We start from the raw sequence: 55,624 nt of genomic DNA, 5'->3' as shown, positions 1-55,624 counted from the left end.
TCAATCTAGCTCCGTCCGTTAGAAGCTCGAGAAAAATCGCCCATCTGAGTGAAGACAAAAAGCGTCTTCATCAGCTGTTCTTGCCCACAGGACGTGGGTACAAGGCGTTGCGGCAGGATGGCGCGAACTTAGCGTTGATCCTTAAATTTCTCGCTTCTGAGCAAACGGACTTCGCTTTATAAATAAGGAGGAAAACGATGAAAAAGATAAAATTAAAATTTACGCTCTTATGGTATCGGATTATGCACCGCCTTGGAATGAAGTCGGATGAAATATATTACATAGGAGGCAGTGAGGCTTTGCCGCCACCGTTATCAAAGGAGGAAGAGGCACACCTCTTAAAAAAGCTTCCTAGTGGTGATAAGGCAGTTCGCTCTGTTTTGATTGAACGAAATTTGCGACTTGTCGTTTACATTGCGAGAAAATTTGAAAATACCGGCATTAATATCGAGGATCTCATCAGCATCGGCACGATAGGATTAATTAAGGCGGTTAATACATTTAACCCTGAGAAAAAAATTAAATTAGCCACTTATGCTTCACGTTGTATTGAAAATGAGATTTTAATGTATTTAAGAAGAAATAATAAAACGCGTTCAGAAGTCTCCTTTGATGAACCACTTAATATTGATTGGGACGGCAACGAGCTTTTATTATCAGATGTGTTAGGGACCGAGGATGACATTATCACAAAAGGTATTGAAGATAAAGTGGATCGCAAGCTACTAGTAAAAGCCTTGCACACGTTAAATGAACGCGAAAAACAAATTATGGAACTTCGATTTGGGTTAGCAGGTGATGAAGAGAAGACACAAAAAGATGTTGCTGACATGCTTGGAATTTCACAGTCCTATATTTCACGCTTAGAAAAAAGAATTATTAAAAGATTACAAAAAGAATTTAATAAAATGGTTTAATCGTTCATGAAAAAATAATTCCTTTTTTATTTATTGTCATAGCACAGTTTGTTTCTATTTTTGATTAAAAATGGAAATGGGCTGTGCATATTTTTTCCTGCGGAGGAGATACTTATTTTGACATCATCTCCCGGGTCAGGAGGGAAAGAATTGACACGAAATAAAGTTGAAATATGCGGTGTAGATACATCTAAGTTACCAGTATTAAAAAACACAGAAATGCGAGAATTATTTGTCCAGCTACAAAGTGGAGAGTTAAGCGCACGTGAAAAGCTAGTGAATGGTAATTTAAGGTTAGTCTTAAGTGTCATTCAACGTTTTAATAATCGTGGTGAATTTGTTGACGACCTTTTTCAAGTCGGTTGTATTGGCTTAATGAAATCAATTGACAATTTTGATTTAGGTCAAAATGTTAAATTCTCAACTTATGCTGTACCAATGATTATCGGTGAGATTCGTCGATATTTGCGAGATAATAATCCGATACGAGTATCACGCTCATTACGTGATATCGCGTATAAAGCTCTTCAAGTTCGCGATCAATTAATGGCTGAGAAGAAACGAGAAAAAGAACCAACCGTACAAGAAATAGCAAAAATTCTTGAAGTACCGAAAGAAGATGTCGTTTTTGCATTAGATGCTATTCAAGACCCAGTTTCGTTATTTGAACCGATATATAATGATGGGGGCGATCCAATTTTTGTGATGGATCAAATAAGTGACGATCGAAACAAAGATATCAATTGGGTGGAAGAAATTGCATTAAAAGAAGCCATGGTTCGCTTGAATGATCGTGAAAAAATGATTTTAAATATGCGTTTTTATCAAGGCAAAACTCAAATGGAAGTTGCCGAAGAAATTGGCATTTCACAAGCACAAGTTTCCCGCCTTGAAAAAGCCGCTATCCAACAAATGAATAAACATGCTCAAAGTTAAAGGGACCCGATTGCGGTCTCTTTTTTTGACGCGGAAAATTAGTGGTTAACAAAGAGATTCACTAAAAAAACAAAGCTCCTGTTTACCTTATATATATTTTGGGTACATCCTGCATATACATGAGCATGACATTAAAAAGGATGTGTAGAATATGATGAAAATATCAGATTTACAATCTAAGGACATCGTCAATATGGAAAATGGGAGACGACTTGGACATTTGACGGATTTGGATATTAATTTATCAACGGGAAAAATTGAAGCAATGGTTATAAATGGGACAAATAAGGTGATGGGGCTATTAGGAAAGGCGGATGCAGAAGTCATTATACCTTGGGATAATATTATTAAAATTGGGTCAGATGTTATCATTGTGGAAGTACCTGAATCAATTAAGGCATTTTCGGATACTTCATTTCGTAATTCACAAGTAAAAAGGCGGTAAATAGGGAAGAAAGTCGTTTATTGATAGCTGTGACTTATGATAAACTAGAAACAAATAATAATTTACAAGACTCTTGAGATTGGAACGAGAAGGAGAGGAAATGATTTGACCGAACCATTTATTCAAAAAAACGAACAGCTACTTCTGATCGAGCCACACACTCAATCAGATTTCCATTTAATCGCAGGATTTACGACAAAAAATGGTGGTGTGAGTCCAGAGCATTTCCACTCCTTAAATATGGGGTTTCATGTTCCAGATAAAGAAGAAAACGTTATAAACAATCGTGAAATCGTTGCCGAAAAACTTGATTTTCCAACTGAGTTTTGGATTGGCTCTAAGCAGGTGCATGAGGCAAAAATTGAGAAGGTTACAAAAGAAGATTGCTCAAAAGGGGCATTATCATTTGACTCGGCCCTTAAAGATACTGATGGATTATATACAGCAGATGCTGATGTCCTTTTAACGAGCCTCTATGCTGACTGTGTGCCGCTTTATTTCTGGTCAGAAAAAAATCAATTAGTAGGCTTGGCTCATGCTGGTTGGAAGGGCACGGTTTTGGGTATAGGAGAAAAGATGATCCAACATTGGGTAGGGGATGAAGAAGTACCTTTAGCTGATATTCGTGTCGCGATTGGGCCATGTATTAGCCAAGCCGCTTATGAAGTGGATTCCTCTGTTATTGAAAAAATAACGGAGCAATTTGGAAAAAAAAGAATGGAAGAAGTAACGATTCAAACCGATAAAGAACATTATCAGCTAGATTTACGTTTGTTAAATTATTTGAATTTAATCGATAAAGGATTAAAAAAAGAGCAAATTTTAGTATCATCCTATTGTACATTAAACGATGAGGCTCTTTTTTTCTCACATCGTCGTGACAAAGGAAAAACAGGACGGTTGATGAGTTTTATCGGTAGAAAGAGTAAGTGAGGGAATCAAATGACCGTGAAAGAAAAATATGAGGCATTATTAGCTGAAATAGAAGACATTTGTCATTCCGTGTCAAGGGATCCGAAAAGGATTAACGTGATCGCTGTCACGAAGTATGTTAGTGAAGAAACGACTCAAAAAGCATTAGAAGCAGGGGTCGGGCATATCGGTGAAAACCGTGCTGAAGGTGGACTCGAAAAGTGGGAAGCTCTTGGTAATCAAGGTACATGGCATTTTATTGGTTCTTTGCAATCAAAAAAGTAAAAAAGGTCATTGATAAATTTGATTATTTCCATTCACTTGACAGACTTTCTTTAGCTGAGGAGTTGGACAAGCGGGCCAAACCTGGACAAATCATTCGTTGTTTTGTTCAAGTAAATATTTCAAATGAGGAATCCAAATCTGGTTTATCAAAAGAGGAAGTTCTTCCTTTTATTGAACAGTTAGGAGAATTTCCAGCAATTGAAGTGGTTGGTTTAATGACAATGGCTCCTTTTTATGATGATCCAGAATTAACAAGACCAATTTTTCGTGGATTGCGTGAACTGCAGGAAGTAGTTGCGGCTAAGCAATTAACACATGCTCCATGTCTTGAATTATCAATGGGAATGTCCAATGATTATCGGGTGGCAATTGAAGAAGGGGCAACATTTATCCGATTAGGAACCGCATTGGTCGGTAAAGAATTTTAAAAACGAGTTTCTCGATATCGGAGGTTTAGGAGATGGGGATGAAAACAAAATTTAAACGTTTTTTTGAACTGGAAGATGATGTACAGGAATTTGAAGAATTTGTTGATGAACCTGAACAAAGATATGAGGAAGAGCCGAAAGCGAGAAGGTCTAAGGGCCACTCTCAATCTACGCAATCAACTCATTTTCAATCCGGTCCAAAACAGCAGCAAGGACAAAATGTCGTCAGTTTACAAAGTGTCAAAAATAGCTCAAAAGTTATATTGTTTGAGCCAAGAACATATGATGAAGCACAAGAAATTGCTGATCATTTAAAAGCACGAAAAGCGGTTATTATTAATTTGCAAAGAATTTCACATGAACAAGCAAAGAGGATAGTCGATTTTTTAAGCGGAACAGTGTATGCTATTGGTGGAGACATTCAAAAGCTAGGCGGAAATATCTTCTTATGTACCCCAGATAATGTTGACGTTTCTGGAACGATTACAGATATGGTACAGGAGCATTTTCGTAATTAAGTGTTGTGTTTAAATAAAGGTGGTGAAAGTTGTGTTACAAACAATAGGTGCACTAATCGCACAATTAATGGTGATGTATTCTTTTTTAGTCATCGTGTATATTTTTATGTCTTGGTTCCCTAATGCCCGCGAATCATCCTTTGGACAACTTATAGGAAGTCTGGTGGAGCCCTATTTAGAGCCATTTAGACGGATTATACCTCCACTTGGTATGATCGATATTTCACCAATCGTCGCGATTATTGTTTTACGTCTTGCGGCTACAGGTGTGCAAGTCCTCTTCGGTGGTTAAGGAGAATGGAGTGAACGGTCATTTCAATTTATCAGCATTTTAGAGAAGATGAACGCTCCCTTGTTGACCAAGCTTTGACATGGAAAGAAGAGGTTAAGGATTATTATAAAGAGCGTTTAACAGACTTTTTAGATCCACGTGAGCAAGAAATTTTAAAAACGGTTGTCGGTATTGATGAGGATGTCCAGCTCTCTTTTTTTGGTGGACGTGGTGATATCGAGCGTCAGAGAGCCCATTTAGCTCCTTCATACATAGTGGCAGATGAAGAAACATTTGCCTGCTTCCTTTATTCCATTGAATATCCGAGTAAGTTTGTGACGCTTACACACCGTGATATTTTAGGGGCTCTTATGTCAATCGGATTGAAGCGCGAGAAATTTGGAGATATTATTATTAATGGAACGGACATTCAAGTTATATTGGCAAAAGAAGTAGCATCCTATGTTGAGGTCAATTTAACCTCAATCGGAAAAGCAACGGTTCAATTGAAGCGATTGCCTTTTTCAGCTCAGTTAGAACTCGTTGACAGTTGGAATGAACGTTCTGGCACCATCTCTTCTTTACGATTGGATGCGGTTTTAGCTGAAATTTACCGAGTATCACGCTCGAAAATTGAACCATATTTAGCAAAAGGTTATGTAAAAGTGAATTGGAAGGTAGTTGAGAATGGCTCCTTTCAAGTAAAAGCAACGGACCATTTTTCAGTCAGAGGTTTTGGAAGAAGCCAACTTGTATCACTAGACGGCAAAACAAAAAAAGATAAATGGAAAATTCAATATCGATTAAAGGGTTAATGTCTCTTTTCGTTTGTTTCGCTGATTGTTATTTTTAAAAAGGGTTTTGTGAGAAGTTGTCGAATGATATATGTTGAGACTAATTATTTCTACTTGATAGACGGAGGTGTCGATTTTGCCTTTAACGCCATTAGACATTCATAATAAGGAATTTACACGAGCTTTTCGTGGTTATGATGAAGATGAGGTAAATGAATTTCTTGATCAGATTATAAAAGATTATGAAGCGATTATTACAGAAAAAAAGGACTTATTTGCACGTGTTAATGAATTAGATGAAAAGTTAGAGCACTTTAAAAACATTGAAGAAACCCTGAATAAATCAATTTTAGTTGCTCAAGAGTCGGCAGAGGAAGTAAGAAGAAATGCACAAAAAGAAGCTCAGCTTATCGTCAAAGAGGCTGAAAAAAATGCCGATCGTATTATTAATGATGCACTTAATAAGTCCCGTAAAGTCATGATTGAAATGGAAGAAATTAAAAAACAAGCATCTGTGTATAAAATGCGTTTTAAAATGCTCATAGAAGCTCAATTAGAAATGTTACAAACAGATGATTGGGACCAATTTACGGTTCAAGAGGAAGAAGAGCCATCGAATCAATAAGGGGCGGCTTGCCAATTGTGTGAAGCTGTCATATAATATCACTAATTTCATCTTTAAAAACGATAATGAAGGAAAGTAAACATAGACCGATGATATACAGCGATTCGAGGACGGTGCAAGCTCGATTATTGTTACTATGTGGAAAATCACCTTTTAGTTTTATCTCTGAATGATACATAGTAAGAGGTAGCGTTTCATTCACGTTACGAATGTTCAAGTGGAAATAAGTTCTTTTTATTTTCATTAGGGTGGTACCACGGGTAGTCTTCTCGTCCCTATTTTAGGGATTAGAGGACTTTTTTGTTTGCCAAAAAAGAAAGTTAATTTAAAGGAGGATATGGCATGGTTGAGTATAAAAAAACATTATTAATGCCAAAAACAAATTTTCCAATGCGAGGAAATTTGCCACAAAATGAGCCTAAACGTCAAGAGAAGTGGAGCTCAGAAGATATTTATCAAAAAGTACAGGAGCGTACAAAGGGTAAGCCTCTATTTATTTTGCATGATGGTCCTCCATATGCAAACGGTGATATTCATATGGGGCACGCGTTAAATAAGATTTTGAAAGATATGATTGTCCGTTATAAATCAATGTCTGGTTTCCATGCCCCTTATGTTCCGGGGTGGGATACGCATGGTTTGCCAATTGAAACAGCTTTAACAAAAAGCGGAAAAGTAAAACGCAAAGAGATGAGTGTTGCTGCTTTCCGTAAACTTTGTGAAGAATATGCACTAAAACAAGTTGATCGTCAGCGTGAGCAATTTCTACGTTTAGGTGTTCGCGGTGATTGGTGGAACCCATACATTACATTAGATAAAGCTTATGAAGCACAACAAATTAAAGTATTCGGAGATATGGCGAAAAAAGGCTATATTTATAAAGGGAAAAAGCCTGTTTACTGGTCCCCATCTTCTGAGTCTGCCTTAGCGGAAGCAGAGATTGAATATCATGATAAACGCTCGCCATCGATTTATGTGGCCTTTGATGTCGTTGATGGCAAAAAGGCCCTTGAAGGTGATGAGAAATTTATTATTTGGACAACAACACCTTGGACGATTCCGGCAAACTTAGCGATTAGTGTTCACCCTGACTTAGAGTACAGTGTAGTGTTGGTGGAAAATAATAAATATGTAGTAGCTTCGGGTTTACTTGAAACATTAGTAAAAGAACTAGACTGGGCAACTCATGAAGTATTAAAAACAGTCAAAGGCTCAGAGTTAGAATTTGTCTTAACCCAACATCCAATTTATGAGCGCACATCTGTTGTGATTTTAGGTGAGCATGTTACGTTAGATGCTGGTACTGGCTGTGTTCATACCGCACCTGGTCACGGGGAGGATGACTATCTTGTTGGTCAAAAATATGGATTAGATGTTTTATGTCCAGTCGATGATAAAGGATATTTAACAGATGAAGCTCCTGGTTTTGAAGGGTTATTCTATGATGCAGCGAATAAACCTATCGGTGAAAAATTAGAGGAAGTTGGAGCCTTATTAAAGCTTTCGTTTATTACTCACTCATACGCCCATGACTGGCGGACGAAAAAACCAGTCATTTACCGAGCGACCGCACAATGGTTTGCTTCGATTGAAAACTTCCGAAGTGAATTATTAAAAGCGATTGAGGAAGTGGAATGGATTCCAAAATGGGGTGAAACACGTTTATTCAATATGGTTCGTGATCGCGGTGATTGGTGTATTTCTCGTCAACGAGCATGGGGGGTGCCAATTCCAGTCTTTTATGGCGAAAATGGGGAACCAATCATTACCGATGAAACGATAGATCATGTGTCGGCTTTATTTAGAGAACATGGTTCAAATATTTGGTTTGAGTGGGAAACGGAACAACTATTGCCAGAAGGATTTACATCTGAGCATAGTCCGAACGGAACGTTTACTCGTGAGATGGATATTATGGATGTTTGGTTTGACTCAGGCTCTTCTCATCAAGCTGTTCTTGAGGAAAGGGAAGAATTACAACGTCCTGCTGATTTGTATTTAGAAGGTTCTGACCAATATCGTGGTTGGTTTAATTCTTCTTTATCAACAGGAGTTGCGGTGACAGGTAAAACTCCATATAAAGCGATTTTAAGTCACGGATTCGCTTTAGATGGGCAAGGTCGTAAAATGAGTAAATCAATCGGAAACACAGTGATTCCTAATGATGTCATGAAGCAGTTAGGGGCCGATATTTTACGTTTGTGGGTAGCTTCTGTTGATTATCAAGCTGATGTACGTGTCTCGGATGAAATTTTAAAGCAAGTATCAGAATCGTACCGTAAAATTCGTAACACGTTCCGTTTCTTATTAGGGAATTTACATGACTTTAATCCGACAACGGATCAAGTAGCAGACGAACAACTTGATGGAGTTAACTTATTTATGCTTGTAAAGTTAAATGAAGTGGTTGAAAAAGTGAAAACCGCTTATGAGGAGTATAATTTCTCTGGTGTTTATCATATTTTACACAACTTCTGTACGATTGAATTAAGTTCATTCTATATGGATTTAGCTAAAGATACACTTTACATCGAGCATAGTGATCATCCAGCCCGTCGTGCGATTCAAACGGTCATGTATGAAACGGTTGTGAAGTTATCGAAATTAATTTCACCGATTCTTCCGCATACAGCAGATGAAGTGTGGGAAAACATTCCGAATGTCGATGTGGAGAGCGTACAATTAACCGATATGCCAGAAGCTCGCACATTTGGAGAGGTTGAGCAATTAAAAGCAACATGGAATCAATTTATGGACATTCGTAGTGATGTCTTAAAAGCACTAGAGCAAGCTCGTAATGAAAAAACAATTGGTAAATCTTTAGCTGCTGCCCTAACGATTTATGCTAGTGGCGAGAAGTATGAGTTACTAAATGGTATTTCTGGGCTTGAAAAGCTATTTATCGTTTCTAAAGTAGAACTGGTTAATGGTGTTGCTGAAGCTTCAGAAAAAGCAGTACCATTTGAAGATTTAGCTGTTTTTGTAACAGCGGCAGAAGGTGAAACTTGTGAACGTTGTTGGACGGTCTCCACAACTGTTGGCGAAGAGGCTGATCATCCAGGGTTATGTACATCATGTGCAAAAACGGTTAAAAATCATTATGTAGATGTTGAATAAGTTTTAAATGAACCGTCTCAAAGGGGAGTGTACTTTTTGGGACGGTTTTTTTGTGGTGAATTGTAAAATGTTGCGTTGGCTATTCAAACGAATATGAGGAAAGCTAAAAAGGCATCTGAAAAAGATGCTTATGGGGAGGTGTTCATATTGAATTCAAATTTTAAACAGTTGCATCAACAATTATTACAACAAAAAGAGGAATTTGAGCAGCAATTAAAGCATTTTAAGGAAAGTGAATTGCATAACAGTGAGTCTGCATCAACAGGGGAGCTTTCACAATATGATAACCATCCCGCAGATACAGCGACTGAATTATATGAGCGTGAGAAAGATTTTGCCCTTGAGGAGCATGCGGCCGAGCGGTATCACCAAGTTCTTGATGCGCTTGAACGAATAAAAAATGGTACGTATGGAATTTGTGAAAAAACGGGTCAGGAAATTCCATTTGAGCGATTACAAGCAAACCCGACCGCAAAAATAGTTGTGTCAGCAACAGAATCTCATGTTCAAAATTATCGTCCGATTGAAGAGGAAGCACATGGCCGATATGAACGATATAATTTTGATCATAATTCTAAAGAAACTGAATTTGATGCAGAAGATGCTTATCAAGCGGTCGCAAGATTTAATGATAATTCGATGACCTATGAAGATGCTTCTTTAGATGATGATGATGAGTCAGTTGGATATGTAGAAGAAATAGAAGGCTTCTTATCAACAGGCATCGATGGTTATCGTGGGGCAGAAAATGTGCAATTTCAGCGAAACGTCCATATGGACCATTACTTTGATGAATATGAGAATTAGTTTAGAGGGGTCTTCCCCCTCTTTTTATGCTATAATGCTAAAGAATGGCATGAAGAAGAGAACGGAGGATATATGTGATTTATTATATTATTGCTGCCCTCATCATTATATTGGATCAAATAACAAAATGGATTGTAGCAACCCAAATGGAAATCAGTCAAAAAATCCCGCTTATCGACGGCTTTCTATATTTTACCTCACACCGGAATACTGGTGCGGCCTTTGGGATATTAGAAGGACAAATGTGGTTCTTTTATATCGTGACGATTGGTGTTGTGATTGCGATTGTTTATTTCATGCAAAAAGAAGGAAGATATAGCAAACTTTACGGTACCTCACTAGCTTTAATTTTAGGGGGAGCGATTGGGAATTTTATTGATCGTCTTTTCCGTGGAGAAGTTGTTGATTTTATTGATACATACCCATTTGGATACAATTTTGCGATTTTTAATGTCGCAGATTCAGCCCTTTGTATTGGGGTAGCCCTTTTATTTATTAAGATGTTTCAAGATGAACGTAAGGCAAAGAAGGAGATAAAGTAATGGAAGTATTTAAATTTGAAGTAACAAGTGAACTTGCGGGAGACCGAATTGATAAGTTTATTACGAGTCAACAAGAAGATTGGTCACGTACACAGGTTCAACAATGGATTAAAGATAAAAGAGTCAAAGTGAACGGGAATGTTGTCAAAAGCAATTATAAGGTTTCTGATCTTGATCAGGTGGAAGTATCTGTTCCGGAACCAGAAGTATTAGAAGTAGAGGCAGAGAACATACCTTTAGATATTGTCTTTGAAGATGAAGATGTGATCGTTGTCAATAAACCGCGTGGAATGGTCGTACATCCAGCACCAGGGCATTATTCAGGGACGCTTGTAAATGCTTTAATGTATCATTGTAAGGATTTATCAGGGATTAATGGTGTCATTCGACCGGGCATTGTTCATCGAATTGATAAGGATACATCTGGACTATTAATGGTCGCTAAAAACGATCAAGCTCATGAATCATTAGTTAGTCAATTAAAGGCGAAAACAACTAAAAGAGTGTATCAAGCGATCGTGCACGGTGTTATTTCACATCAAACAGGAACGATTGATGCCCCGATTGGCCGTGACAAAAAGGAACGTCAAAGTATGACTGTAACGAATGAGAATTCCAGAGAAGCTGTAACCCATTTTACAGTGTTGGATCGTTTTACAAATTATACGTATGTTCAATGTGAGCTTGAGACGGGGCGTACTCATCAAATTCGGGTTCATATGAAATATATCGGTTATCCGTTAGCTGGTGATCCGAAATACGGTCCGAAAAAGACACTTGATATCGATGGTCAAGCTTTACATGCAGCTGTTTTAGGTTTTGAACACCCAAAAACAAAAGAATGGGTTGAGTTTGAAGCTCCTCTCCCAACGGAGATGGAGAAATTGCTCGAACATTTACGAATAATTGGTTGACACTTGAATGTTTTTGTGCGATAGTTATTAAGAACTGAATAAACCCTTTAACTATAGTCCCGTGAGGCTAAGAAGGACAGCGAAAATGTCATCGGATTTTGTATCGATCCGTATGTGTACAGATTTATTCTGCCCTCTTGTCTCTTCATGACAAGAGGGTTTTTGTTTGCTTTAGGGGATTACGAATGAGGAGGTGGCAACAATGTCTCAAGTTATTTTAGATGAACAAGCCATTACGCGAGCGACGACTCGAATTGCTCATGAAATCATTGAACGAAATAAAGGAATCGATAATTGTGTATTAGTAGGCATTAAAACAAGAGGCATTTATTTGGCTCAAAGATTGGCAGAGAGAATTGAACAGATTGAAGGGCTACCGCTTCCGGTCGGAGAGATTGACATTACATTATATCGCGATGACCTAACGGTAAAGACGGATACAGAAGAACCGGTCATTCAAGGTACGAATATCCCGATTGAAATTGAAAACCGTAAAGTGATTCTTGTTGATGATGTTCTTTATACAGGAAGAACGGTTCGAGCAGCACTTGATGCTTTAATTGATTTAGGGAGACCAGAACAAATTCAACTTGCGGTTTTAGTCGATAGAGGTCATCGAGAACTTCCAATTCGACCAGATTATGTGGGGAAAAATGTGCCGACTTCTAAAAGTGAAATTATTGTAGCAGAATTAAAAGAAGTTGACGCAAGAGACCAAGTTAAAATTGATAAAAAATAAATAGAAAAACTCTTTAAAACAGTCCAGAGAGGCTGGCAAGAGCAAAGTAGATAACCGTCATGACTATTTGTGTGACGGGGTTATCTCCTGAACCCTCTTAGCCACACTGGTTAAGAGGGTTTTGCGTAAGAGTGATTAGGAGGAAGAACAGTATGAGTCAGCAAAAAGAAGTTTTAGGGGTACGTGATGTCCCGCGTTTAGATAAATGGGTGATTTTAAGCTTACAGCACTTATTTGCCATGTTTGGCGCAACCATTTTAGTACCGGCGATTGTCGGATTAAGTCCATCTGTCGCATTATTATCAAGTGGATTAGGAACTCTCGCTTATTTAATTATTACGAGAGGACAAATTCCAGCTTACCTCGGTTCATCGTTTGCTTTTATTAGTCCAATCATTACCGCCACAGCATTAGGCGGACCTGAAGGTGTGATGGTCGGAACATTCTTTGCTGGTATCGTCTACGGCATTGTTGCGTTAGGGGTTAAACGTAGTGGTGTTAAATGGTTAATGAATATTTTACCTCCAGCGGTCGTTGGTCCAATCATTATGGTTATCGGTTTAGGCTTGTCAACAACAGCGATTGATATGGCGATGATGATTCCAGGAGAGGACCCAAATTCTTCTGTTTATAGTTTACAGCACTTCACCGTGGCTTTATTTACATTAGCGGTAACGATTGTGTCGAACATGTTTTTTAAAGGGTTCTTTGGACTAATTCCGATTCTTTTCGGAGTGGTCAGTGGTTATCTTTTTGCTTCGATTCAAGGGTTGGTTGATTTTACAGAGGTAAAGTCAGCAGCATGGTTACAAGCACCAGATGCGATGCTACCTTTTATCACTTATACACCGAATTTCTCATGGGCGATTTTGTTCGTCATGGTACCAGTAGCTGCGGTGACGTTAGCCGAGCATATCGGAGACCAAATGGTATTAAGTAAAGTAACAGGTAAGAACTTTATCGAAAAGCCAGGCTTACATCGCTCGATTTTAGGGGATGGGGTTGCGTCGATTGTCGCAGCACTTGTAGGAGGACCACCAAATACAACGTACGGAGAAAACATCGGAGTTTTGGCGATGACAAGAGTGTTTAGTGTGTTCGTAGTCGGAGGAGCGGCTGTGTTTGCGATATTATTCTCCTTCGTTGGTAAAATTTCAGCCATCATTTCCTCTATCCCAGCAGCAGTTATGGGTGGTATCTCAATCCTCTTATTCGGTATCATCGCTTCATCAGGGATGAGAATGTTAGTGGAAAATAAAGTAGACTTTGGAGTGAAACGTAACTTAATTATTGCTTCAACGATTTTAGTAACAGGAATTGGCGGAGCATTCCTACAATTCTCAGAGGACTTCCAAATTGCTGGAATGGCTTTTGCGACAATCATTGGGGTCGTTTTACACTTAATCTTACCGGGTAAAGAAGCTGCCTTTGGCGAAAACAGTCAGTTGTTTTCAAATGAAGAGTTAAAAGAAGAAAAATAAACAAGCATCCTTTAAACGAGTACAGAGAGACTTAAAAGGGGCTTTAAGGAAATGGAGCATGCGTAACGATTGATAACCGTGCCTCTTTTCCTCATGCCCTAAATGTGACATTTAGGGCATTTTTCTTTGCAAAAAATCGGATATTAAGAAAAGAAGAGTCGACAAAATTAAATGGACGGAGGGATACACATGATCAATCTTCTATCGAACCAAAACAAAGGATTGCATATGTTATCGAACCTATCACTTACGGAGGTCTTTGAATTATTAGAGGAGGCTCAAAACTTTGCCGATGGAGCAACATGGAGTCCGAAACGCCAAATGTTTGTGGCGAACCTCTTTTATGAAGCAAGTACAAGAACAAAGTTTAGCTTTGAAGTAGCCGAAAAGAAATTAGGTCTTGAAGTTCTGAATTTCTCAGCTGAAACCTCTAGTGTACAAAAAGGTGAAACCCTCTATGATACAGCAAAAACATTAGAAGCGATTGGGGCCGATGCACTCGTGATTCGTCATCCAGAAGATGCCTTTTACGAGCAATTAGAAGCATTAAACATACCCATTATTAATGCCGGCGATGGTTGTGGCCATCACCCGACTCAATCACTTTTAGATTTATTAACGATAAGACAAGAATTCAAAAGTTTTCAAAATGTCGAAATCGTCATTTGTGGCGATTTAAGGCATAGTCGGGTGGCACGTTCCAATGCAGAGATATTAACAAAACTTGGGGCAAATGTTTCGGTAAGTGGGCCAAAAGAGTGGATGTGTGGTTTTGCTAAAACGTATCCTTACGTAACGATGGATGAAGCGGTAAAAAAAGCAGATGTGATGATGATGCTACGCATTCAGCATGAACGTCACGATGATGGAATGGCACTAACAAAAGAACAATATCACCAACAATACGGCTTAACGATTGAGCGAGAAAGAAAAATGAAGGATAGGAGCATTATTCTCCACCCTGCACCGGTCAATCGTGATGTTGAAATCGCCAGTGAGCTAGTCGAATGTGAACGCTCAAGGATCTTTAAACAAATGCAAAACGGAGTCGCCGCAAGAATGGCCGTATTAAAGAAAGTCTTTGAAGGCTAAGGTATACAGCAAGTAAAAGCTGTAAGGAGCAGCCCTTACAGATTACATAAAATGAGGGAGGATTTTATCATGAAAATTCAATTAACGGGTGGAATCGTATTAACGAAGGACGGTCAGGAAAAACAAATCGACGTTTCAATCATCGATGGAAAAATTAGTTTTGAAACGCTCGATGTTTACGATGAAAAAATCGATGTAACGGGAAAGTTAATTACGCCTGGACTTGTTGATGTCCATGTTCATTTACGCGAGCCTGGTGGCGAGCAAAAAGAAACGATTGAAACAGGAACACTAGCAGCCGCAAAAGGTGGTTTTACAACGATTTGTGCAATGCCAAATACACGCCCAGTACCAGATACAAAAGAACAAATGGAATGGTTAACAGGAAGAATTGAAGAAACCGGTCATGTTAATGTTCTCCCATATGCGGCGATTACAACAAGACAATTAGGAAAAGAATTAACCGATTTTGACGCCTTAAAAGAAGCCGGAGCGTTTGCTTTTACTGATGATGGAGTCGGTGTGCAATCAGCAGACATGATGCTTCAAGCAATGACAAAAGCTGCTGAACTGGACATGGCAGTTGTCGCTCACTGTGAAGAAAATACGCTTATCCATGCAGGAGCTGTCCATGAAGGAAAATTTTCAAAGGAGCATGGCCTTAACGGAATTCCATCTGTGTGTGAATCAGTCCATATTGCTAGAGATGTCCTTCTAGCCGAAGCAGCAGGTGCTCATTATCATGTTTGCCATATTAGTACAAAGGAATCGGTTCGAATCGTTCGAGATGCCAAACGAGCGGGAATTAACGTAACAGCGGAAGTAACACCACATCATCTTTTATTAAATGAAGAAGATATTCCGGGCTTAGATACAAACTATAAGATGAATCCTCCATTAAGAGGAAAAGCGGATCAAGAAGCGTTAATCGAAGGGTTAATGGATGGAACGATTGATTTTATCGCGACTGACCATGCTCCACATACAGAAGAAGAAAAAGCCCAATCGATGGAGCGTGCCCCATTTGGTATCGTTGGTTTAGAAACCGCGTTTCCATTAATGTATACAAACTTTGTTCAAACAGGAAAAATGAGCTTAAAACAATTGGTCGATTGGTTAACCGTCCTACCTGCAAGCACATTTAAATTAGACAGGGGGACGCTACAAGAGGGTGCGGTCGCTGATATTGCGGTTATTGACCTTGAACTTGAAGAAAAAATCGATAAAGAGACATTTGTTTCAAAAGGAAAAAATACACCGTTCCAAGGCTGGTCTTGCCAAGGGTGGCCGGTGATGACATTTGTTAGCGGAAAGAAAGTTTGGGAGAAACAACAAGGGAGTGTCGTGCGATGAGTGAAAAAATATTAGTGTTAGAAAACGGAGAAGTTTTTAAAGGGTACGGATTCGGGGCAGATGTTCAAATGAGTGGTGAAGTGGTTTTTAATACCGGAATGACTGGTTACCAAGAGATTTTATCGGATCCTTCTTATTGTGGACAGATTGTGACGTTAACTTATCCGTTAATCGGAAACTATGGCATCAATCGCGATGATTTCGAATCGATTACTCCAGCGATTCACGGATTGATTGTAAAAGAAATCGAGCTTGAGCCAAGCCACTGGCGTAGTGAAGAATCGTTACACACTCTTTTAGAAGCAAAAGGAATTCCAGGACTTGCTGGAATTGATACGAGAAAATTAACACGTCTGATTCGTGAGCACGGGACGTTAAAAGGGCGAATTTGTGCGAGTGATGTTGATGTTGCAGCTGTTGTTGAGATGTTAAAGGCAAGTGAATGGATGAAAAATCAAGTTGAGCTTGTGTCAACTAAAGATCCTTATCATGTACCAGGAAAAGGAAAACGAGTAGTGCTCGTCGATTTTGGTATGAAGCATGGGATTTTACACGGATTAATCGAACGTCAATGTGATGTCATAGTTGTTCCTTACAAGACAACGGCAGAAGAAATTATCCGTCTCGGAGCGGATGGTGTGCTATTAAGTAACGGACCAGGAAATCCAGAGGACGTTCCAGAAGCAATTGAGATGATTAAAGGAATCTTAGGAAAAGTACCTATCTTTGGAATTTGCTTAGGACATCAGCTGTTAGCATTAGCATGTGGGGCAACGACGAGCCGCTTACGTTTCGGTCATCGTGGTTCTAATCATCCGGTCCGAGAGTTAGCGACAGGAAAAATTGATATTACTGCTCAAAATCATGGCTATACGGTAGACGCTGAATCTTTAGAGGCAACAGAGCTTGAATTAACACATGTTGCGGTTAATGATGGAACGGTAGAAGGCGTGCAACACAAAGTGTATCCAGCGTTCAGTGTCCAGTACCATCCAGAAGCATCTCCAGGTCCAGATGATGCCAATCATTTATTTGATTCTTTTATGAAGCTGATTAACGAAAATAAAAAACAACCACAACATGTGTAAGGAAGAGGAGTAGGAGAATATGGCGAAGCGAACAGATATTAATAAAATTTTAGTGATTGGATCAGGACCAATCGTGATTGGGCAAGCAGCAGAATTTGATTATGCCGGAACGCAAGCATGTCAAGCGTTAAAAGAAGAAGGGTATGAAGTGATTTTAATTAACTCGAACCCAGCGACGATTATGACTGATACGACGATGGCCGACCGTGTGTACATTGAGCCAATTACACTAGAGTTTGTCAGCCGTATTATTCGCAAAGAACGTCCGGATGGAATTGTCGCAACACTTGGTGGTCAAACCGGTTTAAATATGGCGATGGAGTTAGATGAGTCAGGCATTTTAAACACATATAATATCGAATTGCTTGGTACAGATTTGGATGCAATTAAACAAGCGGAAGACCGTGAAAAATTTAGAGCTTTAATGCAAGAGTTACAAGAGCCTGTTCCAGAAAGTGAGATTGTTCATACACTTGAAGAAGCAAAAGTATTTGTTGCTGAAATTGGTTATCCTGTTATCGTTCGCCCAGCCTATACGCTCGGAGGAACAGGTGGAGGAATTTGTCATAATGATGAAGAGCTAAACGAAATTGTGACTAGTGGTTTAAAGTACAGCCCAGTGACTCAATGTTTAATTGAAAAAAGCATTGCCGGATTTAAAGAAGTGGAATATGAAGTGATGCGTGATGGAAAAGACCAAGCAATTGTCGTTTGTAATATGGAAAACTTCGACCCGGTTGGCGTACATACGGGTGACTCGATTGTCTTTGCACCAAGTCAAACGTTAACAGACCGTGATTATCAAATGTTAAGAAATTCGAGTTTGCGAATCATTCGAGCGTTAGGAATTGAAGGTGGTTGTAACGTCCAATTTGCCTTAGATGCACATAGTGATCAATATTATATTATCGAAGTCAATCCACGTGTCAGTCGCTCGTCAGCCCTTGCTTCAAAAGCAACAGGTTATCCGATAGCGAAAATGGCGGCGAAAATTGCTTGTGGTTATAGTTTAGATGAAATTAAAAACCCTGTGACAGGAACTACTTATGCAAGCTTTGAACCAGCTCTTGATTATGTCGTAGCCAAAATCCCACGCTGGCCATTTGATAAATTTAACGCGGCCAACCGTAAATTAGGTACGCAAATGAAAGCAACAGGAGAGGTTATGGCAATTGGTCGTAACATTGAAGAATCGCTTCTCAAAGCCGTTCGTTCATTAGAAGCTGGCTATCATCATATTCATGATGTCGAGCTTGATGAATTAACGACAGAAGAATTATTAAAACGAATTGCGACACCGGATGACCAACGTTTATTCGCCCTAGCAGAGCTGTATAGAAGAGGTTCATCATTAGAAGAATTACATGAGCAAACAAAAATTGACCGTTATTTCTTACGCAAAATTGAGAAGATTGTCAGCTACGAAACGCAATTAAAAGAAGAGGGTCAAAATATTGAGCTTTTAAAAGAAGTAAAAGAACGTGGACTTTCAGATGAAACGATTGCTGGACTATGGCAAACGACTGAACTTGAAGTTTATGAGTTAAGAAAAGCAAATGGCATCATTCCGGTTTATAAAATGGTTGATACATGTGCTGCTGAATTTGAATCAGCTACACCTTATTTTTACGGGACTTATGAAGAGGAAATGGAGTCGGTTCGTACCGATAAAAAGAGCATTCTCGTCTTAGGTTCAGGACCAATTCGAATCGGTCAAGGGATTGAATTTGATTATGCAACGGTTCATTCGGTTTGGGCGATTAAAGAAGCAGGCTATGAAGCGATTATAATGAACAACAACCCAGAGACAGTATCTACAGACTTTAGTACGTCTGATAAGTTATATTTTGAACCGTTAACGATTGAAGATGTCATGCATGTCATTGAACACGAGCAACCAGAAGGCGTCATCGTTCAATTTGGTGGCCAAACAGCGATTAATTTAGCAGACGGCTTAGAAGAACGTGGCGTTAAAATCATCGGGACAAAATTAGAAGATATGGACCGTGCTGAGGATCGTGACAAATTTGAACAAAGTTTAATGGAATTAGACATTCCACAACCTTTAGGAAAAACAGCAACATCGGTGGAACAAGCTGTCAAAATTGCTACAGATATTGGTTATCCGGTTCTTGTCCGTCCATCTTATGTACTTGGTGGTCGTGCGATGGAAATCGTTTATAAAGAAGAAGAGCTTTTAAACTATATGGCTCGTGCGGTAAAAGTAAATCCTAAGCATCCAGTATTAGTCGACCGTTATTTAACAGGGAAAGAACTAGAGGTTGATGCAATTTCTGATGGGGAGAACGTCTATATTCCAGGAATTATGGAACATATCGAGCGTGCGGGAGTTCACTCAGGTGATTCGATTGCAGTTTATCCACCACAAACCGTACCAGAAGAACTGAAGCAACGTTTAATTGACCGTACGATTAAAATTGCGAGAGGTTTAAATATTGTCGGCTTACTAAACATTCAATTTGTCTGGCATAAGGATGAGGTTTATGTGTTAGAAGTGAACCCTCGTTCAAGTCGCACGGTGCCTTTCTTAAGCAAGATTACAGGTGTACCGATGGCGAATTTAGCGACAAAAGTCATGCTCGGAAAAACATTACCACAGCTTGGCTATGAGACAGGCTATCACCCAGAAGCAAAAGAAGTATCTGTTAAAGTCCCAGTCTTCTCTTTTGCCAAATTAAGAAGAGTCGATATTACGCTCGGACCAGAAATGAAATCAACTGGAGAAGTAATGGGACGTGACCGTACGCTTGAAAAGGCTTTGTATAAAGGGTTAATTGCATCCGGTATGAAGATTCCAAAACATGGAGCTGTCCTATTTACAGTTGCAGATAAAGACAAAGAAGAAGCGATGAGTTTAGTGGAACGATTCCATCGAATTGGTTATGATATTTTAGCAACAGAAGGAACAGCGAAAGAAATTAGTCAATTAAACATTCCAGTAACGGTTGTCAATAAAATCGGGGATGAGAAACCACACTTACTAGATGTGATTAGACAAGGTCAAGCACAATTTGTGATTAACACGTTAACGCGTGGAAAACAGCCAGCAAGAGATGGGTTCCGTATTCGTCGTGAATCGGTCGAAAATGGGGTTGTATGTTTAACGTCGATTGACACGGCTGCGGCTCTGTTATCCGTTATCGAATCGATTACATTTTCATCTGAAAGTATGCCACAAATGAACGCTTAATCAATGAGGGGGATAAGATCTTGAAGAAACAAGGACATTTAAGCATCGTCAGCCAACAGCAAATTGCCGAACAAATCTATGAAATCACATGCCAAGGACCGTTGGTAACTGCGATGACCAATCCAGGTCAATTTGTTCATATCAAAATTGATCAATATGAGGACTTATTATTACGACGTCCACTTAGTATTTGTGATGTGAACACGGAGGAACAAACGTTAACGATGCTTTACCGAGTTGAAGGTAACGGCACAAAACGTTTATCTGAAAAACAGGTTCACTCACAAATTGACGTATTAGGACCACTCGGTCAAGGGTTTCCGGTGGAGGAAACCAAACCTGGAGAAGTAGCCTTACTTGTCGGTGGCGGGATCGGTGTACCTCCCCTCTATTATCTCTCTAAACAACTGAAAGCAAGAGGCGTGGAAGTTATCCACGTCCTTGGCTTCCAATCAAAAGAAGCTGTTTTTTATGAAAAAGAATTTAATGAGCTTGGGCCGACCTATGTGACAACGGTTGATGGTAGCCACGGGATAAAAGGGTTTGTAACAGATGCGATTCATGAGCAGAACCTTACCTTTGATACTCTTTATTCATGTGGACCAAATGCGATGTTAAAGGAGTTAACGGAAAGGTTTGCTGATAAGCGTGCCTTTTTATCGCTTGAAGAACGAATGGGCTGTGGGATAGGAGCATGTCTTGCTTGTGTTTGCCATTTAACGAATGACCCTGAAGGTGCTAGTTATAAAAAAGTATGTACAGATGGTCCTGTCTTTAAAGTAGGGGAGGTTGTGTTATGAGTCGTTTAGCGATTGAGTTACCTGGGTTAAAGATGAAAAATCCAATTATGCCAGCGTCTGGTTGCTTCGGATTTGGGAAAGAATATGCGAATTTTTATGATTTAAGTGAACTTGGAGCGATTGCAGTCAAAGCGACGACGGTTGAACCACGATACGGGAATCCAACTCCACGACTAGCGGAAACGAAGGCAGGACTTTTAAATGCGATTGGGTTGCAAAATCCAGGCTTAGATAAAGTTTGTAACGAGGAACTACCTTGGTTAGAAAAGTTCGATGTACCGATTTTAGCGAATGTTGCCGGCTCTGAGATGGAAGATTATATCCAAGTAGCAGAAAGAGTATCAAAAAATAAAAATGTCACAGCTCTTGAATTAAATATTTCCTGTCCAAATGTTAAAAAAGGTGGAATCGCTTTTGGGACAGTTCCAGAAGTAGCCGCTGAATTAACGAGAGAAGTGAAGCGTGCTTCTAGTGTGCCGATTTACGTCAAGCTTTCACCAAATGTTGCCGATATCGTTTCCATGGCTAAGGCTGTTGAACAAGCCGGGGCAGACGGGTTATCGATGATTAATACATTGCTCGGGATGCGTATTGATTTAAAAACACGTAAGCCGATTTTAGCGAATCAAGCAGGTGGTTTATCAGGTCCAGCAATTAAACCAGTCGCGATTCGAATGATTCATCAAGTTAGTCAAGCTGTCGATATTCCGATTATCGGGATGGGTGGGATTACAACCGTTGATGATGTCATCGAATTTTTCTTAGCTGGTGCAAGTGCGGTGGCAATTGGAACACAAAACTTTGTTGACCCCTATGCATGTCCGAACTTAATCGAACAGTTACCGAAAAAGCTTGATGAAATGGGCGTGGACCATGTAAGTGAATTAGTAGGAGGGAGCTGGAAGGAATTATGCAACGTCCGTTAATGATTGCTTTAGATGTTGATAGTGTGGAAAAAAGAAAGCAGCTACTTGAATCATTTGGCCAAGAGCCTTTGTTTCTTAAAGTAGGTATGGAAATGTTTTATCGGGAGGGACCTGGAGCGATTGCAGAATTAAAAGGAGCGGGTCATTCCATTTTCCTCGATATTAAATTACATGACATTCCAAACACGGTGAAACGTGCGATGACGGTGTTAGCTGGTCTTGGTATTGATATGATTAATGTCCATGCAGCAGGTGGACAGACCATGATGCGTGCCGCTTTAGAAGGACTAGAAGCTGGAACAAAACCAGGACAAAAGCGACCAAAATTGATTGCCGTTACGCAATTGACGAGTACGGATGAAGAAATGCTTAGAGAAGAGCTTTTAATCGAGAAACCTTTAAACGATGTGGTCATTTCTTATGCAAAACAAGCTCAAGCAGCAGGATTAGATGGGGTCGTGTGTTCAGCGAAAGAAGTACCGCTCATTCGTGAAGTTTGTGGGAATGATTTTTTAACAGTGACACCTGGGATTAGACAAGAATCAGATGAAGTTGGCGACCAGAAGCGTGTCGTCACACCACAAGCAGCAAGAGAGCTTGGCAGCTATGCGATTGTTGTCGGGCGGAGCATAACATCAAGTGAAAATCCTTATGAAACGTATAAAACAATGAAAGCAAACTGGGAGGGCTAATCATGAAAAAACAAATTGCCGAGCATTTATTAAATATTGAAGCGGTAAGCTTAAGTCCAAATGAACCATTTACTTGGAGTTCGGGGTTGAAATCACCGATTTATTGTGATAATCGTTTAACGATGTCCTATCCAGTTGTCAGAAAAGAAATTGCCAAAGGTTTAGCGGCATTAATTAAAGAACAGTATGGTGAGGTTGAAGTTGTGGCAGGAACAGCAACGGCAGGGATTCCTCATGCGGCATGGGTAAGTGAAGAACTCGATTTACCAATGGCCTATATTCGTGGCAAAGCGAAAAGCCATGGCAAGCAAAGCCAAATTGAAGGTAAGATTGAGAAGGGGCAAAAAGTAGTTATCGTGGAAGATTTAATTTCAACAGGTGGAAGTGCGATTACATCGGCCAAAGCGATTCGTGAAAGCGGAGCAGAAGTTCTAGGTGTGGTTGCGATTTTCACTTATGAATTAGATAAAGCAACAGCCAATTTAGCTGAAGCCGAATTAGAAGTTGCGGTTTTATCCAATTATTCAACGCTCGTAGAAGTCGCAAAGGAAAAAGGAACAATTTCCGATAAAGAATGGGAAAAACTAACACAATGGCGAAAAGATCCAAGCGATGAAGCATGGGTACATATTTAATGAAATGAAAAGCTACACAAAAGGTCATTGGATCTTTTGTGTAGCTTTTTTGGTCGAATTAATGAAACAAAGAGCGCCAATGAATCCCGAAGCCATCAAATAAGAACTACAAAGGGAATCAAAGCCCCGCAATGAAGCCCAGAGCAGCTAAGTTCGACAAGTGCCTGTGACTTGTCGAACTTAGCCAATCAATCTTTAATGGTTAAACTTGTTCACTTGTATAATGGAGCTGAATATGTTTTCATAAAGTAAGAGATTCATTAATTTTTCCCATTTTTAAAGTGAAAGTGCTTACTATAAAAAACGAAAGTGCTCAAATTTTCGGCTGCTAAATAAGAGCGATAAACACTCTAACTAGGTATATTAATTAAATACTATGATTAAAGAAAGTTTATTTTAATAAATGGGACGTAAGAATAAGGAGTGAGGAGAATGGTCGAACAAAAAGAAACGATTTTTGACCATTGGCAACGTCCATTAAAGGATTTACGTATATCGGTGACCGATCGTTGTAATTTTCGTTGTCATTATTGTATGCCAGCGGAGATTTTTGGACCAGACTATCCCTTTTTAAAAAGGGATGAACTGCTTAGCTTTGAAGAATTAAACCGGCTCGTATCTTTATTCCATCGTGTCACATCATTGCAAAAATTGCGCATTACCGGCGGCGAACCATTAATGCGTAAGGACTTGCCGCAGCTCATTTCATTATTGTCGCAAACAACTAAAATTGAAGATATTGCGATGACAACAAATGGAGTCTTTTTGCCACGTTATGCTAAGGAATTAAAAGAAGCGGGCTTAAAACGAGTAACTGTCAGCTTAGATAGTTTAGATAGTGAAAAGTTTGGCAAAATTAATGGGCGTGGAATTGGGATTGAGCCCGTATTAAAAGGGATGCAAGCGGCCTCTGATGCTGGTTTAGGAGTAAAAGTGAATATGGTTGTACAAAAGGGTGTCAATGATAACGACATCATTCCGATGGCTAAATTTTTTAGAGAAAAAGGCTATATGCTTCGGTTTATTGAATATATGGATGTTGGGACTTCTAATGGTTGGAAATATGATGAAGTGATTACAAAACAAGAAATCATTGAACGAATAAATGAAGATATGCCATTAGAAGCAATAAAGCCAGCATATGTCGGCGAAGTAGCTTCTCGTTTTAAATATAAGGGTTCTGATGATGAAGTCGGGGTTATCTCATCGGTTTCAGACGCCTTTTGTCATTCTTGTACAAGAGCACGCTTATCAGTAGAAGGCTCTTTATATACTTGTTTATTTGCGACTAAAGGACATGACTTTAAAAAGTTGATTCGTGGAAATTATTCAGATGAAGACATTATGAATGAAATTAAAAACTGCTGGAACAAACGCGATGACAGGTATTCAGCTGAGCGCTCCTTAGACGGAAATACGAAGCGCGAGAAAATTGAAATGTCGCATATCGGTGGTTAATCAATATGCAAACTAGAGGTAAAAGATAAATGTATATAAAAGCTGTAGAGCATGGTTAGTATGCTCTACAGCTTTTTTGATAAAAAAGTTAGTTCGGCGTCTTGCGATTGACGCGGAGCATGATTTTCGGGAACGGTGAGAAGAACGCTATCCATCGACATTTTCATATTAGAGGAGTTTTTTTTTGTCCTTGCCTCTTTATCGACAATCAAGGATTTTATTCAAGAGCGCTGCTTTAATTGCAGGACTAAATCTTCGTTTGGTGTTACATACAGTGTCGTTTGATTATCATAAATCACATACCCTGGCTTTGAACCATTCGGCTTTTTGACATGGCGGATTTTTGTGAAGTCAACGGGAACCGAACTAGATAATTTTGCTTTACTAAAGAAGGCAGCAATTGTTGCCGCTTCTTTTAACGTTTGTTCATCAGGTTCCGTACTACGGATTACGACATGGGAGCCGGGGATGTCTTTTGTATGAAGCCAAATTTCATCTTGGCGGGCAAAACGGTTCGTTAAATAATCATTTTGTTTATTGTTTTTGCCGACAAAAAACTCCAGACCACTCGTTGATAAATAACGTTCCAACTGTGGTTTGTGATCCTTCTTTTTCTTCTTATCGCCTTTCTGAGCACGTTTGCGAATATATCCTTCTTCTACTAGCTCCTCGCGAATTTCTTCAATGTCACTTGGGGCGGCACTTTCCATTTGTTGAATGAGCTGTTCAAGATACTCAATTTCTTTTTTCGTCTGCTCTAGTTGCTCCAGCACGACGGCAACTGAATTTTTCGCTTTATTATAACGTTTGAAATAGGCTTGGGCATTATCGGAAGGAGACTTTTGAGGATTTAGATTTATTGTGATGACCGCTCCGTTAGGGTCATAATAATCCACGACTTCAACCGCTTTATCGCCTCTTTTGATGAGGTGCATATTGGCTGTTAAAAGCTCACCTTGTTTTTGATACATTTGAGCTTTATCAGCATTTTGTAATGTTTGCTCTAGCTTTTTAATTTTTTCTTGTTTTTCTGAGCCTCATTTTGTAAAAAACGTTCTAAGTCATGAGCTTGTTGCCTGACTCTATCACGTTCGGCTTTCCCATAAAAGTAGCGGTCCAACATGAGACTAACGGTGTCAAAAGGCCGCACTTCACCAGTTAAATGAGTTAATGAAAGAATAGAAAAATACTCTTTTGCACCTACTGTAATCATTTGTGGCGCATAAGTATGGTTTTTAATCGGAGTCATGACATTAAAAAAGCTTTCCACAAGGGTATGGGCATTAACCATCCCTGCTCTTGAAATGATTTCTTTCCCGATCATGGGAGAAATCCCTACAAATTGTTCGACGATTTGACGGTCAATTTTCCCAGAATTAAAATCGATTCGTTTTAATAAATTCTCGGCATCCACTTCGATTGGATCAATTTTATTCTGTTCTGGTGGTAGTTTATACGCTTGGCCTGGTAAGACAGCTCGATAACTGCTTTGGGCATAACTAACATGTTTGATGCTGTCAATAATTTGCTTTGTTTCCCGATCAATCAATATGATGTTGCTATGTTTGCCCATAATTTCAATGATAAGGCGTTTAGAAGTATCATCGCCAAGTTCATCTTTTGTTTGGCAATCAATCATAAAGATTCTTTCTGAACCTAATTGAGTAATGCTTTCAATAAAAGCTCCTTCTAAATGTTTTCTTAAGAGCATACAAAACATCGGGGGAACTTGGGGGTTTGTATATTTTTCATTTGTTAGATGAGCTCTAGCGAATTGTGCATTAGCTGATAGTAATAAAGAGTAGCTTTTTCCCTTTGCTCGTACGGATAAAATCAGCTCGGTTTTAAATGGTTGATAAATTTTATTAATTCTTCCTGTCGTTAGTAAATCACTACATTCCTTTACGATTGCTCTTGTCATCATTCCATCAAATGACATTAGCCCCACCTCTTTACCTGTCTTCATTTGCTTTTAACGAAAAAAATGCTTAGTCAAAAGCCTTATCTCTCGGACATATTATTAAATGCTTTATTGAGTATAGCATGTTTTAGGACGAGACTGAATAAGATCGCTTATAGGAGGATAACTAGTCCTCATTTAGAGATCAATCGAGGTGGACAATGTTAGTGAGGTGAGAAAGTGGATTGGTATCGAAAAAAAGAAGAAGAATTAGAGAAGGAGTTAGGGACAAACTATGAAAATGGTTTAACAGAAAAAGAAGTAAACAAACGTTTGAAACATTTTGGAGCCAATAAATTAGATGAAGGAAAAAAAATCTCTAATCTTGCTTTATTTATTTCGCAGTTTAAAGATTTTATGGTTCTCGTTTTATTGGTCGCCACCTTTATTTCGGGTTTATTAGGTGAATACATCGATGCGATTACGATTATGTTTATCGTCTTATTGAACGGTATTTTAGGATTTGTTCAAGAACGAAAAGCAGAGAAATCTTTGGACGCTTTAAAAGAACTATCAGCCCCGCAAATGAATGTGTTACGAAATGGTATTTGGGTAAAAATCCTCTCTAGCCAAGTTGTTCCTGGCGATATTGTCAAATTAAAAAGCGGTGATCGTGTTGGAGCTGATATTCGCCTTTTTTCGGCTAATGGATTAAGTATCGAGGAATCTTCATTAACCGGTGAATCAGTGCCTGTGCAAAAGCAAACGACCGCGATTGAAAAGGATGCCGTTGAAATTGGTGATCAAAAAAACATCGCCTTTATGGGAACGATGGTCACGCAAGGTAATGGAATCGGGGCTGTTATAGCGACCGGTATGAGTACAGAGATGGGAAAAATCGCTCATTTACTGCAAACGACAGAATCGTTAGAAACGCCTCTTCAACGTCGTTTAGAACAGCTTGGGAAAATTCTCATCATTATTGCCTTAATTTTAACTGCTATGGTCGTTTTAGCAGGGGTGTTGCAAGGTCATGATTTATATACGATGTTCTTATCAGGGGTTTCATTAGCAGTAGCGGCTATACCTGAAGGGCTACCGGCGATCGTAACCGTTGCTTTGGCTTTAGGTGTACAAAGAATGATTAAACGTAAAGCGATTGTCCGGAAGCTGCCGGCAGTTGAAACATTAGGCTGTGCGACAGTTATTTGCTCAGATAAAACGGGAACGTTAACACAAAATAACATGACGGTAACGCAAGTGTGGAGTGGTGGAAAAAATTGGAAGGTGTCTGGTAATGGTTATGCACCAGAAGGAGACTTTAGTGCTAATGGCAAAGTAGTGGATGTAAAACGAGAAAAAGCATTGATGCAGCTCCTCAGCTACTCGATGTTATGTAATAATGCTAAATTGGTGCAGAAAACGGATAAAAAAGGGTTGTTACGAAAAGAAGAAAAAAACTATATGATTGATGGTGATCCGACAGAAGGAGCTTTAGTCGTTGCTGGAATGAAAGCTGGTTATAATGAAGAAACATTGGCGGAACACTTTGAGCGGATTCATGAGTTCCCATTTGATTCCACACGGAAAATGATGAGTGTGATTGTTCAAGATGCTGGTGGTCGGCGTTTTGTCGTCACAAAAGGAGCACCTGATGTCATTTTAAGTCAATGTAACTCGCTCATGTACCAAAATAATAAGGAAGCTTTAACACCAAAACGAAAAGCTGAAGTGGAAGCAACTTTAACAAAAATGGCGAACTATGCTTTGCGAACGATAGCGGTTGCGTATAAACCGTTGAATAAAGGCGAGAAATGTCAGACCGCCTTTGAGGCAGAACGTAATTTAACGCTTGTTGGGATCCAAGGGATGATTGATCCACCAAGACCAGAAGTGATTGATTCTGTTCGTGAATGTCGGGAAGCAGGTATTAAAACCGTCATGATTACTGGAGACCACCAATTAACAGCTTGTGCAATTGCCCAAGAAATTGGGATTATGAGCAAATATGGTCAGTCGTTAACTGGCAAAGAGCTGTCGAAAATGTCAACGGAAGAACTAGTGGAAGTAGTGGATGACGTGGATGTATATGCTCGAGTGTCTCCTGAGCATAAATTAAAAATAGTCAAGGCGTTACAGAAGAAAGGCCATGTCGTCGCGATGACGGGTGATGGAGTCAACGACGCGCCGGCTATTAAAGCGGCGAATATTGGAATTGCCATGGGGATTACCGGAACAGATGTGGCCAAAGAAGCTTCATCGTTAATTTTAAGTGATGATAATTTTGCGACGATCAAGGATGCGATTAAAGAAGGACGAAACATTTACGAAAACATTCGCAAGTTTATTCGTTATATGCTTGCTTCCAATGTTGGAGAGATTTTGGTGATGCTTATTGCGATGATTTTGGGAATGCCATTACCACTCGTCGCGATTCAAATTCTTTGGATTAACCTTGTGACAGATGGATTACCGGCATTAGCACTTGGAATGGATCAAGCAGAAGGGGACGTCATGAAGCGGAAGCCAAGAAGTCAATTTGAAGGGGTCTTTGCTCGTGGATTGGCTTGGAAAATCATTAGTCGAGGATTTATGATTGGCATTGTTACGCTTGCGGCCTTCTGGATAACTTTCCAAGGTCATCCAGATGAGTTGATTCGTGCTCAAACCGTTGCTTTTGTTACGTTAGTCATGGCTCAACTTATTCATGTTTTTGATTGCCGAAGTGAATATTCTGTTTATCATCGTAATCCGTTTGAAAATAGATATTTAGTTGTGGCTGTTATTTTATCAACACTACTTATGTTAGTTGTTATTTATTTCCCACCATTACAAACGATTTTCCACACTGTTGCATTAGATACACGTGAATGGTTACTCGTCTTAGGAATGGCCGCGATACCAACCGTTGTTCTCGGTGGCTTCCAGCTCTTTAAAAAGAGTGAGAAGAAAGAAGACGCGATTTCAAACTCCTAAGCTTTTGTAGAAGATAATAAGGGTGAGTCCCTCTGAAGCCTGCTCAGGTTTTATGGGGACTTTCTCTATTTATCGAAATAAATAAATAATTTCATTGGCGTATGAACTTGGTAATCAAGACTTGTTGCCCTAAGTAAAATTAGGTAGAATAAAGGGGTGGATGTGATACATATGGTAAAAAGTATGACCGGATACGGACAAGCGGTCTATTCCAATGAACAATTTACTGTGCATGTCGAAATTAGAACGGTCAATCACCGTTTTTTTGAATGTAGCAATATTCGCTTACCGAGACGATTTTTATTTCTTGAGGAGATGATCCGTAAAGAAATTAAAGAGAAGGTTCAGCGAGGAAAAGTAGATGTTTTTATAAAAGTCGAAGGAACTGAGCTCGTTTCTAAAAAGATTGTGGTCGATTGGACCTTGTTAAATCAATTTAAGGAAACAGCAAAAGAGATTAAAGCTTTTACAGAAGCAGAAACTGAGTTAAATATTCAAGCAATAATGGACAATGAGCATCTCGTTGAATGGGTAGAACAAGAAAGTGATAACCCGTTTGTTGAGGAAAAAATTATTCAGACAGTAAAAGAAGCGACAAGTCAGTTGGATGAAATGAGAATGAGGGAAGGTTTAACAATCGAACATCATTTTCAACAACTACTAACGGAGTTACGGCAATCGATTCATGAAGTAGAGCAGTTGGCACCGGAAATGGGTAAGGTCCAACAAGAGAAGTTATTAGCACGTTTAAAAGAATGGGTAAACGAGGAACAACAGTTAGATGAAGGTCGAATTGTCACAGAGGTCGGAATTATCATTGATAAATGTGATATTAGTGAAGAATTATCTCGTCTTCATTCCCATCAACAGCAATTTAAAGAGATTTTGCTGGAGAAAATTCCAATTGGACGAAAGCTAGACTTCTTGGCTCAGGAAATGAATCGAGAAACCAATACAATTGGAGCAAAAGTGACGGACTTACGGATTAAACAACATGTCGTTGTCCAAAAAAGTATCATTGAAAAACTGAAGGAACAAGTACAAAATGTAGAATAATGCTAGAATTCGAACGCATTTTCGTATATAGTAACATTAGTTTGGATAAAAATGATGAGAGTAGTAGGCTCTTCTTAAGTGGGGGAATCGAGCATGAATATCAAATTAATTAACATCGGATTCGGAAACATTGTATCAGCAAATCGTATTATATCAATTGTGAGCCCAGAATCAGCACCAATTAAAAGAATTATACAAGATGCTCGTGACCGGAATATGTTAATTGATGCGACATACGGACGAAGAACACGTGCCGTCATTATTGCCGATAGTGACCATGTCATTTTAAGTGCGGTCCAGCCAGAAACAGTGGCACAGCGATTGTCTACAAAAGAGGACGGTACAGAAGAAGCTTAAATGTTTGGAATTTGAGAAGCAATTAGCTTTCTTATGAATAGTAGGAGGTTTCAATGGAAAAGGAAAAAGGTTTATTAATCGTTTTGTCAGGACCTGCGGGTGTAGGAAAAGGCACGGTTTGTGGGGCTCTGAGAAATGAGCAAACCGGAATCCAGTATTCAGTCTCAGCGACGACACGCCAGCCAAGAAAAGGGGAAGTCGAAGGGGTTAATTATTTCTTTAAATCAAAAGATGAATTTAAAGGAATGATTGAAAACGACCAATTGCTTGAATGGGCAGAATATGTAGGTAATTACTATGGAACCCCGATTGATTATGTTCGTGAAACAATCGAAAATGGGCAAGATATTATTCTTGAAATCGAGGTCCAAGGAGCTTGGAAAGTTCGTGATCGCTTTCCTGAAGGGATTTTTATTTTCTTAATGCCGCCAAGTTTAGTAGAGCTTAGGAATCGCATTGTTGGGCGTGGGACAGAAACGGAAGATGTGATCAATAAACGAATGACCGTGGCGAAGGAAGAAATTGAAATGATGAAGCGTTATGATTACGTTGTCGAAAATGATGAAGTTCATTTAGCAGTTGAACGTATTAAAGCGATTGTGACAGCAGAACATTGCAAAAGAGAACGTCTTTTTGAAAAATATAAACAGTTAGTGGAGGTCAAATAATATGTTATATCCTTCAATTGATTCTTTAATGGATAAATTAGATTCAAAATATACGCTTGTGACAGTATCGGCAAAGCGTGCACGTGAAATGAAAGAGGATGTCGCGAGGGGTCCTCTTGTTGAAAAACCACATTCGTATAAGCCAGTAGGTCTAGCTTTAGAGGAAATTGTAGAAGAACATCTACGTTACGAGCGAGTTGAATCACTAGACGAACAAGAATAAAAGGTAAAGCAACCTATTTTTAAAATAAAAATAGGTTGCTTTCTTATCTTTTATTAAGGTTCATAAAGTTTATGTAATGAGGTGATAGAATGTTAAAAGACAAAAAAATCGTATTAGGGGTAAGTGGTGGAATTGCCGCTTATAAAGCAGCGGCATTAACGAGCAAATTAGTTCAAGCAGGAGCAAAAGTAAAAGTCATCTTAACAGAATCAGCTACTCAATTTGTGACTCCTTTGACTTTTCAAGCTCTCTCAAGAGAACCTGTTTATACAAATACATTTGTTGAGCCGGACCCGAATAAAATTGCTCATATTGAATTGGCAGATTGGGCTGATGCGATGGTGATTGCCCCTGCAACCGCCAATATTATCGGAAAATTAGCTAATGGTTTAGCCGATGATATGCTATCAACGACCTTGCTTGCAACGAAAGCTCCGATTTTTGTTGCCCCAGCGATGAATGTTAATATGTACGAGCATCAAGCTGTTCAACGAAATATGCAGCAATTAGTAGAAGATGGGGTCGAAATCATTGATGCTAATGCTGGTTATTTAGCATGTGGTTGGATCGGCAAAGGGCGTCTAGCTGAACCAGAGGAAATCGTCACCTTTTTAGATTTATTTTTTATAAGAAAAGAAAGAATGAATAGTTCATTAAGAGGAAAAAAAGTCGTTATTTCAGCAGGGCCAACTCAAGAAAAAATTGACCCGGTACGTTATTTCACAAATCATTCTTCTGGTAAAATGGGTTATGCGATCGCTCATGCGGCCTATTTAAGAGGGGCTGAAGTAACGTTAGTAAGTGGACCTACTAACTTAATGGCTCCAGTAGGAATTAAAACGATACATATAGAATCAGCGAAAGAAATGTACGAAGCGGTGACCTCTTTATATGATGAGGCAGATATTGTCATTAAGTCAGCGGCTGTTGCCGATTATCGACCAGCTGTAACGTATACACAAAAACGAAAAAAGAACCAGGTGCTTGGGCGATTGAAATGGACCGTACAAAGGATATTTTAGCGACACTTGGAGCGAGAAAGCAGAAGCAAATTTTAGTCGGTTTTGCAGCTGAAACAGAAAATATTGAACAAAATGCACTCGGTAAACTAGAAAGAAAACATCTCGATTTAATCGTTGCAAATGACATTAGTCAAGAAGGTGCAGGTTTTAAAGGAGATACAAACGAGGTCATAATTTATACAAAAGACGCGCAAGTCATAAAAGTGCCAAAGGCTCAAAAATCAGAAGTTGCGGATACCCTTTTGAATGAAATTGAAAAGTATGAACAAAGGAATTTGCCTTTATGATTGCCAAAATCATTGTCGATGTGCCAAGTGCTCAAACCGACCGAATGTTTGACTACAAAGTACCGGAACAATGGCAAGCCTTCATTCGACCAGGGATGAGAGTTATTGTTCCATTTGGTCCGAGGAAAGTACAAGGGTTTATCGTCGAACTAACTGAGCATTCGGAGTTTAAACAAATCAAGTCGATTAATGAGCTACAAGATACAAGCCCTGTTTTGACTGCTGAATTGATGGAGTTAGGCAAGTGGCTAGCTGAAAAAACATTAAGTTATCAAATTTCAGCCTTTCAAGTAATGCTTCCGGCTGCTTTAAAAACAAAGTAAAAAAGAAATTAGGCTTAAAGCAAATAAATTAGAACTTCCCTTTTTTGTACAAGCTTTATTTACAGAAAAGGACCGTATCCCTTTTGAGGAAGTTCAATCATTAGCTAAAAAAGAAAAAATCGAGATCCAAACCCTGTTACTCGAAGGAAAACTGACCGAGCACTTTTTATTAATTGAAAAAGCGAAACAAAAAAAGTAAGGTTTGTGGTTTTAAATAAGGCGATAGAAAACATTGCAGAAATAAAGTTGAAAATTCCATCAAGAGCTAAAAAACAACATGAGATGCTTGAGTTTTTAGTAAATCATCCAAAAGCGATTCAAAGTACGGAGCTACTGAAAGTTCTACAGACGACACGTTCCACCCTACAAGCCTTAATTGACAAAGAGTATGTAGTGGAAACGGAAGAAGAAGTGTACAGGGAGGCAATGGCCGAGTTAATGATTCAACCGACCCAGCCACTGATGCTTACGCCAAAACAAACAGAAGTGTTAAGTCCAATTGTGGAGGCGATGGATTGTGCCCGGTCAGAAACTTTTTTATTACATGGTGTGACCGGAAGTGGTAAGACTGAAATTTATTTACAGGCGATTGCAAAAGGATTAGAGGAAGGGAAAGAAGCGATAATGCTCGTTCCTGAAATTTCCCTTACTCCACAAATGGTTGAGCGATTTAAAGGCCGGTTTGGTGACCTTGTCGCTGTTCTCCATTCAGGTTTATCGGCTGGAGAAAAGTTAGATGAATGGAGAAAGATTCAACGACAGGAAGTCAAAGTGGTCGTTGGAGCCCGTTCTGCCGTATTTGCTCCATTTCAAAACCTTGGCCTTATCATCATTGATGAAGAGCATGAAACGAGTTATAAGCAGGAAGATAATCCGCGTTACCATGCCAGGGATGTCGCGATATATCGTGGAGAGCACCACCGCTGTCCCGTTATTTTAGGAAGTGCGACTCCTTCTTTAGAATCGTATGCGCGTGCCCAAAAAGGGATTTATACATTACTTACTTTGTTAGAACGTGTAAATGCACGAGCTCTTCCTTCCGTCGAAGTGGTTGATATGCGAGAAGAATTAAGAAATGGAAATCGTTCGATGTTTTCTTCGCAGTTAATGGAAAAGATGAAAGAACGCTTAGAAAAGAAGGAACAAATCGTTCTCTTTTTAAATCGCCGTGGTCATTCTACTTTTGTGATGTGCCGTGATTGTGGCTATGTAGCAACATGTGAGCATTGCGATGTTTCTTTTACGTATCACCGTCATCAACATCGTTTAAAATGCCATTATTGTGGGGATGAACAAGCGATGCCAACGACATGCCATTCGTGCCAAAGTGAGCATATTCGTTTTTTTGGTTCGGGTACACAAAAAGTCGAAGAAGAACTTACAAAAGTATTACCGGAAGCGAAAGTGATAAGAATGGATGTAGACACCACCTCAAGAAAAGGGTCGCACGGACGACTACTTGAGGCATTTGGTCGTAAAGAAGCCGATATTTTGTTAGGTACACAAATGATTGCTAAGGGGCTTGATTTTCCGTCGATTACATTAGTTGGTGTATTAGCGGCCGATTCGATGCTACATATTCCTGACTTCCGCTCAGCAGAAAGAACGTTTCAACTAATGGAGCAAGTAAGTGGACGGGCTGGTCGTCATGAGTTACCTGGTGAAGTGTATATCCAAACATATACGCCTGAACATTATAGTATTGAGTTGGTCCAATCTCATGACTATGAACGTTTTTTTCAAATGGAAATGAATAATCGCAAGCGTGCTGGTTATCCTCCTTACTATTTTATGGCATTAGTAAACATATCGGATCCAGAGTTAACAAAGGTTATTTCCGTTAGTGAAAAAATTGCTCAGTTTTTAAAAAGAGAACTACATTCTACAAGTATTATTCTTGGTCCAGTCGTCTCTCCACTCGCTCGGCTTAAAGATAGATATCGTTATCAATGCGTGATAAAATACAAAAATGAACCTAAATTAGAACGTACGTTAAGAGAAATTCAAGAACATTATATGAAAGAAACGAATCAAGGAAGTTTGCAAATTCAAATTGACTTGAATCCGTTTTTATTTATGTAAGATTGAAAGGCAGTGAGTAGATGAAAATCGTTTTTATGGGAACCCCTGATTTTTCCGTTCCAGTTCTTACACAATTAGCAGAAAAGTATGAGGTAGTAGCCGTTGTGACTCAGCCTGATCGTCCTGTTGGTCGTAAAAAGGTGTTGACGCCTCCTCCAGTAAAAGTAGCGGCCGAGAACTTAAATATTCCAGTGCTTCAACCGGAAAAAGTGAGAGAAGAGGCTGAATTAGAGAACTTATTCACTTATAAGCCAGACTTAATTGTGACGGCTGCATATGGACAAATATTACCAAAAGCTTTATTAGAGTATCCAAAGTTAGGTTGTATTAATGTTCATGCCTCTCTATTGCCAAAATACCGTGGAGGTGCGCCTATTCACCAATCGATTATTGATGGTGAAAAGGAAACGGGTGTGACGATTATGTATATGGTTGAAAAGCTAGACGCTGGTGATATTTTAACTCAAGTGAGGGTGCCGATAGAGGAAAAAGACCATGTTGGGACTGTTCATGATAAATTAAGTGTGGCTGGGGCGAAACTATTAATGGAAACGATTCCGGCTTTGCTGGAAGAAAAGTTAACTCCAATTGCTCAAGATGATAATGAAGCAACGTTTGCTAGAAACATCTCACGTGAAATGGAAAAGTTAGATTGGACAAAAACAGGTGAAGAGCTTTATAACCAAGTACGCGGTCTGCATCCGTGGCCTGTTGCCTATACAAGCTTTGAGGGAAAGCCTTTAAAAGTATGGTGGGCAGAAAAAGTGGCCAATCAATCGGGTCCAAGTGGAGAAATCATTCAAGTAGAAGAAAATGGTCTAATTGTAGCAACTGGCAATGAGACCGCCATAAAATTAACCGAAATCCAACCTTCAGGTAAAAAAAGAATGGAAGTATCCCAATTTTTACGTGGAGCAAATGTTGTGGTTGGTCAAAAACTAGGAGATTCATAAATGAGTAAAAATGTGCGAGAAGTCGCCCTACAAGTTTTAATTCAAATTGAAAAAGAACAAGCTTATAGCAATCTTTTGTTAAATCAAACGATTAATAGTGGGGAGGTCGAAAAACGTGATATCGGCCTGTTAACAGAGCTTGTATATGGAACGGTGCAACGTAAGCTGACTTTGACGTTTTTCTTAACCCCCTTTGTTAAAAAAGGTCTTGAAAGCTTAGAGCCATGGGTGAAGACTTTGTTACAAATGTCTGTCTACCAGTTAGTGTATTTAGAGCGAGTTCCAGAAAGAGCGGTGATTCATGAAGCGGTGACAATCGCCAAAAAGCGTGGACATGATGGTACGGCCTCTTTAGTGAATGGGATTTTACGTTCTGTACAACGTGAAGGGGTTCCTTCATTTGAGAAAGTAACGAATCAAACAAAACGACTTGCATTTGAATATAGTTTTCCTAAGTGGATGGTGAGACGTTGGTTAGCTACTTACGGCGAAGAGGAAACAAGGGAAATGATGAAGGTGAGCTTAAAGCCACCAGTTGTTTCCCTTCGTGTGAATCAGTTAAAAACAAATCAAGAGGATTTAATGAAGATTTTAAAAGAAGAAGGAGTTTTGACACGAAAAGGCGAACTTTCTTCTGATGCCTTAATTGTCGAAGAAGGAAATGCTTTTAAAACGAATGCCTATCGTTCCGGTTTATTTACGGCACAGGATGAAAGTTCGATGCTTGTGGCAAAAGCACTCGGGCCAAAAGCAGGAGAACATATCTTAGATTCATGTGCTGCACCAGGTGGGAAGTCGACCCATATCGCCGAGTTGATGAATAACGAAGGATCGCTTTTATCGGTTGATTTACATGAACATAAAGTCCAGCTCATTCGTGAACAAGCGAAACGCTTAGATTTGTCGATGATAGAAGTGGTTGCAGCTGATGTCAGAGCGTTTAGTCAAAAGACACCGGCTCAGAGCTTTGATGCGATATTGCTTGATGCACCTTGTAGTGGTCTTGGGGTTATTAGAAGAAAGCCAGACATAAAGTGGGCAAAAAAAGAAAGTGATATCCAGGACATTGCCGAAATTCAAGCTATGATTTTAGAAGCGGTTGCCCCTTTGTTAAAAAAAGGTGGACGTCTAGTATATAGTACATGTACGATCGATCAAGAAGAGAATGAAGCCATTGTCGAGCACTTCATCCAAACACATCCAGAATTTCAATGGGACATCACTCTTTCAGATAGATTACCTGAAGAAATCGTTCAATCCAAGAGATATAAAGATGGTTATGTGACTATTTTGCCGCATGACTATGAGACGGACGGTTTTTTTATTGCTAGTCTGAAGAAAAAATAGGTGAGCACTCTTTAGGGACGATGTAGAAAGGGGATTGTGTAACGTATGGAAATAGCCTACACGTTTAAGACAGATACCGGACAAATTCGGACACATAATGAGGATAATGGTGGAGTTTTTGTAAATGATACAGGAGTTCTTGCTTTAGTTGCTGATGGAATGGGAGGGCATTTAGCTGGTGATGTGGCTAGCTTAATGACGAAGGATTTCTTCCAGTCAGCTTGGCAAAATTCGCCACTTTTGACTTCCGTTAACGAAACAGAAGATTGGTTAAAGGAGCAAGTGGAAGCGATCAATCAAAAGCTTTACAGGCATTCGGAAGATAATAAGGAATGCCATGGGATGGGAACGACGATTGTCGCGGCGATTTGTACGAAGGAATTTGTTACGATAGGCCATATCGGTGATAGCCGCATTTATATAAAAAATGAATTTGGCTTTTCAGCAAAAACCAATGATCATTCACTTGTTCAAGAATTAGTTCGCTCTGGGCAGATTACAGAAGAGGAAGCAGAAAATCACCCTAGGCGTAATGTTGTCTTGAGAGCATTAGGAACGGAGAAGGAAATTAGTGCCGATGTTCGTTCGATGTTTATTGAAGGTGATGAATTGATTTTGTTATGTTCAGATGGTCTTACCGATAAAGTAAATACGACAGACATAATCAAAATTATTGATGAAAAAATGTCATTAGAGCAAAAGGCAAATGCCCTTGTTGACTTAGCCAATGAGCGCGGCGGAGAAGACAATATTACGGTTGCATTAGTGGAATACCCTCTGAATAAAGAAGAAGAAAGCGGTCGGTGAACAACATGATTGGAGAAAGAATTAATGGTCGCTATGAAGTGAAAGAAATGATTGGCGGCGGGGGAATGGCAAATGTTTATATGGCGCTCGATGTCATTCTCGATCGAATTGTCGCCGTTAAAGTGCTACAGCCACAATTTTCTGGAGACGACCAATTTATTAAAAGGTTTCGCCGTGAAGCTCAAGCTGCGACAAGTTTAGCTCATGAAAATGTCGTCAATATTTATGATGTCGGAGAAGAAGGCGATATTTATTATATCGTAATGGAATATGTGAAAGGTCAAACATTAAAAGAATTAATTCAAGATGTGGGTCCATTGCCAACTGAACAAGCGATTCAAATCATGGACCAAATTTTGAGTGCGATTTCCCATGCTCATGATAATCACATTGTTCACCGTGATATTAAACCGCATAATATTTTAATTCGTGATGATGGAGTGGCAAAGGTCGCTGATTTTGGAATTGCGAGAGCGATGAGTGCGGCCACAATTACTCATACAAATTCAGTCATGGGTTCTGTGCATTATTTATCACCTGAGCAAGCGCGTGGGGGACATGTTACATATAAATCAGATATTTATTCATTAGGGATTGTTTTATATGAAATGGTAACGGGGACGCTCCCGTTTTCTGGGGATACGGCGGTTTCAATCGCAATCAAACATTTGCAAAATGAAATTCCATCCGCGAAAGCGATTATCACTACGTTACCACAAAGCATTGAAAATATTATTAAAAAGGCAACGATTAAAGATCCTCTGCACCGCTATGAGACGATTCGTTCGATGCGTTATGATTTAGAAACAGCTCTTGCTCCCGGGCGACTTAATGAACAGCCCTATGTATTTACTGATGATGATCATGAAGTCACAAAAGCGATACCGATTATTAAGTCATTAGGGGATCAGCAAGATTTAAGTCATACGATTGAAGCTCCACCAACGAAAATAAAAAGTGATGGGGTGGCCGCAGCAAATACGAACGTTGATCCAGTTCCTGAACAGAAGAAAGAGATCAAGAAAGAGAAGAAAAAAAGCAAAGTGAAAAAGTGGTTAATGATCACAATAATCACGTTGCTCGTGTTACTTGGAGCGGGTATTGCCACCTTTGCTCTTATGCCTGGACTATTTAAAGTTGATGAAGTGGAAGTCATTGATTTTGTCGGGATGAGTTTTGAAGAAGCTGAAGAGACATTAGAGCGTTTAAATCTAGAACCGCAAAGACATGATGTAACTAGCGATGAATTGTCGGAAGAAGATGAATTTGAGGCGGAGCAGGTTACGAGACAACGTCCAAATCCAGGTTCCATTGTGAAAGAGGGAGCTATCGTTCATTTATATGTTTTATTAGCTGCTGAAGAGGTTGTAATTCCTAGTGTGATCGGTGATCCTGTTGAACGGGCATCTCGTGAACTGAGAGATTTAGGATTTGAAGTAGAAACAGAGGGAGTAGAGAGTACTCAAACTCCTGGAATTGTTTTAACTCAAACTCCAGAAGCAGGGGAAGCGGTTGTGCCATCAGAAACGAAGGTTGTTTTAACTTATAGTGTCGATTCTCGCTTCCGCTTACAGCCCCTTGATGGCATGACAAAAGATGAAGTTGAGAGTTACTTTGATGAGCAAGGTTTAAAAGCTGATTTCCGAGAGGATTTCCATGCGAATATTGAAGAGAACTATGTAATTAGCTATTCACCAGATGCGTATTCTAATCTTTTACCTGGTGATACTGTCCGGGTCGTTATTTCCAAAGGGCCAGAAGCTGTTGAGGAACCAGATCCAGATGAAGAAGAGCCGGATGAAGAACAAGATGAACCTACACAAAGGTTCAGGATAAACATAAAGCCAGAAATTCCTGAAGAATTAGAGGGCACGGCTTTTGACATTCGTATTGTCGTTCGTGATGCCAGTTCAAATGGTGAGGAGCGGGTCGAAGTCGAAGAACAGATTACGAGTACTGGGGAGTATGTAATCGATATTTATGCGAGCCAAAGTTACGATGCCATTATCGAAACATATGTGAATGGTGAATTGGATGAAGAAATGTCTGGGACGTATGTCTTTTCTGATTAAAAGATAAAATTAATTTTGCGAGAAAACAAATGGAGGGTTTACATGGCAACAGGTAAGATTATGAAAGCTTTAAGTGGGTTTTATTATGTTCAAGCAGGTGATGAGTTGATTCAATGTCGTGGGCGAGGTAATTTTCGCAATCGAGGCATTAAACCACTTGTTGGAGATACCGTGGAATATGAAGCAGAGAACAAAACAGATGGCTATATTTTAGACATTGCCGAACGAAAAAATGAACTAATACGCCCGCCGATTGCTAATGTAGACCAAGCACTCCTTGTTTTTTCAGCATTAGAACCAGATTTTAGTCCAGCCCTACTCGACAGGTTTTTAGTTCATATTGAATCAAATCAAATTGAACCATTAATTATTATTAGCAAGATGGATTTATTAACCGAAGAGCAAATGGGTAATATCAGTCAATATCAAGCAGTTTATCAACAGTTAGGCTATCGAGTTATCTTAACGACGACAAATGAAGAAGATTCAATCGAAAAGTTGTTGCCTTTTATTGAGGAGAGAATTTCGGTTGTAGCAGGACAGTCTGGTGTTGGGAAATCATCGCTTTTAAATGTACTAAAACCAGAGCTTGATATTGAAACAAATCAAATATCGACTCATTTAGGAAGAGGAAAACATACGACCCGCCATGTTGAATTGATTCCAGTTGGGCAAGGGTTAATTGCCGATACGCCTGGCTTTAGCTCTCTTGACTTTACTCAAATAGAAGCAGGAGATTTAAGTGAGTACTTTCCCGAAATGCTTGCTCGGTTAAATCAATGTAAATTCCGTGGCTGTACGCATACATCCGAACCTAAGTGTGCGGTGAAGGAAGCAGTAGATAAAGGTGATATAAGTGAACAACGATATCAACATTATTTGCAGTTTTTAGAAGAAATCAATTCGCAAAAAAGGAGATACGACAAATGATAAAAATAGCTCCCTCAATTCTTTCGGCTGATTTTGCAAAATTAGCGGAAGATATTAAAGAAGTAGAACGAGGAGGGGCCGATTATATTCATGTCGATGTCATGGATGGTCATTTTGTGCCGAATATCACGATTGGTCCTCTTGTCGTACAATCGATTCGACCCGTAACGGATTTACCATTGGATGTTCATTTAATGATTGAAAATCCTGATTTATATATTGAAGCATTTGCCAAGGCAGGTGCCGATATTATTTCCGTTCATGCAGAAGCATGCCCGCATTTACATCGGACGATTCATTTAATCAAAGAGCACGGTGTAAAACCTGGTGTTGTCATTAACCCAGCTACTCCTGTCAGTGCGATTGAGCCGATTATTAAGGACGTTTCGCTCGTTTTATTAATGACGGTTAATCCAGGTTTTGGTGGTCAATCGTTTATTGAATCGGTGTTACCGAAAATTACGGAAGTGAAAAATTTAGCGGATAAGTTGAATTTATCTCTTGATATAGAAGTTGATGGTGGAGTCAATCCCGAAACCGCCAAGCTGTGTGTAGAGGCAGGAGCCAATGTACTTGTTGCCGGCTCCGCCATTTATAATCAAGCTGACCGTGGTGAAGCTATAAAGGCTATACGTGGCGAATAATATGGAATGAAAAGAAACAAAGAGTCTAATTTGATGTTAGGCTCTTTTTGTTTTGCGGTTAAGTTGGTTGGCGGGGATTAAGAGTGGTGAATGGGGGTGAAAAGAGGAATAGGTAATGAAAAGCCGTGCTGGTGGGATTAGAGTGCGAAAAAGGTGGGAAAGGTAATGAAACTGGTGGGTTGGAGGAATTAGGGTGCGAAAACGCGGGATAGGTAATGAAAAATCAGTTCAGGAGAAATTAGAGTGTGAATAAACTAATTAAGCTCTGTATTTTTTCTCACTCTTGAGCAAACGCTCTCCGCTTTTAATTTATCCAGCTGCGAGCGTTAAGAGTTCGAGAAAAATCGGTCTGTCTATAAAAGTCAAAAAGCGACTTTTTTAGCCAGCCCTGTATTTTTTCTCACTCTTGGGCAAACACTCTCCGCTTTTAATTTATCTAGCTGCGGCTCCTAGATTACTGTGAAAATACGTGATTTCCAAAAGGGAAAGAGCCCCTTTGTGGAAATCCCTTAATTTTCTTCGTAATCTGCCCAGTCGCCTCCGCTTTTAATCTATCCAGCTGCGAATGGCAGGAGCTCGGGAAAAATCGTGCATCCTTAGGAAGTCAAAAAGCGACTTCCACCGCTGCCCTTATTTTTCCTCACTCCTAAACGCCATTCTCCGCTTTTAATCTATCCAGCTGCGAATGGCAGGAGCTCGGGAAAAATCGTCCATCCTAAGGAAGTCAAAAAGCGACTTCCACGGCTGCCCTTATTTTTCCTCACTCCTAAACGCCATTCTTCGCTTTTAATCTATCCAGCTGCGGCTCCTAGATTACTGTGAAAATACGTGATTGCCAAAAGGGAAAGAGCCCCTTTGTGGAAATCCCTTAATTTTCTTCGTAATCTGCCCAGTCGCCTCCGCTTTTAATGTCATAAACTCGTTTTTTTGGCATAAGCTTGATTGTAAAGAAAAGTGAATTCCTTTTGTTTTTAGTTTTTGTTTCACGTTATTGAAAAAAGAGGAATAGTTTAATGGTGGTGAATATACTAGTAGAAGTGAGTATGTATTGTTTATTGCTGAGGTCGGTTTAATGCCCTTTTTGCGATTATCTATTTATTGAAAGGCTTCATTAGCTAGTATTTTTTTCGATTGTTAAACTTAGAGGAATTGCTTTTGGAACGGAATTATACGATGGCCTATTTGATGTCAACTCGCAAAACAATTGGTGGTCATTTAAGTTTGAGGAGGAGGATTTATGAAATTCTACACAATCAAGCTACCGAAATTTTTAGGTGGATTTGTGCGGGTCATTCTTAGCTCATTTAAAAAAGGATAACAAAAAAGCACCGAAGTCCGGTGCTTTTTTGTTTTTTAATTCGTTCAGCTACGCTTTTTAAGCAGTCGCCTTCGCTTTTTTAATCCAGCTATGGCTCCTAAAAAGCTAGGAAAATACGCCAATTCCAAAAGGTAAAAAGCACCTTTATGATCTTGTCTTTATTTTCTACACTTTCTAAGCAGTCGCCTTCGCTTTTTTCAATTAAACGCGTTCTACTTTACCTGATTTAAGTGCACGAGTTGATACGTATACACGTTTTGGTTTACCGTCAACTAGGATACGAACTTTTTGTACGTTTACACCCCAAGAACGCTTCGTTTTATTTAAAGCGTGAGAACGTTTGTTACCACTCTTAGCCGTTTTACCTGTAATATAACATTTACGAGCCATGAAAAGCACCTCCTTATACACACAATACGAATTCCTCCGAATCATACTTGAATATAGTAGCATAGCCAAATTAAGAATGCAATAGAATTCAAGAAATATGATCAAGTAAATGGACTTGACACCAAGAATATGTTACGCTTCCAAAAGCACTTTTAAAATTACCTAGATTATAGTAAAATGGCAATAACCCAAAAAGTCGTTGGCTAACATAAGGAGGAATGTAAATTGTCTATCGAAATGAAAACTCAACTAGGTGTTGTAGATGTTTCAACAGAGGTTGTCGCGACAATTGCAGGTGGAGCAGCTGTAGATTGTTACGGAATTGTCGGAATGGCTTCACAAAAACAAATTAAAGATGGGTTAAGTGAATTATTAGGCAAAGAGAACTTCCGTCGCGGTGTAGTCATTCGTGAAGAGGAAGAACAAATTCATATTGATATGTATATCATCGTAAGTTACGGTACGAAAATTTCTGAAGTAGCTTATAATGTTCAAACAAAAGTAAAATACCAATTAGAACAAATGTTAGGTCTTGATGTGGATTCCGTGAATATTTTTGTTCAAGGAGTTCGGGTCACGAATCCGTAGGTGCTGTTAAGGAGGAAATGTCAGTGTCATTAAAACAGATTGAAGGTCAAAAGCTGGCTCAAATGTTTATCGAAGGGGCCGGCCAATTGTCGCGCCATGTGAAAATTGTAGATTCACTTAATGTTTTTCCTGTCCCAGATGGGGATACAGGAACGAATATGAACCTTTCCATCACTTCAGGTGTAAAAGAAGTGAAACAATTAGGAAGTGATGATGTAGGGAAAGTCGCGGGTGCGTTTGCAAAAGGATTGCTTATGGGGGCACGTGGGAACTCCGGCGTTATTCTTTCGCAATTATTCCGAGGCTTTTCAAAAGCGGTGGAAGGAAAAAAAGTGATCAATGCACCGGAACTTGCACAAGCGTTAGAACGTGGGGTGGAGACAGCTTATAAAGCTGTCATGAAGCCAGTTGAAGGGACGATTTTAACGGTAGCTAAAGATGCCGCTAAACAAGCAACTGTGATCGCTCAAAAAGAAACAGACGTTTTAAAAGTGATGGAAGAAGTCGTAAAAGAGGGACAAGCTTCCCTTAAACGTACGCCAGATTTATTACCTGTTCTTAAAGAAGTGGGTGTGGTGGATTCTGGTGGTCAAGGCCTCCTTTACATTTATGAAGGTTTCCTTGCGATTTTACGTGGAGGAGAAGTGAGCGAACAATTTACGGAAGAATCCAAGCAAATGGATACGTTAATTAAAGTAGAACATCACGCACAAAGTCACATGGCGACTGAAGATATTGTTTATGGATACTGTACAGAAGTAATGGTTCGGTTTGAAGAGGAGAAATTAAAAGAAACTCCTTATAATGAAGAAGCGTTTCGTAAAAGTTTGAGTGAAATTGGTGATTCTTTATTAGTCGTTTCAGATGAAGATCTTTTAAAAGTACATATCCATGCTGAAACACCTGGTGAAGTGTTATCAAGAGCTCAAGTTTTTGGTGAAATGATTCATATTAAAATTGAAAACATGCGTGAACAACATACGAGTCTTCTAGAAGATGCTCATCCCGTTTATGATGAAAAGCCTTCTTCTGAACAGACACCGAAAGAAAAAAGTGAATTTGGTATTATTACCGTTACAATGGGTGCGGGAATTGGTAAGCTCTTTAAAGGATTAGGAGCTGGCGTTGTCATTGAAGGTGGCCAAACGATGAATCCGAGTACCGAGGATATCGTGAAGGCTATTGGCGAGGTTAATGCTAAAAATATCATTATTTTACCTAATAATAGCAATATTATTATGGCAGCGGAGCAAGCAGCTGAAGTTGTGGCAGAAAATGTTTCAGTTGTGAAGTCAAAAACGGTTCCTCAAGGATTAGCAGCATTACTCGCATTTAATCCAAACCAAGGTTTAAATGAAAATGCGGATATGATGGAATCAGCGATGTCTCAGATTAAATCTGGACAAGTTACTTTTGCGGTTCGTGATACAGCGATGGATGGAATCGATATCAAAAAAGATGACTTTATGGGGATTTCTGAAAAGAAAATTGTCAGTGCCGGAGTGGATAAAATCGCGGTCACAAAACAATTAATGGATAACATGATCGATGAAGAAAGTGAGATCGTAACAATACTTCAAGGGGAAGATGCGACAGATGAAGAGTCTGAATCGATTTATGATTATATCGAAGAGACCTATCCAGATGTTGAGATTGACTTGCATAAAGGCGACCAGCCGTTATACTCATTTATTATCTCAGTAGAGTAATGAGGTAAAGAGTGAAAAAATGAGATAAAAAGCTACCTTATCATTGGGATAGGTGGCTTTTTTATGTCTAGTAATAGCTGTTAAGAACTAGAAAAAAATGATAGTAGCCTTTCAAATCCTTTGATTAAAAACGTAGAATAGTTAACCTTTTATCCTTTTCATGCTAAGATAGGAGGGAAGTAAAAAGAGAACAATTCGTTTTATTAATATAGAAATAACCTAAAAGGAGAATTTGCTTATGAAGTATCGCACGGTTTTTGATATTATCGGCCCTGTTATGGTTGGTCCGTCAAGCTCTCATACAGCTGGTGCTGCTAGAATTGGGAAAGTAGCGAGAACATTATTTGGTCAGGAACCAAAAAAAGCGAGCTTTTACTTATACGGTTCTTTTGCCAAAACATATAAAGGTCATGGTACGGATGTTGCTTTAGTAGCAGGTATTTTAGATTTTGAAACAGATGATTTACGGTTGCCAGAGGCGGTTAAAATAGCCGAAAAGAATGGAATGGATATAGAATTTATTGAAGAAGAAGCCAAAACGGATCATCCTAATACGGTAAAAGTCGTTTTAGAAAAAGAGAATGAAAGAATTGAACTCGTTGGAATTTCGATTGGTGGTGGGAAGATAGAAGTCATTGAATTAAATGGCTTTGCCTTAAAGCTATCAGGAAATCATCCAGCCATTCTCGTTGTGCATAATGACCGTTTTGGTGTTATAGCGGCTGTTGCCAATGTTTTAGCAAACCAACAAATGAATATCGGTCATATGGAAGTATCTCGGAAAGAAAAAGGTCAGGAAGCGTTAATGGTCATTGAAGTCGACCAAAATGTAGAAGAGACGGTATTAAATGAGTTAAATAAATTACCACATATCGTCCATGTGACAAAAATACATGAGTAATTTGGATAGGAGTGAATCCTTTGTTTAAAAATGTAGCGGAATTAATTGAAATAGCAGAACGTGAAAATAAATTGATTTCTGAAGTAATGATTGAACAAGAGATCGAAGTAACAGAGAAATCACGTGAATTGATCTTTGATCAAATGCGTCGGAATTTACAAGTGATGGAAGCGGCGGTCGAACGAGGGATTTCCGAAGATGTTCGCTCTGTTTCTGGCCTCACGGGTGGCGATGCGGTATTATTGCAGAACTATATTAAAAAGGGTCATTTTTTATCAAGTGATGTCTTACTTGATGCGGTTAGTAAAGCGGTTGCAACGAATGAAGTCAATGCTGCGATGGGGACGATTTGTGCTACTCCTACTGCTGGTTCAGCTGGGGTTGTTCCTGGGGTTTTGTTTGGTATGAAAAATAAGCTTGAACCAACAGAAGAGCAAATGATTCGCTATTTATTTGTGGCGGGAGCTTTTGGGTTTGTTGTCGCTAATAATGCTTCGATTTCTGGTGCGGCTGGGGGTTGTCAAGCTGAGGTCGGTTCAGCCACTGGAATGGCGGCGGCCGCACTCGTAGAATTAGCAGGTGGAACGCCACAACAATCAGCGGAAGCGATGGCGATCGCTTTAAAGAATATGTTAGGTCTTGTGTGTGATCCTGTTGCTGGGCTAGTGGAAGTTCCTTGTGTTAAACGTAATGCTATGGGAGCGTCTAATGCAATCGTAGCGGCCGATATGGCTTTAGCTGGGATTACGAGCCGGATTCCATGTGATGAGGTCATTGATGCGATGTACAAAATTGGTCAAACGATGCCTGAAACATTGCGTGAAACAGGTGAAGGTGGTTTAGCAGCTACTCCTACAGGACGTGCATATGAAGCAAAAATTTTCGGGAGTGCAATGAGTAAACGATGAATGACATAATCAATCAATCGGTAATGGGAGTCCATGGAGTTGGGGAAGAAGCTGTTAATCAACTAAAAACGTTACGAATTTTTACAGTGGGAGATTTACTTGAATATTTTCCGTTTCGATATGAAGATTATCAAATTAGAGATTTACATGATGTCAAACATGACGAGCGAGTAACCGTTGTCGGTGTCGTGCACGCACCGGCTTCCATTCGTTTTTTTGGCAAGAAAAAAAGCCGCTTAACGGTGCGGTTACTTGTGAATCAAGTGCTTTTGACGGTCACTTTTTTTAATCAGCCTTATTTAAAAAATAAGTTCCAACTTGGAGAAGAAGCAACTGTTACGGGAAAGTGGGATCAACACCGGATGACGATTACGGCAAGTGAAGCTCGTTTCGGTCAGCAGCAAAAAGAACAAAGGCTCGTTCCTGTTTATTCGGTTGCTGGTAAATTAACAACAAAATCTTTAAAACGTTATGTTAGTAATGGCTTTCAACAATTTTCGGGGCATATTCAAGAAAATATACCCCCATTTTTGTTGGAAAAGTATAAGTTGCCGAGCCGGAGAGAGGCCTTCTATCAACTTCATTTCCCGCAATCAAAAGAAGCATTAAAACATGCGAGAAGAAGGATGGTTTATGAGGAGTTTTTGCTTTTTCAATTAAAAATGCAGGCCTTTAGAAAAGGACAAAGGGAGCAATCAAGTGGTAAAGCAATTGAATGGCCAACGGCTGAAGTGAGGCAATTTATTGAAGCTTTGCCTTTCCCTCTAACAGATGCTCAGAAAAAAGTGATTAACGAGATCAGAAATGATATTCAATCACCTTATCGAATGAATCGTTTACTACAAGGAGATGTCGGGGCAGGAAAAACAGTCGTTGCGGCCATTTGTATGTATGCAATGATTAAAGCTGGTCATCAAGCCGCATTAATGGTTCCCACCGAAATCCTTGCTGAGCAACATGTGCAATCGTTACAAAGTTTACTGGAGCCTTTTGATGTCACGGTTCGTTTATTGACCGGTTCTGTTAAAGGAAAAAAACGTCGAGAATTGCTTGAGGAATTGAAACTAGGTACGATTGATATTGTCGTTGGAACCCATGCTCTCATTCAAGATGAAGTTCAATTTAAAAATCTAGCTTTAGTCATAACAGATGAACAACATCGATTTGGTGTAGAACAAAGACGAGCCCTTCGTAGTAAAGGCGAGGATCCGGATGTGCTTTTTATGACCGCAACCCCGATCCCAAGAACGCTTGCGATCTCCGTTTTTGGGGACATGGATGTTTCGATTATCGATCAATTACCAGCTGGAAGAAAAGCGATAGAGACATACTGGGCCAAACCTGATACGTTTGAACGGGTGATGGCCTTTATAGAAAAAGAGCTTCAAGCTGGTCGGCAAGCTTACGTCATTTGTCCGTTAATTGAAGAATCAGAGAAGCTTGATTTACAAAATGCCCTTGATGTACATATGATTTTGCAGCAGTATTTTGAAAAAAAATCTCAAGTGGGGTTAATGCATGGTCGTCTTCACCCTTCCGAAAAAGAAGAAGTGATGGAAGCGTTTAGTCGAAATGAGGTTCAAGTGTTAGTCTCAACGACCGTTGTAGAAGTAGGGGTTAACGTTCCGAATGCGACGGTGATGGTGATTTATGATGCGGAGCGTTTTGGTTTAGCTCAGCTCCATCAACTTCGTGGTCGTGTAGGGAGAGGAAGTGAGCAATCGTATTGTATTTTGCTCGCTGATCCCAAGTCTGAGGTTGGGAAAGAACGAATGCGGATTATGACCGAAACGAATGATGGTTTTGTTTTGTCGGAAAAAGATTTAGAATTGCGCGGTCCTGGTGACTTTTTTGGTGAAAAACAAAGTGGACTCCCTAATTTTAAAGTGGCTGACGTTGTTCATGATTATCGTGCATTAGAAGTGGCCAGGCAGGATGCAGTTTCTTTTATTAATGGTGACGCTTTTTGGAGTGAGGATTCATTCAAATGGTTACGTGCTTACTTAGTAAAAGAAGGTGTATTTGAAGGAGAGAAACTTGATTAACGCTTAATCTTAGTATTGAAATGATCGGCTAGGAATTATATACTACTCTTAGTACCTAGTCTTATAAATTTGGATGTGCATGAAATGAAACTTAAAAAAAGAGATAGACAGCAGCTTTTAAAAGAGACACTGCATAATGATCCATTTATGACAGATGAAGCATTGGCGAGTCATTTTAACGTGAGTATTCAAACAATTCGTTTAGATCGAATGGAGTTAGCGATCCCTGAGTTAAGAGAAAGAATTAAGGATGTAGCGAAACAACAGCTTGATGATGTGAAGGCATTGGCACCAGATGAAGTAATTGGTGAGATTGTTGATTTACAATTGGACGAGCGAGCGATTTCGATTTTAGATATTCAACCTGAACAAGTTTTTGCGAAAACCGGGATAGCTCGTGGGCATCATTTATTTGCCCAAGCTAATTCGTTAGCTGTTGCCATTATTAATGATGAAATGGCGTTAACGGCTAAAGCGACGATTCGGTTTACACGACAAGTTCGAGCGAAGGAAAGAGTAATTGCTAAAGCCGAGGTTGTCCGAATAGAAGGAGAGCGAACGGTTGTAGATGTGCAAAGTTATGTCGAGCAGGAACTTGTATTTTCGGGTGAGTTTGTTATGTACCGATCCAATCAGTGGAAGAATAACGATCAATAGAAGGAGTGTTGACGATGAAAATTGCTCTTGATGTCATGGGCGGAGACAATGCTCCAAAAGCACAAGTGGAAGCAGCACAAAGAGCTGTGAAAGAATTAAAGGATTTAGAAATGACTTTAATCGGTAATGAAGATGAAATTAAGAAGTATTTAACAGATTCAAAAGGAATTACTATTTTTCACACAAATGAAAAAATAGAAGACACGGATCAGCCAACAACCGCTGTCCGTCGAAAAAAGGATGCCTCAATGGTTTTGGCCGTCCGCGAAGTGAAAGAAGGTAGAGCGGATGCGTGCATTTCTTCAGGGAATACAGGGGCATTAATGACAGCAGGCCTCCTCTATGTTGGTCGAATTCGTGGGATTGAGCGCCCTGCATTAGCTCCAATGCTACCGACTATTGATGGACGCGGGTTTCTTTTATTAGATGTAGGAGCGAATATGGATGCAAAACCGAATCAACTGCTGCAATATGCGATCATGGGTGAAACGTATATGTCGATGGTTCGTAAAGTAAACAAACCTAAAGTCGGTCTTGTGAATGTAGGGTCTGAAGATGGCAAAGGGAATGAATTAATGAAAGAGAGTTTTTCCCTAATAAAAGAAGCTCCAATTAACTTTATAGGCAATATCGAAGCAAGGGATTTATTAGAAGGTAAAGTTGATGTGGCGGTTTGTGATGGGTTTTCAGGCAATTTAGTGCTAAAGAGCATCGAAGGAACAGCTTCTGCCCTCTTTTCCATTTTGAAAAAAGAATTTATGAGTTCTTTTAAAAATAAAATCGGGGCAGGGATTCTGAAGCCGAGCTTTAAAGAGATCAAAAAACAACTTGATTACTCCGAATATGGAGGGGCCGCTCTTTTTGGATTAAAAGCTCCAGTTATTAAAGCACATGGCTCATCTGACGCTAACGCTGTTTTTAATGCGATTCGTCAAGCATATGAAATGGTAGAAAAACAAGTTGTCACCATTATTAAAGATGAACTAACAAAAATGAAAAAAGAACAAGAAGTATAAAATAAAAGGAGCTGACAAGAATGGGAAAAGTCGCTTTTTTATTTCCAGGTCAAGGCTCGCAAGCAGTTGGGATGGGCCAAAACTTACGAAATTCTGAAGAAAAAAGTCAACAAATTTTCAAACGAGCTGATAAAAAGCTTGAATATAACTTAACGGATATCATTGAAAATGGTCCAGAAGAGACGCTTAGACGGACAGAACATACACAACCAGCCCTTGTAACAATGAGTGTGGCCACGCTTGAACTTTTGAAAGAACAAGGGATAAAAGCTGATTTTGTTGCGGGACATAGTTTAGGGGAATACAGTGCACTTGTTGCAGCTGGCGCCTTATCTTTTGAGGATGCCGTTTATGCGGTTCGTAATCGTGGGTTGTTTATGGAGGATGCGGTTCCTTTTGGAGAGGGAGCGATGGCTGCCGTTTTAGGATTAGACCGTAAAGAACTGCAAGTCGCTTGTGAAAAAGCTCAATCAGAAGGATATGTCGTGGAATTAGCGAATATTAATTGTCCAGGACAAATTGTGATCTCTGGAACGGCCCAAGGGGTTGAATTAGCAGGTGGTTATGCAAAAGAGGCGGGAGCGAAACGTGTGCTTCCATTGCAAGTAAGTGGTCCGTTTCATTCATCTTTAATGAAGCCTTGTGCTAAACGTTTAGGGGATGTATTGGCCACGCTGGATGTCCGAGACGCAAAAGTACCCGTAATCGCCAATGTAACAGCAAAAGAAGTAACGAGTGCTGCTGAAATTAAAGAAAGACTAATCGAACAAGTGTATTCTCCAGTCCTTTGGGAGGATAGTATTTCGTATTTACTTGAACAAGGCGTCGATACGTTTATTGAAGTCGGTTCTGGTAATGTCTTGACAGGACTTGTGAAAAAAATCAATCGCCGGGCTTTGGCCTTTGCTGTTAGTGATCGTGAAAGTTTAGAAAAAATGCTAGAGAAGCTTGAAGGAGGGAACAAATGATGTTAACAGGTCAAGTGGCCATTGTTACAGGAGCATCGCGAGGGATTGGAGCAGCGATAGCTCTTGAATTAGCGGAAAAAGGGGCAAATGTTGTTATCAACTATGCCGGAAGTGCTGATAAAGCGGAAGCAGTTGTAGAGCAAGCGAAAGCATTAGGCGTCGAAGCCTTTGCCTATCAAGCAAATGTGGCAAGTGCAGAAGAAGTACAAGCGATGATTAAGGAAACGATTCAAGCGTTTGGCAGAGTCGATATTTTGGTTAACAATGCTGGGATTACAAGAGATAATCTTGTGATGCGGATGAAAGAAGACGATTGGGATGCGGTGATTAATACGAATTTAAAAGGGGTCTTTAATTGTTCAAAAGCAGTAACAAGACAAATGATGAAGCAACGTTCGGGTCGTATTATTAATATTGCTTCTGTCGTTGGGGTGTTAGGAAACCCAGGTCAAGCTAACTATGTTGCCGCCAAAGCAGGAGTAATTGGTTTGACAAAATCGTTAGCCAGAGAGCTTTCTAATCGTAATATTTTAGTTAATGCGATCGCACCTGGTTTTATTACGACCGATATGACCGATGAATTAGGGGATGAGACAAAAGAGCAACTTTTAGGGCAAATTCCACTTGGGAAGCTAGGGAATCCTGAACATATTGCTAAGGCTGTTCGCTTCTTAGCGAGTGAAGATGCGAGTTATATGACCGGTCAAACGTTACATATTGACGGTGGGATGGTCATGCCTTAATGATTTGAAGGTTGTCATTTAGGTGGAATGAATCATTTCGAAAAAACGACCTTGACAGAAGAGGTTGCACTCGGTAAAATTCATCTAGCCTTAGTTCTATTTTTGAGAGGGGGTGAACGGAACATGGCAGATACATTAACACGTGTAAGTAAAATTATCGTCGATCGTCTAGGTGTAGAAGAAGCAGAGGTAAAACCTGAAGCGTCATTTAAAGAAGATTTAGGTGCTGATTCACTAGATGTAGTTGAGCTAGTAATGGAGCTTGAAGACGAATTTGAATTAACAATCTCTGATGAAGACGCAGAAAAAATCGCTACAGTTGCTGATGTAGTAGATTACATAAACAACGCCAGCAATTAATGGAGGAAGTCTCATATGGCATACCATGTGGGACTTGCTTTTCTATGTGAACGTTTTCGAATGCAGGTGACAATGTAGAAAAAAGACAAAATGTAGTAACAAAGTTTTTTAGAATAATCAGATGTTGGAGGTCGCCATGTCACAGTCTTCAAAAAAACAAAAGAAATCAAAAGCGTCCTATCACGAACGTAGACGAAGTCCAAGGCGTTTGACTTTGACAAGTGAACAAAGACAAAAGTTTGATTCCTTGCAGGCGGATATCGGGTTTACTTTTGAGAATAAAAAACTATTGATCCAAGCTTTTACCCATTCATCCTATGTGAATGAGCATCGCATTTATACATTTCAAGATAATGAGAGATTAGAGTTTCTAGGAGATGCTGTCCTTGAACTAGCTGTGTCGCAATTTTTATTTAAAAAATTTAAAGCGATGAGTGAAGGTGATATGACAAAATTGAGAGCTTCAATTGTTTGTGAACCTTCTCTTGCTAAGTTTGCAGAAGAATTACAGTTCGGTCAGCTCGTTTTATTAGGAAAAGGTGAGGAAATTACAGGTGGTCGCTTACGTCCAGCCTTGCTTGCTGATGTATTTGAAGCCTTTATTGGAGCCCTTTATCTCGATCAAGGTATAGACGCGGTATTCGAATTTTTAGCACAAACGATTTATCCTAAGGTTAACGAGGGTGCTTTTTCTCATATGATGGATTTTAAAAGTCAGTTACAAGAATTGATTCAAAGAGATAATTTAGGTCAAATTCAGTATATTATTGTTCAGGAACGTGGTCCGGCTCATAACCGTGAATTTGTTTCAGAGGTGCAGTTAAATACACAAGCATTAGGGGTTGGAACAGGTCGTTCCAAAAAAGAAGCGGAGCAACATGCCGCCCAGCAAGCACTAATGAAGCTTAGTCAAAAGTCCTCTACCTGAATGGAAAAACGTGTATTCCTTTAAAAAAAGGAGTACACGTTTTTTTTAGTCTCGTAAATTCCCTAATTCGGAAGCAATAGCATCTAGTTCACTAACGGAAAAGGAAGATTTTCTCATAATCATTTCATAAATTTCTACTAACTCTTCGTATTTACTCGTATTAAAGTTTTTCGCATTAATCGCTCCTGAATTAACAAATTGAAGCTTGTCTTTAATGGCCTCAATCATATACTCAATGTTTTCACGATTATTAACAGTTAAATCCACGTATATCCCTCCTAAATTAAAAAGCGAAGCCTGTTTGGTCAGAAGCGAGAAAAAATAAGAACAGCTGATGAAGACGCTTTTTGTCTACACTCAGATGGGCGATTTTTCTCGAGCTTCTAACAGGCGTAGCTAGATTGATAAAAACGCGAAGCCTGTTTGGTCAGAAGCGAGAATATTAAGGTAACAACGTCTA

At 39.5% G+C, this 55,624-nt stretch carries 49 protein-coding genes, 4 pseudogenes and 1 other annotated feature; of the genes and pseudogenes, 50 read left to right on the top strand and 3 right to left on the bottom strand.

What is annotated here, in order from left to right:
- The 25 genes and pseudogenes from BALCAV_RS22740 to moaA all read left to right on the top strand — a co-directional run.
- A partial coding sequence (locus BALCAV_RS22740; protein WP_235213089.1) for a hypothetical protein occupies positions 1 to 182 on the top strand: 182 nt, incomplete at its 5' end.
- Between the two features lie 15 nt (positions 183 to 197).
- Complete coding sequence (gene sigE, locus BALCAV_RS08020) at positions 198 to 917, top strand: RNA polymerase sporulation sigma factor SigE (RefSeq protein WP_003320590.1); 720 nt, start codon at positions 198 to 200, stop codon at positions 915 to 917.
- Positions 918 to 977: 60 nt separating this feature from the next.
- Positions 978 to 1,853: an RNA polymerase sporulation sigma factor SigG gene (gene sigG, locus BALCAV_RS08015; RefSeq protein WP_407920852.1), complete on the top strand. Its 876-nt coding sequence runs from the start codon at positions 978 to 980 to the stop codon at positions 1,851 to 1,853.
- 151 nt (positions 1,854 to 2,004) lie between these two features.
- Positions 2,005 to 2,298: a YlmC/YmxH family sporulation protein gene (locus tag BALCAV_RS08010; protein ID WP_003320592.1), complete on the top strand. Its 294-nt coding sequence runs from the start codon at positions 2,005 to 2,007 to the stop codon at positions 2,296 to 2,298.
- 105 nt (positions 2,299 to 2,403) lie between these two features.
- Entirely contained in the window at positions 2,404 to 3,231 is an 828-nt protein-coding gene (pgeF, locus tag BALCAV_RS08005) for a peptidoglycan editing factor PgeF (protein WP_003320593.1), read from the top strand.
- A 9-nt stretch (positions 3,232 to 3,240) separates the two neighbouring features.
- A pseudogene (locus BALCAV_RS08000) lies at positions 3,241 to 3,923 on the top strand (YggS family pyridoxal phosphate-dependent enzyme).
- Positions 3,924 to 3,955: 32 nt separating this feature from the next.
- Positions 3,956 to 4,441, top strand: coding sequence for a cell division protein SepF (locus BALCAV_RS07995; protein WP_003320596.1), 486 nt, complete (start codon positions 3,956 to 3,958; stop codon positions 4,439 to 4,441).
- 67 nt (positions 4,442 to 4,508) lie between these two features.
- Positions 4,509 to 4,733: a YggT family protein gene (locus BALCAV_RS07990; protein WP_040323794.1), complete on the top strand. Its 225-nt coding sequence runs from the start codon at positions 4,509 to 4,511 to the stop codon at positions 4,731 to 4,733.
- A gap of 20 nt (positions 4,734 to 4,753) precedes the next feature.
- On the top strand, positions 4,754 to 5,527 hold the full coding sequence (locus tag BALCAV_RS07985; protein WP_040323791.1) for a YlmH family RNA-binding protein: 774 nt from the start codon (positions 4,754 to 4,756) through the stop codon (positions 5,525 to 5,527).
- 115 nt (positions 5,528 to 5,642) lie between these two features.
- Positions 5,643 to 6,131 carry a DivIVA domain-containing protein gene (locus BALCAV_RS07980; RefSeq protein WP_003320599.1) on the top strand — a complete coding sequence of 163 codons (489 nt, stop codon included), beginning with the start codon at positions 5,643 to 5,645 and terminating at the stop codon, positions 6,129 to 6,131.
- Between the two features lie 53 nt (positions 6,132 to 6,184).
- Positions 6,185 to 6,411: a binding site (T-box leader), on the top strand.
- A 62-nt stretch (positions 6,412 to 6,473) separates the two neighbouring features.
- Positions 6,474 to 9,248: an isoleucine--tRNA ligase gene (ileS, locus tag BALCAV_RS07975; protein WP_003320600.1), complete on the top strand. Its 2,775-nt coding sequence runs from the start codon at positions 6,474 to 6,476 to the stop codon at positions 9,246 to 9,248.
- Positions 9,249 to 9,395: 147 nt separating this feature from the next.
- On the top strand, positions 9,396 to 10,055 hold the full coding sequence (locus BALCAV_RS07970; protein ID WP_003320601.1) for a TraR/DksA C4-type zinc finger protein: 660 nt from the start codon (positions 9,396 to 9,398) through the stop codon (positions 10,053 to 10,055).
- 74 nt (positions 10,056 to 10,129) lie between these two features.
- Positions 10,130 to 10,597, top strand: coding sequence for a signal peptidase II (gene lspA / locus BALCAV_RS07965; protein WP_003320602.1), 468 nt, complete (start codon positions 10,130 to 10,132; stop codon positions 10,595 to 10,597).
- Entirely contained in the window at positions 10,597 to 11,511 is a 915-nt protein-coding gene (locus BALCAV_RS07960; RefSeq protein ID WP_003320603.1) for an RluA family pseudouridine synthase, read from the top strand. Before lspA ends, BALCAV_RS07960 begins: the two co-directional genes overlap by 1 nt.
- Before the next feature lie 202 nt (positions 11,512 to 11,713).
- Complete coding sequence (gene pyrR / locus BALCAV_RS07955) at positions 11,714 to 12,250, top strand: bifunctional pyr operon transcriptional regulator/uracil phosphoribosyltransferase PyrR (protein WP_003320604.1); 537 nt, start codon at positions 11,714 to 11,716, stop codon at positions 12,248 to 12,250.
- 152 nt (positions 12,251 to 12,402) lie between these two features.
- Positions 12,403 to 13,731, top strand: coding sequence for a uracil-xanthine permease family protein (locus BALCAV_RS07950; protein WP_003320605.1), 1,329 nt, complete (start codon positions 12,403 to 12,405; stop codon positions 13,729 to 13,731).
- Positions 13,732 to 13,920: 189 nt separating this feature from the next.
- Positions 13,921 to 14,823, top strand: coding sequence for an aspartate carbamoyltransferase catalytic subunit (locus BALCAV_RS07945; RefSeq protein ID WP_003320606.1), 903 nt, complete (start codon positions 13,921 to 13,923; stop codon positions 14,821 to 14,823).
- 69 nt (positions 14,824 to 14,892) lie between these two features.
- Positions 14,893 to 16,176 (top strand): dihydroorotase, encoded by a 1,284-nt coding sequence (locus BALCAV_RS07940; RefSeq protein WP_003320607.1) that lies wholly within the window; start codon positions 14,893 to 14,895, stop codon positions 16,174 to 16,176.
- The gene (gene carA / locus BALCAV_RS07935) at positions 16,173 to 17,264 is read left to right on the top strand and encodes a glutamine-hydrolyzing carbamoyl-phosphate synthase small subunit (protein WP_003320608.1); all 1,092 of its coding nucleotides are present in this window, start codon (positions 16,173 to 16,175) and stop codon (positions 17,262 to 17,264) included. The genes BALCAV_RS07940 and carA overlap by 4 nt, the downstream gene beginning before the upstream one ends.
- A 19-nt stretch (positions 17,265 to 17,283) precedes the next feature.
- A complete protein-coding gene (gene carB / locus BALCAV_RS07930) occupies positions 17,284 to 20,475 on the top strand; it encodes a carbamoyl-phosphate synthase large subunit (RefSeq protein ID WP_003320609.1) in 3,192 nt (1,063 codons plus the stop codon).
- A 20-nt stretch (positions 20,476 to 20,495) separates the two neighbouring features.
- The gene (locus BALCAV_RS07925; protein ID WP_003320610.1) at positions 20,496 to 21,275 is read left to right on the top strand and encodes a dihydroorotate dehydrogenase electron transfer subunit; all 780 of its coding nucleotides are present in this window, start codon (positions 20,496 to 20,498) and stop codon (positions 21,273 to 21,275) included.
- On the top strand, positions 21,272 to 22,201 hold the full coding sequence (locus tag BALCAV_RS07920; RefSeq protein WP_003320611.1) for a dihydroorotate dehydrogenase: 930 nt from the start codon (positions 21,272 to 21,274) through the stop codon (positions 22,199 to 22,201). Before BALCAV_RS07925 ends, BALCAV_RS07920 begins: the two co-directional genes overlap by 4 nt.
- Positions 22,186 to 22,893 carry an orotidine-5'-phosphate decarboxylase gene (gene pyrF, locus BALCAV_RS07915; RefSeq protein ID WP_003320613.1) on the top strand — a complete coding sequence of 236 codons (708 nt, stop codon included), beginning with the start codon at positions 22,186 to 22,188 and terminating at the stop codon, positions 22,891 to 22,893. The genes BALCAV_RS07920 and pyrF overlap by 16 nt, the downstream gene beginning before the upstream one ends.
- A gap of 2 nt (positions 22,894 to 22,895) precedes the next feature.
- Positions 22,896 to 23,528, top strand: coding sequence for an orotate phosphoribosyltransferase (gene pyrE, locus BALCAV_RS07910; RefSeq protein WP_003320614.1), 633 nt, complete (start codon positions 22,896 to 22,898; stop codon positions 23,526 to 23,528).
- A 432-nt stretch (positions 23,529 to 23,960) separates the two neighbouring features.
- Positions 23,961 to 24,986, top strand: a complete 1,026-nt coding sequence (gene moaA, locus BALCAV_RS07905; RefSeq protein WP_003324825.1) for a GTP 3',8-cyclase MoaA — start codon at positions 23,961 to 23,963, stop codon at positions 24,984 to 24,986.
- A gap of 221 nt (positions 24,987 to 25,207) precedes the next feature.
- Here moaA and BALCAV_RS07900 read toward each other — a convergent pair.
- A pseudogene (locus BALCAV_RS07900) lies at positions 25,208 to 26,925 on the bottom strand (Rqc2 family fibronectin-binding protein).
- A 201-nt stretch (positions 26,926 to 27,126) separates the two neighbouring features.
- Here BALCAV_RS07900 and BALCAV_RS07895 point away from each other — a divergent pair.
- The 14 genes and pseudogenes from BALCAV_RS07895 to spoVM all read left to right on the top strand — a co-directional run bounded on the left by BALCAV_RS07895 (position 27,127) and on the right by spoVM (position 43,951).
- Positions 27,127 to 29,862, top strand: a complete 2,736-nt coding sequence (locus tag BALCAV_RS07895; RefSeq protein WP_003320789.1) for a calcium-translocating P-type ATPase, SERCA-type — start codon at positions 27,127 to 27,129, stop codon at positions 29,860 to 29,862.
- 171 nt (positions 29,863 to 30,033) lie between these two features.
- Positions 30,034 to 30,918, top strand: a complete 885-nt coding sequence (locus BALCAV_RS07890) for a YicC/YloC family endoribonuclease (RefSeq protein WP_003320790.1) — start codon at positions 30,034 to 30,036, stop codon at positions 30,916 to 30,918.
- A 93-nt stretch (positions 30,919 to 31,011) separates the two neighbouring features.
- Complete coding sequence (remA, locus tag BALCAV_RS07885; protein WP_003320791.1) at positions 31,012 to 31,275, top strand: extracellular matrix/biofilm regulator RemA; 264 nt, start codon at positions 31,012 to 31,014, stop codon at positions 31,273 to 31,275.
- Between the two features lie 53 nt (positions 31,276 to 31,328).
- Positions 31,329 to 31,943 (top strand): guanylate kinase, encoded by a 615-nt coding sequence (gmk, locus tag BALCAV_RS07880; RefSeq protein ID WP_003320792.1) that lies wholly within the window; start codon positions 31,329 to 31,331, stop codon positions 31,941 to 31,943.
- A gap of 1 nt (position 31,944) precedes the next feature.
- Complete coding sequence (gene rpoZ / locus BALCAV_RS07875; protein WP_003320793.1) at positions 31,945 to 32,166, top strand: DNA-directed RNA polymerase subunit omega; 222 nt, start codon at positions 31,945 to 31,947, stop codon at positions 32,164 to 32,166.
- Between the two features lie 89 nt (positions 32,167 to 32,255).
- Positions 32,256 to 33,475, top strand: a pseudogene (gene coaBC, locus BALCAV_RS07870) (bifunctional phosphopantothenoylcysteine decarboxylase/phosphopantothenate--cysteine ligase CoaBC).
- Positions 33,472 to 35,880, top strand: a pseudogene (priA, locus tag BALCAV_RS07865) (primosomal protein N'). The pseudogenes coaBC and priA overlap by 4 nt, the downstream one beginning before the upstream one ends.
- A gap of 20 nt (positions 35,881 to 35,900) precedes the next feature.
- Entirely contained in the window at positions 35,901 to 36,833 is a 933-nt protein-coding gene (gene fmt, locus BALCAV_RS07860; RefSeq protein WP_003320796.1) for a methionyl-tRNA formyltransferase, read from the top strand.
- Positions 36,834 to 38,180 carry a 16S rRNA (cytosine(967)-C(5))-methyltransferase RsmB gene (rsmB, locus tag BALCAV_RS07855; RefSeq protein ID WP_003320797.1) on the top strand — a complete coding sequence of 449 codons (1,347 nt, stop codon included), beginning with the start codon at positions 36,834 to 36,836 and terminating at the stop codon, positions 38,178 to 38,180.
- A gap of 51 nt (positions 38,181 to 38,231) precedes the next feature.
- Positions 38,232 to 38,987 carry a Stp1/IreP family PP2C-type Ser/Thr phosphatase gene (locus BALCAV_RS07850; protein ID WP_136445933.1) on the top strand — a complete coding sequence of 252 codons (756 nt, stop codon included), beginning with the start codon at positions 38,232 to 38,234 and terminating at the stop codon, positions 38,985 to 38,987.
- A 5-nt stretch (positions 38,988 to 38,992) separates the two neighbouring features.
- Positions 38,993 to 41,059, top strand: a complete 2,067-nt coding sequence (pknB, locus tag BALCAV_RS07845; protein WP_040323789.1) for a Stk1 family PASTA domain-containing Ser/Thr kinase — start codon at positions 38,993 to 38,995, stop codon at positions 41,057 to 41,059.
- A 42-nt stretch (positions 41,060 to 41,101) separates the two neighbouring features.
- Positions 41,102 to 41,989 carry a ribosome small subunit-dependent GTPase A gene (rsgA, locus tag BALCAV_RS07840; RefSeq protein WP_003320800.1) on the top strand — a complete coding sequence of 296 codons (888 nt, stop codon included), beginning with the start codon at positions 41,102 to 41,104 and terminating at the stop codon, positions 41,987 to 41,989.
- Complete coding sequence (rpe, locus tag BALCAV_RS07835) at positions 41,986 to 42,633, top strand: ribulose-phosphate 3-epimerase (protein WP_003320801.1); 648 nt, start codon at positions 41,986 to 41,988, stop codon at positions 42,631 to 42,633. Before rsgA ends, rpe begins: the two co-directional genes overlap by 4 nt.
- Positions 42,634 to 43,870: 1,237 nt before the next feature.
- Positions 43,871 to 43,951 (top strand): stage V sporulation protein SpoVM, encoded by an 81-nt coding sequence (spoVM, locus tag BALCAV_RS07830; RefSeq protein WP_003322684.1) that lies wholly within the window; start codon positions 43,871 to 43,873, stop codon positions 43,949 to 43,951.
- 201 nt (positions 43,952 to 44,152) lie between these two features.
- Here the strand turns inward: spoVM and rpmB are convergent, their stop codons facing one another.
- Positions 44,153 to 44,341 carry a 50S ribosomal protein L28 gene (rpmB, locus tag BALCAV_RS07825; RefSeq protein WP_003322683.1) on the bottom strand — a complete coding sequence of 63 codons (189 nt, stop codon included), beginning with the start codon at positions 44,339 to 44,341 and terminating at the stop codon, positions 44,153 to 44,155.
- A 225-nt stretch (positions 44,342 to 44,566) separates the two neighbouring features.
- On the opposite strand from rpmB, the gene BALCAV_RS07820 reads away from it, so the two are divergent.
- The 11 genes from BALCAV_RS07820 (at position 44,567) to rnc (ending at position 55,164) form a co-directional block, all read left to right on the top strand.
- Positions 44,567 to 44,929: an Asp23/Gls24 family envelope stress response protein gene (locus tag BALCAV_RS07820; RefSeq protein ID WP_003322682.1), complete on the top strand. Its 363-nt coding sequence runs from the start codon at positions 44,567 to 44,569 to the stop codon at positions 44,927 to 44,929.
- A 23-nt stretch (positions 44,930 to 44,952) separates the two neighbouring features.
- Positions 44,953 to 46,638, top strand: a complete 1,686-nt coding sequence (locus BALCAV_RS07815) for a DAK2 domain-containing protein (RefSeq protein ID WP_003322680.1) — start codon at positions 44,953 to 44,955, stop codon at positions 46,636 to 46,638.
- A gap of 238 nt (positions 46,639 to 46,876) precedes the next feature.
- Positions 46,877 to 47,539: an L-serine ammonia-lyase, iron-sulfur-dependent subunit beta gene (sdaAB, locus tag BALCAV_RS07810; protein WP_003322678.1), complete on the top strand. Its 663-nt coding sequence runs from the start codon at positions 46,877 to 46,879 to the stop codon at positions 47,537 to 47,539.
- Between the two features lie 20 nt (positions 47,540 to 47,559).
- Positions 47,560 to 48,447: an L-serine ammonia-lyase, iron-sulfur-dependent, subunit alpha gene (gene sdaAA / locus BALCAV_RS07805; RefSeq protein WP_003322676.1), complete on the top strand. Its 888-nt coding sequence runs from the start codon at positions 47,560 to 47,562 to the stop codon at positions 48,445 to 48,447.
- Entirely contained in the window at positions 48,444 to 50,492 is a 2,049-nt protein-coding gene (recG, locus tag BALCAV_RS07800) for an ATP-dependent DNA helicase RecG (protein ID WP_003322675.1), read from the top strand. Before sdaAA ends, recG begins: the two co-directional genes overlap by 4 nt.
- 84 nt (positions 50,493 to 50,576) lie before the next feature.
- A complete protein-coding gene (fapR, locus tag BALCAV_RS07795; RefSeq protein WP_003322674.1) occupies positions 50,577 to 51,149 on the top strand; it encodes a transcription factor FapR in 573 nt (190 codons plus the stop codon).
- Between the two features lie 14 nt (positions 51,150 to 51,163).
- On the top strand, positions 51,164 to 52,165 hold the full coding sequence (plsX, locus tag BALCAV_RS07790; protein WP_003322673.1) for a phosphate acyltransferase PlsX: 1,002 nt from the start codon (positions 51,164 to 51,166) through the stop codon (positions 52,163 to 52,165).
- A gap of 20 nt (positions 52,166 to 52,185) precedes the next feature.
- Positions 52,186 to 53,133, top strand: a complete 948-nt coding sequence (gene fabD / locus BALCAV_RS07785; protein ID WP_003322672.1) for an ACP S-malonyltransferase — start codon at positions 52,186 to 52,188, stop codon at positions 53,131 to 53,133.
- Positions 53,133 to 53,876 carry a 3-oxoacyl-ACP reductase FabG gene (gene fabG / locus BALCAV_RS07780; RefSeq protein ID WP_003322671.1) on the top strand — a complete coding sequence of 248 codons (744 nt, stop codon included), beginning with the start codon at positions 53,133 to 53,135 and terminating at the stop codon, positions 53,874 to 53,876. Before fabD ends, fabG begins: the two co-directional genes overlap by 1 nt.
- A 123-nt stretch (positions 53,877 to 53,999) precedes the next feature.
- Positions 54,000 to 54,236: an acyl carrier protein gene (acpP, locus tag BALCAV_RS07775; protein ID WP_003322670.1), complete on the top strand. Its 237-nt coding sequence runs from the start codon at positions 54,000 to 54,002 to the stop codon at positions 54,234 to 54,236.
- 136 nt (positions 54,237 to 54,372) lie between these two features.
- On the top strand, positions 54,373 to 55,164 hold the full coding sequence (gene rnc, locus BALCAV_RS07770) for a ribonuclease III (RefSeq protein WP_003322668.1): 792 nt from the start codon (positions 54,373 to 54,375) through the stop codon (positions 55,162 to 55,164).
- A 45-nt stretch (positions 55,165 to 55,209) separates the two neighbouring features.
- Here rnc and BALCAV_RS07765 read toward each other — a convergent pair whose 3' ends face one another.
- On the bottom strand, positions 55,210 to 55,431 hold the full coding sequence (locus tag BALCAV_RS07765; RefSeq protein ID WP_003322667.1) for a DUF1128 domain-containing protein: 222 nt from the start codon (positions 55,429 to 55,431) through the stop codon (positions 55,210 to 55,212).
- Between the last annotated feature and the right edge of the window lie 193 nt (positions 55,432 to 55,624).

This window comes from Alkalihalobacillus alcalophilus ATCC 27647 = CGMCC 1.3604, assembly GCF_000292245.2.
GTDB lineage: Bacteria > Bacillota > Bacilli > Bacillales > Bacillaceae_D > Alkalihalobacillus > Alkalihalobacillus alcalophilus.
This window is presented reverse-complemented; position numbering and strand designations above follow the sequence as displayed.

Bases quoted from the DNA above. Each gene is read 5' to 3' on its own strand.
- sigE (WP_003320590.1), top strand. From the start codon at position 198: ATGAAAAAGATAAAATTAAAATTTACGCTCTTATGGTATCGGATTATG.
- BALCAV_RS08010 (WP_003320592.1), top strand. From the start codon at position 2,005: ATGATGAAAATATCAGATTTACAATCTAAGGACATCGTCAATATGGAA.
- BALCAV_RS07995 (WP_003320596.1), top strand. From the start codon at position 3,956: ATGGGGATGAAAACAAAATTTAAACGTTTTTTTGAACTGGAAGATGAT.
- BALCAV_RS07990 (WP_040323794.1), top strand. From the start codon at position 4,509: ATGGTGATGTATTCTTTTTTAGTCATCGTGTATATTTTTATGTCTTGG.
- ileS (WP_003320600.1), top strand. From the start codon at position 6,474: ATGGTTGAGTATAAAAAAACATTATTAATGCCAAAAACAAATTTTCCA.
- BALCAV_RS07960 (WP_003320603.1), top strand. From the start codon at position 10,597: ATGGAAGTATTTAAATTTGAAGTAACAAGTGAACTTGCGGGAGACCGA.
- pyrR (WP_003320604.1), top strand. From the start codon at position 11,714: ATGTCTCAAGTTATTTTAGATGAACAAGCCATTACGCGAGCGACGACT.
- BALCAV_RS07950 (WP_003320605.1), top strand. From the start codon at position 12,403: ATGAGTCAGCAAAAAGAAGTTTTAGGGGTACGTGATGTCCCGCGTTTA.
- BALCAV_RS07945 (WP_003320606.1), top strand. From the start codon at position 13,921: ATGATCAATCTTCTATCGAACCAAAACAAAGGATTGCATATGTTATCG.
- BALCAV_RS07940 (WP_003320607.1), top strand. From the start codon at position 14,893: ATGAAAATTCAATTAACGGGTGGAATCGTATTAACGAAGGACGGTCAG.
- carA (WP_003320608.1), top strand. From the start codon at position 16,173: ATGAGTGAAAAAATATTAGTGTTAGAAAACGGAGAAGTTTTTAAAGGG.
- carB (WP_003320609.1), top strand. From the start codon at position 17,284: ATGGCGAAGCGAACAGATATTAATAAAATTTTAGTGATTGGATCAGGA.
- BALCAV_RS07920 (WP_003320611.1), top strand. From the start codon at position 21,272: ATGAGTCGTTTAGCGATTGAGTTACCTGGGTTAAAGATGAAAAATCCA.
- pyrF (WP_003320613.1), top strand. From the start codon at position 22,186: ATGCAACGTCCGTTAATGATTGCTTTAGATGTTGATAGTGTGGAAAAA.
- pyrE (WP_003320614.1), top strand. From the start codon at position 22,896: ATGAAAAAACAAATTGCCGAGCATTTATTAAATATTGAAGCGGTAAGC.
- moaA (WP_003324825.1), top strand. From the start codon at position 23,961: ATGGTCGAACAAAAAGAAACGATTTTTGACCATTGGCAACGTCCATTA.
- BALCAV_RS07890 (WP_003320790.1), top strand. From the start codon at position 30,034: ATGGTAAAAAGTATGACCGGATACGGACAAGCGGTCTATTCCAATGAA.
- remA (WP_003320791.1), top strand. From the start codon at position 31,012: ATGAATATCAAATTAATTAACATCGGATTCGGAAACATTGTATCAGCA.
- gmk (WP_003320792.1), top strand. From the start codon at position 31,329: ATGGAAAAGGAAAAAGGTTTATTAATCGTTTTGTCAGGACCTGCGGGT.
- rpoZ (WP_003320793.1), top strand. From the start codon at position 31,945: ATGTTATATCCTTCAATTGATTCTTTAATGGATAAATTAGATTCAAAA.
- fmt (WP_003320796.1), top strand. From the start codon at position 35,901: ATGAAAATCGTTTTTATGGGAACCCCTGATTTTTCCGTTCCAGTTCTT.
- rsmB (WP_003320797.1), top strand. From the start codon at position 36,834: ATGAGTAAAAATGTGCGAGAAGTCGCCCTACAAGTTTTAATTCAAATT.
- pknB (WP_040323789.1), top strand. From the start codon at position 38,993: ATGATTGGAGAAAGAATTAATGGTCGCTATGAAGTGAAAGAAATGATT.
- rsgA (WP_003320800.1), top strand. From the start codon at position 41,102: ATGGCAACAGGTAAGATTATGAAAGCTTTAAGTGGGTTTTATTATGTT.
- rpe (WP_003320801.1), top strand. From the start codon at position 41,986: ATGATAAAAATAGCTCCCTCAATTCTTTCGGCTGATTTTGCAAAATTA.
- spoVM (WP_003322684.1), top strand. From the start codon at position 43,871: ATGAAATTCTACACAATCAAGCTACCGAAATTTTTAGGTGGATTTGTG.
- rpmB (WP_003322683.1), bottom strand. From the start codon at position 44,341: ATGGCTCGTAAATGTTATATTACAGGTAAAACGGCTAAGAGTGGTAAC.
- sdaAB (WP_003322678.1), top strand. From the start codon at position 46,877: ATGAAGTATCGCACGGTTTTTGATATTATCGGCCCTGTTATGGTTGGT.
- recG (WP_003322675.1), top strand. From the start codon at position 48,444: ATGAATGACATAATCAATCAATCGGTAATGGGAGTCCATGGAGTTGGG.
- fapR (WP_003322674.1), top strand. From the start codon at position 50,577: ATGAAACTTAAAAAAAGAGATAGACAGCAGCTTTTAAAAGAGACACTG.
- plsX (WP_003322673.1), top strand. From the start codon at position 51,164: ATGAAAATTGCTCTTGATGTCATGGGCGGAGACAATGCTCCAAAAGCA.
- fabD (WP_003322672.1), top strand. From the start codon at position 52,186: ATGGGAAAAGTCGCTTTTTTATTTCCAGGTCAAGGCTCGCAAGCAGTT.
- fabG (WP_003322671.1), top strand. From the start codon at position 53,133: ATGTTAACAGGTCAAGTGGCCATTGTTACAGGAGCATCGCGAGGGATT.
- acpP (WP_003322670.1), top strand. From the start codon at position 54,000: ATGGCAGATACATTAACACGTGTAAGTAAAATTATCGTCGATCGTCTA.
- rnc (WP_003322668.1), top strand. From the start codon at position 54,373: ATGTCACAGTCTTCAAAAAAACAAAAGAAATCAAAAGCGTCCTATCAC.